The sequence below is a fragment of the Bradyrhizobium sp. USDA 3311 genome (assembly GCF_054062495.1).
In genome coordinates this window covers 7,218,441-7,273,116 of record NZ_JBSSFI010000001.1, presented here as the reverse complement: position 1 = coordinate 7,273,116, position 54,676 = coordinate 7,218,441, and the positions used below count along the sequence as shown (strand labels likewise).

58 protein-coding genes and 1 pseudogene (2 of these 59 only partly in view) are annotated in these 54,676 nt (G+C 62.2%); 42 read left to right on the top strand and 17 right to left on the bottom strand.

What is annotated here, in order from left to right; genetic code table 11:
* The 4 genes in view from ACVWW6_RS34920 to fabI are tightly spaced (at most 29 nt apart) and all read left to right on the top strand, a layout consistent with a single transcriptional unit that may run on beyond the window.
* On the top strand, positions 1–323 hold the 3' end of the coding sequence (locus ACVWW6_RS34920) for a TerB family tellurite resistance protein (protein WP_304552271.1). Its footprint begins 1,897 nt before the window's first position; only the last 323 of its 2,220 coding nucleotides appear in the window; its start codon lies off the left edge, out of view; its stop codon occupies positions 321–323.
* A 29-nt stretch (positions 324–352) separates the two neighbouring features.
* Positions 353–1,315, top strand: a complete 963-nt coding sequence (locus ACVWW6_RS34915) for a phosphate acetyltransferase (protein WP_456682281.1) — start codon at positions 353–355, stop codon at positions 1,313–1,315.
* Positions 1,316–1,320: 5 nt separating this feature from the next.
* A complete protein-coding gene (locus tag ACVWW6_RS34910) occupies positions 1,321–2,535 on the top strand; it encodes an acetate/propionate family kinase (protein ID WP_456682280.1) in 1,215 nt (404 codons plus the stop codon).
* Positions 2,532–3,320 (top strand): enoyl-ACP reductase FabI, encoded by a 789-nt coding sequence (gene fabI, locus ACVWW6_RS34905; protein ID WP_011086243.1) that lies wholly within the window; start codon positions 2,532–2,534, stop codon positions 3,318–3,320. The genes ACVWW6_RS34910 and fabI overlap by 4 nt, the downstream gene beginning before the upstream one ends.
* A 29-nt stretch (positions 3,321–3,349) precedes the next feature.
* Here fabI and ACVWW6_RS34900 read toward each other — a convergent pair whose 3' ends face one another.
* Genes ACVWW6_RS34900 through ACVWW6_RS34890 form a run of 3 tightly spaced genes read right to left on the bottom strand, consistent with a single transcriptional unit; the run spans position 3,350 to position 5,129 of the window.
* Positions 3,350–3,808, bottom strand: a complete 459-nt coding sequence (locus ACVWW6_RS34900; RefSeq protein WP_456682279.1) for a MaoC family dehydratase — start codon at positions 3,806–3,808, stop codon at positions 3,350–3,352.
* A gap of 13 nt (positions 3,809–3,821) precedes the next feature.
* Positions 3,822–4,472 (bottom strand): 3-oxoacid CoA-transferase subunit B, encoded by a 651-nt coding sequence (locus ACVWW6_RS34895; RefSeq protein ID WP_161535528.1) that lies wholly within the window; start codon positions 4,470–4,472, stop codon positions 3,822–3,824.
* A gap of 3 nt (positions 4,473–4,475) precedes the next feature.
* Positions 4,476–5,129, bottom strand: a complete 654-nt coding sequence (locus tag ACVWW6_RS34890; protein WP_456682278.1) for a CoA transferase subunit A — start codon at positions 5,127–5,129, stop codon at positions 4,476–4,478.
* A gap of 499 nt (positions 5,130–5,628) precedes the next feature.
* Between ACVWW6_RS34890 and ACVWW6_RS34885 the strand changes: the two are divergent.
* The 3 genes and pseudogenes from ACVWW6_RS34885 to ACVWW6_RS34875 all read left to right on the top strand — a co-directional run.
* A pseudogene (locus ACVWW6_RS34885) lies at positions 5,629–5,754 on the top strand (alpha/beta fold hydrolase); the annotation flags it as partial.
* A 17-nt stretch (positions 5,755–5,771) separates the two neighbouring features.
* On the top strand, positions 5,772–6,122 hold the full coding sequence (locus ACVWW6_RS34880; RefSeq protein ID WP_304552276.1) for a phasin: 351 nt from the start codon (positions 5,772–5,774) through the stop codon (positions 6,120–6,122).
* A 60-nt stretch (positions 6,123–6,182) separates the two neighbouring features.
* Positions 6,183–6,626, top strand: a complete 444-nt coding sequence (locus tag ACVWW6_RS34875; protein ID WP_404522939.1) for a potassium channel family protein — start codon at positions 6,183–6,185, stop codon at positions 6,624–6,626.
* A 95-nt stretch (positions 6,627–6,721) separates the two neighbouring features.
* Here ACVWW6_RS34875 and ACVWW6_RS34870 read toward each other — a convergent pair whose 3' ends face one another.
* Positions 6,722–7,405 carry a helix-turn-helix domain-containing protein gene (locus ACVWW6_RS34870; RefSeq protein ID WP_304552281.1) on the bottom strand — a complete coding sequence of 228 codons (684 nt, stop codon included), beginning with the start codon at positions 7,403–7,405 and terminating at the stop codon, positions 6,722–6,724.
* A 326-nt stretch (positions 7,406–7,731) separates the two neighbouring features.
* On the opposite strand from ACVWW6_RS34870, the gene ACVWW6_RS34865 reads away from it, so the two are divergent.
* Both ACVWW6_RS34865 and ACVWW6_RS34860 read left to right on the top strand, forming a co-directional pair.
* Entirely contained in the window at positions 7,732–8,364 is a 633-nt protein-coding gene (locus ACVWW6_RS34865) for a response regulator transcription factor (RefSeq protein ID WP_162185827.1), read from the top strand.
* 46 nt (positions 8,365–8,410) lie between these two features.
* Entirely contained in the window at positions 8,411–8,917 is a 507-nt protein-coding gene (locus ACVWW6_RS34860) for a response regulator transcription factor (RefSeq protein ID WP_011086252.1), read from the top strand.
* Between the two features lie 21 nt (positions 8,918–8,938).
* On the opposite strand, the gene ACVWW6_RS34855 is transcribed toward ACVWW6_RS34860, so the two are convergent.
* Genes ACVWW6_RS34855 through ACVWW6_RS34845 form a run of 3 tightly spaced genes read right to left on the bottom strand, consistent with a single transcriptional unit; the run spans position 8,939 to position 12,141 of the window.
* Positions 8,939–9,517 (bottom strand): invasion associated locus B family protein, encoded by a 579-nt coding sequence (locus ACVWW6_RS34855; RefSeq protein WP_456682277.1) that lies wholly within the window; start codon positions 9,515–9,517, stop codon positions 8,939–8,941.
* A 30-nt stretch (positions 9,518–9,547) separates the two neighbouring features.
* Positions 9,548–10,441 (bottom strand): alpha/beta hydrolase family protein, encoded by an 894-nt coding sequence (locus tag ACVWW6_RS34850; RefSeq protein ID WP_456682276.1) that lies wholly within the window; start codon positions 10,439–10,441, stop codon positions 9,548–9,550.
* Between the two features lie 11 nt (positions 10,442–10,452).
* Entirely contained in the window at positions 10,453–12,141 is a 1,689-nt protein-coding gene (locus ACVWW6_RS34845; protein ID WP_028171960.1) for an aspartate:alanine exchanger family transporter, read from the bottom strand.
* A 143-nt stretch (positions 12,142–12,284) separates the two neighbouring features.
* Between ACVWW6_RS34845 and ACVWW6_RS34840 the strand changes: the two genes are divergently transcribed.
* The 3 genes from ACVWW6_RS34840 (at position 12,285) to ACVWW6_RS34830 (ending at position 17,607) form a co-directional block, all read left to right on the top strand.
* The gene (locus ACVWW6_RS34840) at positions 12,285–12,968 is read left to right on the top strand and encodes a YoaK family protein (protein WP_456682275.1); all 684 of its coding nucleotides are present in this window, start codon (positions 12,285–12,287) and stop codon (positions 12,966–12,968) included.
* On the top strand, positions 12,965–14,656 hold the full coding sequence (locus tag ACVWW6_RS34835; RefSeq protein ID WP_456682274.1) for a SulP family inorganic anion transporter: 1,692 nt from the start codon (positions 12,965–12,967) through the stop codon (positions 14,654–14,656). The genes ACVWW6_RS34840 and ACVWW6_RS34835 overlap by 4 nt, the downstream gene beginning before the upstream one ends.
* A 197-nt stretch (positions 14,657–14,853) precedes the next feature.
* On the top strand, positions 14,854–17,607 hold the full coding sequence (locus tag ACVWW6_RS34830; protein WP_456682273.1) for a decarboxylase: 2,754 nt from the start codon (positions 14,854–14,856) through the stop codon (positions 17,605–17,607).
* Positions 17,608–17,622: 15 nt separating this feature from the next.
* On the opposite strand, the gene ACVWW6_RS34825 is transcribed toward ACVWW6_RS34830, so the two are convergent.
* From ACVWW6_RS34825 to aspT, 3 genes are read right to left on the bottom strand one after another with little or no spacing between them, the layout of a single operon-like run.
* Positions 17,623–17,748, bottom strand: a complete 126-nt coding sequence (locus tag ACVWW6_RS34825; protein ID WP_404522930.1) for a hypothetical protein — start codon at positions 17,746–17,748, stop codon at positions 17,623–17,625.
* Between the two features lie 15 nt (positions 17,749–17,763).
* Positions 17,764–19,317, bottom strand: coding sequence for an aspartate-alanine antiporter-like transporter (locus ACVWW6_RS34820; RefSeq protein ID WP_456682272.1), 1,554 nt, complete (start codon positions 19,315–19,317; stop codon positions 17,764–17,766).
* Positions 19,318–19,350: 33 nt separating this feature from the next.
* The gene (aspT, locus tag ACVWW6_RS34815) at positions 19,351–21,042 is read right to left on the bottom strand and encodes an aspartate-alanine antiporter (RefSeq protein WP_456682271.1); all 1,692 of its coding nucleotides are present in this window, start codon (positions 21,040–21,042) and stop codon (positions 19,351–19,353) included.
* Positions 21,043–21,388: 346 nt separating this feature from the next.
* Between aspT and aspD the strand changes: the two genes are divergently transcribed.
* From aspD to ACVWW6_RS34800, 3 genes are all read left to right on the top strand, one after another.
* Positions 21,389–23,008, top strand: a complete 1,620-nt coding sequence (aspD, locus tag ACVWW6_RS34810) for an aspartate 4-decarboxylase (protein WP_304552288.1) — start codon at positions 21,389–21,391, stop codon at positions 23,006–23,008.
* A gap of 68 nt (positions 23,009–23,076) precedes the next feature.
* The gene (locus tag ACVWW6_RS34805) at positions 23,077–23,511 is read left to right on the top strand and encodes a hypothetical protein (protein WP_011086262.1); all 435 of its coding nucleotides are present in this window, start codon (positions 23,077–23,079) and stop codon (positions 23,509–23,511) included.
* Between the two features lie 181 nt (positions 23,512–23,692).
* Positions 23,693–24,148: a hypothetical protein gene (locus ACVWW6_RS34800; RefSeq protein WP_456682270.1), complete on the top strand. Its 456-nt coding sequence runs from the start codon at positions 23,693–23,695 to the stop codon at positions 24,146–24,148.
* An 84-nt stretch (positions 24,149–24,232) separates the two neighbouring features.
* On the opposite strand, the gene ppk2 is transcribed toward ACVWW6_RS34800, so the two are convergent.
* Both ppk2 and ACVWW6_RS34790 read right to left on the bottom strand, forming a co-directional pair.
* Positions 24,233–25,033: a polyphosphate kinase 2 gene (ppk2, locus tag ACVWW6_RS34795; protein ID WP_011086264.1), complete on the bottom strand. Its 801-nt coding sequence runs from the start codon at positions 25,031–25,033 to the stop codon at positions 24,233–24,235.
* A gap of 42 nt (positions 25,034–25,075) precedes the next feature.
* Positions 25,076–25,528 carry a hypothetical protein gene (locus tag ACVWW6_RS34790; RefSeq protein WP_011086265.1) on the bottom strand — a complete coding sequence of 151 codons (453 nt, stop codon included), beginning with the start codon at positions 25,526–25,528 and terminating at the stop codon, positions 25,076–25,078.
* A 180-nt stretch (positions 25,529–25,708) separates the two neighbouring features.
* Here ACVWW6_RS34790 and ACVWW6_RS34785 point away from each other — a divergent pair, with 180 nt between their 5' ends.
* The 20 genes from ACVWW6_RS34785 (at position 25,709) to ACVWW6_RS34690 (ending at position 45,859) form a co-directional block, all read left to right on the top strand.
* Positions 25,709–26,143, top strand: coding sequence for a hypothetical protein (locus ACVWW6_RS34785; protein ID WP_039185057.1), 435 nt, complete (start codon positions 25,709–25,711; stop codon positions 26,141–26,143).
* A complete protein-coding gene (locus ACVWW6_RS34780) occupies positions 26,136–27,368 on the top strand; it encodes an HlyD family secretion protein (RefSeq protein WP_011086267.1) in 1,233 nt (410 codons plus the stop codon). Before ACVWW6_RS34785 ends, ACVWW6_RS34780 begins: the two co-directional genes overlap by 8 nt.
* Positions 27,369–27,835: 467 nt before the next feature.
* The gene (locus ACVWW6_RS34775) at positions 27,836–29,749 is read left to right on the top strand and encodes a sensor histidine kinase (protein WP_271613309.1); all 1,914 of its coding nucleotides are present in this window, start codon (positions 27,836–27,838) and stop codon (positions 29,747–29,749) included.
* Positions 29,750–29,843: 94 nt separating this feature from the next.
* Positions 29,844–31,499, top strand: a complete 1,656-nt coding sequence (locus ACVWW6_RS34770; RefSeq protein ID WP_456682269.1) for a DUF3300 domain-containing protein — start codon at positions 29,844–29,846, stop codon at positions 31,497–31,499.
* Positions 31,496–32,413 (top strand): DUF2950 domain-containing protein, encoded by a 918-nt coding sequence (locus ACVWW6_RS34765; RefSeq protein ID WP_028171950.1) that lies wholly within the window; start codon positions 31,496–31,498, stop codon positions 32,411–32,413. Before ACVWW6_RS34770 ends, ACVWW6_RS34765 begins: the two co-directional genes overlap by 4 nt.
* Entirely contained in the window at positions 32,397–32,867 is a 471-nt protein-coding gene (locus ACVWW6_RS34760; RefSeq protein ID WP_028171949.1) for a hypothetical protein, read from the top strand. The genes ACVWW6_RS34765 and ACVWW6_RS34760 overlap by 17 nt, the downstream gene beginning before the upstream one ends.
* Before the next feature lie 657 nt (positions 32,868–33,524).
* Complete coding sequence (locus ACVWW6_RS34755) at positions 33,525–33,866, top strand: Flp family type IVb pilin (RefSeq protein WP_080668053.1); 342 nt, start codon at positions 33,525–33,527, stop codon at positions 33,864–33,866.
* A 104-nt stretch (positions 33,867–33,970) separates the two neighbouring features.
* On the top strand, positions 33,971–34,477 hold the full coding sequence (locus tag ACVWW6_RS34750; RefSeq protein ID WP_456682268.1) for an A24 family peptidase: 507 nt from the start codon (positions 33,971–33,973) through the stop codon (positions 34,475–34,477).
* A gap of 1 nt (position 34,478) precedes the next feature.
* Positions 34,479–35,435, top strand: a complete 957-nt coding sequence (gene cpaB / locus ACVWW6_RS34745; protein WP_028171946.1) for a Flp pilus assembly protein CpaB — start codon at positions 34,479–34,481, stop codon at positions 35,433–35,435.
* Positions 35,435–36,637, top strand: coding sequence for an AAA family ATPase (locus ACVWW6_RS34740; RefSeq protein ID WP_060911418.1), 1,203 nt, complete (start codon positions 35,435–35,437; stop codon positions 36,635–36,637). The genes cpaB and ACVWW6_RS34740 overlap by 1 nt, the downstream gene beginning before the upstream one ends.
* Positions 36,634–38,010 carry a CpaF family protein gene (locus ACVWW6_RS34735; protein WP_060911419.1) on the top strand — a complete coding sequence of 459 codons (1,377 nt, stop codon included), beginning with the start codon at positions 36,634–36,636 and terminating at the stop codon, positions 38,008–38,010. Before ACVWW6_RS34740 ends, ACVWW6_RS34735 begins: the two co-directional genes overlap by 4 nt.
* A gap of 86 nt (positions 38,011–38,096) precedes the next feature.
* Entirely contained in the window at positions 38,097–38,939 is an 843-nt protein-coding gene (locus ACVWW6_RS34730) for a type II secretion system F family protein (protein WP_456682267.1), read from the top strand.
* Positions 38,936–39,844, top strand: a complete 909-nt coding sequence (locus tag ACVWW6_RS34725) for a type II secretion system F family protein (protein ID WP_456682266.1) — start codon at positions 38,936–38,938, stop codon at positions 39,842–39,844. The genes ACVWW6_RS34730 and ACVWW6_RS34725 overlap by 4 nt, the downstream gene beginning before the upstream one ends.
* A gap of 2 nt (positions 39,845–39,846) precedes the next feature.
* Positions 39,847–40,494: a methyltransferase family protein gene (locus ACVWW6_RS34720; protein ID WP_456682265.1), complete on the top strand. Its 648-nt coding sequence runs from the start codon at positions 39,847–39,849 to the stop codon at positions 40,492–40,494.
* Between the two features lie 24 nt (positions 40,495–40,518).
* Positions 40,519–41,019, top strand: coding sequence for a hypothetical protein (locus tag ACVWW6_RS34715; RefSeq protein ID WP_231166680.1), 501 nt, complete (start codon positions 40,519–40,521; stop codon positions 41,017–41,019).
* Positions 41,020–41,027: 8 nt separating this feature from the next.
* Positions 41,028–42,356 carry a pilus assembly protein TadG-related protein gene (locus ACVWW6_RS34710; RefSeq protein WP_028171939.1) on the top strand — a complete coding sequence of 443 codons (1,329 nt, stop codon included), beginning with the start codon at positions 41,028–41,030 and terminating at the stop codon, positions 42,354–42,356.
* A complete protein-coding gene (locus tag ACVWW6_RS34705) occupies positions 42,353–42,769 on the top strand; it encodes a TadE/TadG family type IV pilus assembly protein (protein WP_028171938.1) in 417 nt (138 codons plus the stop codon). The genes ACVWW6_RS34710 and ACVWW6_RS34705 overlap by 4 nt, the downstream gene beginning before the upstream one ends.
* A gap of 400 nt (positions 42,770–43,169) precedes the next feature.
* Entirely contained in the window at positions 43,170–44,834 is a 1,665-nt protein-coding gene (locus tag ACVWW6_RS34700; RefSeq protein ID WP_028171937.1) for a type II and III secretion system protein family protein, read from the top strand.
* A 9-nt stretch (positions 44,835–44,843) separates the two neighbouring features.
* Positions 44,844–45,242, top strand: coding sequence for a hypothetical protein (locus ACVWW6_RS34695; protein ID WP_028171936.1), 399 nt, complete (start codon positions 44,844–44,846; stop codon positions 45,240–45,242).
* An 80-nt stretch (positions 45,243–45,322) separates the two neighbouring features.
* Positions 45,323–45,859 carry a tetratricopeptide repeat protein gene (locus ACVWW6_RS34690; protein WP_028171935.1) on the top strand — a complete coding sequence of 179 codons (537 nt, stop codon included), beginning with the start codon at positions 45,323–45,325 and terminating at the stop codon, positions 45,857–45,859.
* 90 nt (positions 45,860–45,949) lie between these two features.
* On the opposite strand, the gene ACVWW6_RS34685 is transcribed toward ACVWW6_RS34690, so the two are convergent.
* The 4 genes from ACVWW6_RS34685 to ACVWW6_RS34670 form a co-directional block, all read right to left on the bottom strand.
* Positions 45,950–46,447 (bottom strand): hypothetical protein, encoded by a 498-nt coding sequence (locus ACVWW6_RS34685; RefSeq protein ID WP_231166682.1) that lies wholly within the window; start codon positions 46,445–46,447, stop codon positions 45,950–45,952.
* 1,483 nt (positions 46,448–47,930) lie between these two features.
* Positions 47,931–49,010 (bottom strand): YeeE/YedE family protein, encoded by a 1,080-nt coding sequence (locus tag ACVWW6_RS34680; protein WP_456682264.1) that lies wholly within the window; start codon positions 49,008–49,010, stop codon positions 47,931–47,933.
* Between the two features lie 72 nt (positions 49,011–49,082).
* Positions 49,083–49,433, bottom strand: a complete 351-nt coding sequence (locus ACVWW6_RS34675; RefSeq protein ID WP_011086290.1) for an ArsR/SmtB family transcription factor — start codon at positions 49,431–49,433, stop codon at positions 49,083–49,085.
* A gap of 37 nt (positions 49,434–49,470) precedes the next feature.
* Positions 49,471–49,842, bottom strand: a complete 372-nt coding sequence (locus ACVWW6_RS34670) for a thioredoxin domain-containing protein (RefSeq protein WP_271555421.1) — start codon at positions 49,840–49,842, stop codon at positions 49,471–49,473.
* 75 nt (positions 49,843–49,917) lie between these two features.
* On the opposite strand from ACVWW6_RS34670, the gene ACVWW6_RS34665 reads away from it, so the two are divergent.
* A complete protein-coding gene (locus ACVWW6_RS34665) occupies positions 49,918–50,649 on the top strand; it encodes a cytochrome c biogenesis CcdA family protein (protein ID WP_011086292.1) in 732 nt (243 codons plus the stop codon).
* A gap of 1 nt (position 50,650) precedes the next feature.
* Here the strand turns inward: ACVWW6_RS34665 and ACVWW6_RS34660 are convergent, their stop codons facing one another.
* Positions 50,651–51,370 (bottom strand): hypothetical protein, encoded by a 720-nt coding sequence (locus ACVWW6_RS34660; protein WP_162494079.1) that lies wholly within the window; start codon positions 51,368–51,370, stop codon positions 50,651–50,653.
* 54 nt (positions 51,371–51,424) lie between these two features.
* Between ACVWW6_RS34660 and ACVWW6_RS34655 the strand changes: the two genes are divergently transcribed.
* The 6 genes from ACVWW6_RS34655 to soxB form a co-directional block, all read left to right on the top strand.
* A complete protein-coding gene (locus tag ACVWW6_RS34655) occupies positions 51,425–52,039 on the top strand; it encodes a SoxW family protein (RefSeq protein ID WP_246740299.1) in 615 nt (204 codons plus the stop codon).
* A 129-nt stretch (positions 52,040–52,168) separates the two neighbouring features.
* Positions 52,169–52,612 carry a sulfur oxidation c-type cytochrome SoxX gene (gene soxX / locus ACVWW6_RS34650; protein ID WP_202633030.1) on the top strand — a complete coding sequence of 148 codons (444 nt, stop codon included), beginning with the start codon at positions 52,169–52,171 and terminating at the stop codon, positions 52,610–52,612.
* 18 nt (positions 52,613–52,630) lie between these two features.
* Positions 52,631–53,083 carry a thiosulfate oxidation carrier protein SoxY gene (gene soxY, locus ACVWW6_RS34645; RefSeq protein WP_011086296.1) on the top strand — a complete coding sequence of 151 codons (453 nt, stop codon included), beginning with the start codon at positions 52,631–52,633 and terminating at the stop codon, positions 53,081–53,083.
* Between the two features lie 17 nt (positions 53,084–53,100).
* Complete coding sequence (gene soxZ, locus ACVWW6_RS34640) at positions 53,101–53,427, top strand: thiosulfate oxidation carrier complex protein SoxZ (RefSeq protein ID WP_011086297.1); 327 nt, start codon at positions 53,101–53,103, stop codon at positions 53,425–53,427.
* Positions 53,428–53,455: 28 nt separating this feature from the next.
* Entirely contained in the window at positions 53,456–54,277 is an 822-nt protein-coding gene (gene soxA, locus ACVWW6_RS34635; RefSeq protein WP_011086298.1) for a sulfur oxidation c-type cytochrome SoxA, read from the top strand.
* 27 nt (positions 54,278–54,304) lie between these two features.
* A protein-coding gene (gene soxB, locus ACVWW6_RS34630; RefSeq protein WP_456682263.1) for a thiosulfohydrolase SoxB crosses the window boundary here: on the top strand, positions 54,305–54,676 show its 5' end (the start). 1,320 nt of this gene lie beyond the right edge of the window; 372 of the gene's 1,692 nt are visible here — the first part of the coding sequence; the start codon lies at positions 54,305–54,307; its stop codon lies off the right edge, out of view.

Genomic DNA, 54,676 nt, shown 5'->3' with positions numbered 1-54,676 from the left:
TTGAGGCGCTGCGCCGGATCCGTCGCGACTACAGTGGACAGCGAATGACGCTTCCGGAGTTCAAGATGCTGGTCCGCGAGCAGTTCTTCATGCTGCTGATCGATCGGGAAGGTGCCTTGGCAGCCATTCAGAAGCTGTTGCCCGAGGATGTCAACCAGCGGCGTGCGGCCTTCGCGGCGATACGCGAGGTGCTCTCCGCAAGCGGCGAGATCGCGGGGGAACGCGCAAGTCGCCTGCGGCGCGTCGCCACGTTGTTCGGCGTCGATACAGGTGAAGGGGAATCGAACGTCGCCCCTTTCGATCCAAAGGCGAAGGCATCGTAAGTCTGTCTGGAGGGATTGGGAGCGACATCATGTCAACCGAAGGAAGGCAAACGCAGTCTCCCAGCAAGTATGACCGGTTGATTGCGGCAGCAAAGGCGGTGCCGCCGGTTCCGACCATCGTGGTGCATCCCTGCGATGAAACCTCGCTGCGCGGCGCCGTTGAGAGTGCTGAGGCCGGCATCATCCGGCCGATTCTGGTCGGGCCCGCGAGCAAGATCGGCGATCTCGCGCGCAGGTGTGGCCTCGACATCTCCGGCTTCGAGATCGTCAACGCCGTACATAGCGAAGAGGCAGCCGCCAAAGGTGTCGAGCTGATCCACGCAGCCAAGGGCGAAATGCTCATGAAGGGCAGTCTTCACACCGACGAGTTGATGCGCGCGGTGACTGCAAAAGTCGGCGGCCTGCGCACCGAACGCCGTATCAGCCATGTGTTCGTGATGGACGTGCCCGCCTATGCCGAAACCCTGCTTGTGACGGATGCCGCGATCAACATCTTTCCCGATCTCGACGCCAAGCGCGACATCATCCAGAACGCCATCGATCTCTACAACGAGGCCGGATTCGGCAAGACGCCGCGGGTGGCAATCCTTTCGGCGGTGGAGACCGTGACGTCCAAGATTCCCTCGACGATCGAGGCGGCCGCGCTCTGCAAGATGGCTGATCGCGGGCAGATCACCGGCGGCGTGCTCGACGGCCCGCTCGCGTTCGACAATGCCATTGATCCCGAAGCCGCGCGCATCAAGGGCATCAAGTCCGAGGTCGCCGGCCGGGCTCAGATCCTCGTCGTTCCCGACCTCGAATCGGGCAATATGCTGGCAAAAAATCTGGCCTACTTTGCCAAGGCCGACGGCGCCGGCATCGTGCTCGGCGCCCGGGTGCCCGTCGTGCTGACGTCACGGGCGGACTCGCCGCGGGCGCGCATGGCATCCTGCGCGGTGGCGTCGCTCTATGCCAATGCCCGGCGTCAACACGCCCCGACAGTTGCTGCGTGACCATCATGGATACGATCCTCGTCGTCAACGCGGGCTCCTCGAGCGTCAAGTTCCAGGTCTTTTCGGTCGAGGGAGAGGGCAGGCTGCGGCGGCAGCTCAAGGGCCAGATGGACGGCATCGGCAGCCGCCCACGGTTGAGGGCGAGCGGCGCGAATGGCGATCCGCTCGCCGACCGCGCCTACCCGATCGAGACGGTCCCCGATGTTCCGGCCGCGATGGGCGTCGCCGGGGAATGGTTGCGGGACGAGCTTCGTATTCACCCCATCGCCGTCGGACATCGTGTCGTGCATGGCGGTCCCGAGTATGACCGGCCGGTGCTGATCGACCACGGCGTCGTCGCCCGCCTGGAACGGTTCGTCAGCCTCGCACCGCTGCACCAACCGCACAACCTGTCGCCGATCCGCTCGATCCTCGCGGGCTTCCCGACCTTGCCGCAGGTCGCCTGCTTCGACACCGCATTTCACCGCACGCATAGTGCAGTTGCAGATCACTATGCGATCCCGCATCAGCTTCACGCCGAGGGCGTGCGGCGCTACGGTTTTCACGGGCTGTCCTACGAATACATCGCGAAGACCCTGCCGCAGACCGCGCCCGGCGTTGCGAAGGGCAGGGTGATCGTCGCCCATCTCGGTAGCGGCGCCTCGATGTGCGCGCTGAAGGGAGGACAGAGCGTCGAAAGTACCATGGGCTTCACGGCGCTGGACGGGCTTCCGATGGGAACGCGCCCCGGCCAGATCGATCCCGGGGTCGTGCTCTATCTGATCTCGGAAAGGGGGATGTCGTCATCGAACGTGCAGAACTTCCTCTATCGCGACTGTGGACTGAAGGGACTGTCCGGCGTCAGCAACGATATGCGGGAGCTCGAGGCCAGCCAGGATGCCAAGGCGAAACTGGCGATCGACTATTTCGTGTATCGGATCGGCCTCAACGCCGGGATGCTTGCGGCTGCGTTGCAGGGCCTGGATGCCTTCGTCTTCACCGCCGGCATCGGCGAGAATTCCGCGAGCATACGCGCCCGCGTGGCCGAGCAGCTCGGTTGGTTCGGTGTCAAGCTGGATCCGACCGAAAATTCCCGCAACGCGCGGCTGATATCGCGTCCCGACAGTCTCATTCCCGTCTATGTCGTGCCGACCGACGAGGAACTGATGATCGCACAGCATACGCTGGCGCTGCTGGTCAACACGCCATCGACCAACCCCAGACAAGAGAGGGTGTCATGATTCCCGTGTTCCCGGATACCAAGGTTGCCCTGAAGGGGAAAAAAGGCCTCATCGTCGGTGTCGCCAACGACCAGTCCATCGCCTGGGGATGCGCCAGGGCGTTTCGCGGGCTCGGGGCTGAACTCGCCGTCACCTATCTGAACGACCGCGCCAAAAAGCACGTCGAACCGCTCGCGCAGGCGCTGGAGGCACCGATCTTCATGCCGCTCGACGTCATGGTGGAGGGGCAGACCGAGGCCGTGTTCGAGCGGATCGGGAAGGAATGGGGCCAGCTCGATTTCCTGCTGCACTCGATCGCTTTCTCGCCGAAGGAGGCGCTGCACGGCCGCGTGGTGGATGTCGGCCGCGACGGATTCCTGAAGACGATGGACGTCTCCTGCTGGTCGTTCCTGCGCATGGCGCATCTCGCCGAGCCGCTGATGAAGAACGGCGGCACGATGTTCACCATGACGTACTATGGCAGCCAGATGGTCGTGGAGAACTACAACATCATGGGCGTGGCCAAGGCGGCGCTTGAAGCAGCCGTTCGCTATGCCGCCGCCGAATTGGGGCCGAAGGGCATCCGCGTGCACGCGATCTCGCCGGGACCGCTCGCCACCCGCGCGGCGTCGGGCATCCCGGAGTTCGACGAGCTGATGGACAAGGCTCAATCGAAGGCGCCGGCGCGCAGCCTCGTCAGCATCGACGATGTCGGCAATGCCACGGCGTTTCTGGCACTCGACGGAGCCAAGCTGATCACCGGTGGCGTGCTCTATATCGACGGTGGATATCACATCATTGACTGAACGAAAACGACGGGCGCCTCGTGCGCCGCTCAGCGATAGTGCAGTGCGATCAGCTCGGCGACGCAGGCCGGCTTCTTGCCGCCTTCGATCTCGATCACGAGATGGTAGTTCACGCGCAGGCCGTCGGGTGGAACGTCCTCGGCCTCGGCGACGGTGACACGGCCGCGCAGCTTCGAGCCCGCTGGCACCGGTGCCAGATATCTTATCCGGTCTGCGCCGTAATTCAGGGTGTTGCGTAGGCCCTTGAGGCCCATCACCGATCGAATGAAGAGCGGTGCGAGTGCAAGCGACAACAGGCCGTGGGCGATGGTGGTGCCGCCGGGCGATTCCTTCCTGGCGCGCTCCTGATCGACATGGATCCACTGCTGGTCGCAGGTCGCCTCGGCAAACTGGTTGATGCGATCCTGCGTCACCTCGACCCAGTCGCTGACGCCGATCTCGGCGCCGACGGCAGATTTGATTTCGCTGAAGTCGCTGAATATCCGCATGCCGGTCACCTGCTCAGATCTTCATTTCCGGGATCTTGTCGTGTACGACAAGTTCGGCGTCGGTCACCGCCATGACCTCGCCGACACTGATGCCGGGCGCGGTCTCCAGCAGGGTGGCCCTGCCGTCTGGGAACGCGATCACGGCCATGTCGGTCACGACCAGGTGCACCGGTCGCGCCGATGTCAGGGGCAGAGAGCATTTGGCGACGATCTTGGACTTGCCCTTCGCCGCGTGCTGCATGGCGACGATGACCCGCCTGGCGCCGCTGACGAGATCCATGGCCCCGCCCATGCCCGGCACCATCTTGCCGGGGATCATCCAGTTGGCGAGATGGCCCAGCGCATCGACTTGCAGGCCGCCGAGGACGCTGACGTCGACATGGCCGCCGCGGATAAACCCGAACGACATCGCGCTGTCGAATGTGCTGGCACCTGGCAGCGCACTGATCGGGCGCCCGCCCGCGTCCGTCAGCAGGGGGTGGCTCAACCCCTGCTCGGGGATTGGTCCGGTGCCGATCAAACCGTTTTCCGACTGAAAGAACACCTTGAGATCAGGCGAAACGTAGTTGGCGACCAGCGTTGGGATGCCGATCCCCAGATTCACGAGGTCGCCGGAATGAAGCTCCTGCGCGACGCGCCTCGCGATGATCTCCTGTGCGTCCATGTTTCACCCGTTCGGGTTCGTAATGAGGTAGTCGACGAGCGGCGCCGGTGTCAGCACGTGGTCGGGTGCGATGACGCCGACGGGCACGATGTGCTCCGCTGTCACGATCACGGTGTCGGCCGCCATCGCCATGACCGGATTGAAGTTGCGTGCCGTGAGCGCGTAGGAGAGGTTGCCGAGATAGTCGGCGAGAAAGGCGTGGACCAGGGCGAACTGCGCCCGCAGCGCGGTCTCGAGCAGGAATGGCCTGCCGTCGATCTCGATCTGGCGCTTGCCTTCGGCGACGAGGGTGCCCACGCCTGTCGGTGTGAGCACACCGCCGAGGCCGCACCCGCCTGCGCGAATGCGCTCGGCGAAGGTGCCCTGCGGAATGAGATCGACGGCGATCTGATTGGCCAGCATCTGCTGCTGCGCCTTCGGATTGAGGCCGATATGGGTCGCAATGAGGCGCGAGACGAGAGCCGCGTCGAACAGCTTGCCGACACCTTTTCCGGGCGTCGCCGCGTCGTTGCTGATGACCGAGAGACCGGTCTTGTGTTGTCGCACAACCTCGTCGAGCAGGCGCTCCGGCGTTCCGACGCCCATGAAGCCGCCGACCATGATGCTCGCACCGGACGGGATCATCGCAATGGCTTCTTCGACGGAAACGGCCCTCATGATGGGAACTCCAGTCAGCAAAGGCGATCAAAGGAAGGCGACGGTGAGACGATGTTGGCGAGCGGTCGGCACGCTCCTTTGATCTGCGTCAAGGCTTCTCATCGTTCCCACGCCGGGTGGTGATGCCTATGCTCTCAAGGGCTTCTGCCCATAGTCTTCGGACTTCCGCGTGGCGCCGCTCAAGCGCCGCGTTGACGGCGTCGCGAAACGGCACAAGGCTCTCGCCCTTCAGGAAGAGAAAATTTGCGCCTGCAGCAGCCGGCCGCTCCCGAATTCGATGCGGCGCAATGCCGACACGAAGGCATCGTTCGCATTGGCGCCTGGCGGCAGCAGGAGGCCGGGCGGATTCCGGCGTGAACGGCGTGGGCCAGCGTCGCAAGATCGATCGGCAGGGCCAAAGGTAGATTGGTTATCCCCGGAAACCGCAAAGGTGTTTTGAAGCTCCGCCAACGAATTCCATTGAGTTAGATCAAGCCTCCCCCGGTCGAGCTCCCTAGCCATGGCCGAGGCGATGCCGGATTGTCGGCTCGTGGTCGTCCCAAACATCGGACATTCGATGAACCTGGAAGTGCCGGCCCTCTACGCCGGCTATTTCGGCGCCTGGTTCGGGGGGCTTGCGGCATAACCACAGGGAGTAACGTCATGGCAGAGATCAACCCATCCGCCGAGAACATCCGCGGGATGCTCACCGAAGCGCTCGTGCGGTTGCGAAAGGCCAATGCGGAGTATTTTGAGCTGCTGGAGAAGGGGCTCAGTTCCTCGCCGCTACCGATCGCGGACCAGGCCAAGCAGTTTTGCAGTTTCATGCAGCGCAATGCCAGCGCGACGTTCGACTTTGGCGACAAGCTCGTTCAAGCCAAGGACGTTCAGGACGCGCTCAAGCTTCAGTCCGAATTCTTTCAGGGGCAGATGCAGGCCCTGACCGATCAGGCCAGGAGCATGGGCGAGTCCGCGATGAAGGCGGCGACGGGCGCGTTCACGCCGAAAAGCTGAATGGACTGAAACCCAGGCGTGAGGCGATGAAAAGCCGTCCGCCCTGCCCATGCGAGCACAATGGCGGTTCAATTCCTTGTCGGCGCGATCGTCAGCGTCATCAACATCATGATCCACGCCCTGGTGACCGTGGGAGCCATCGGCATCGCCCGCACGGCCGGGCTGCGATATGCTGCGCGGCCGCGGCTGCATCTGATGGCCGTCATGGTCGCAACAGCATCGACGCTGATGGTGGCGCACACGATGGAGGTCCTGGTCTGGGCGCTGGCCTATGCCATGCTCGGTGCCGCGCCTGCCGGCAGCGACCTGATCTATTTCGCCTTCGTCAACTACACCACGCTGGGCTACGGCGACATCACGCCGATACAGGCATGGCGGCTGACGGGTCCGATGACCGCGATGAACGGCATCTTGATGTTCGGCTGGTCGACCGCGGTCCTGTTCGAGGTCTTGCGCAAGACGCTCGACGATCTCGGAGTGACGAGGCTATCGGACGCCAGGTGATCTGATGCTGACGAATGGCAGTCGGTAAAAGCGAACTCATCCCGGAAGATGAACAATGGCTATGAGCGCGACTGGCAGCGCTCGCTTTCAGACGCTCAGTGTTGCAGGTCGAGACTGGCGAGCTGCTGCCGGTTGAGCAGCACGATCTGGCGCTGGGTATTGCCGATGAAGCCGAGGACGCCGAGATCATGAAGGTGCGATATCGCCCGCGAGACGGTCTCCAGCGTCAAGCCGAGGTAATCGGCAATATCACGCCGGGACATCGGAAGTGCCATGACATGGACCCCGGAGAGCCGCTTGTCCATTTCGAGCAGGAAAGCGGCGACGCGCTCCAGCGACGTCTTCCGGCCGAGCAGGAGCATGTGATCCTCTGCGTGCTGCAAATTGCTCGTCGTCATGCTGAGCAAGTTGCGCGCGACCATCGCGTCGCTCTCCGCCACCAGTTCCAGGCTTTGCCGCTTGATCAGCCGGACGGTGGTGTCCACGATCGCCTCGGCGGTGAACCGATGCTCGTTGCCGTTCTCAAGTCCGAAAATGTCTCCGGCGAGGTGGAAAGCGCCGATCTGGCGGCGACCGTCCGACAGGAGCTTATAGCTTCGCACTGCACCAGACTTGACCTGGTAGACGTAATCTGCGGGTTCCTTTTCGCCGTAGATCTCCGTGCCCTTTTTATATGTAAATTCGTTTAAACTGACGATTGGATTTGACTCGCTCGTCATGCCGAGGTCTTTGAGCGAATTGGGGCGGGGAGACGCGTCTGTCGTGATGCGAACGAACATAGGCCCAACTCCTCAACTGATCGCTGAATTGGTCTGCCAGGCTGATATTTCGCCACGGAAATGTGCCGCCGATGTCGCACCCCGCTCGGGCCGATTTACGACTAACGCCGTATTCTGCACCATTGTCTCATGGTTCATTGTACCAAGGGACAGGTCGGTGGGATGGGTGCGCGGAATGAGAAGAGCGGGCTCCTGCGTCGGATCAAGCTTCGCGCCACAGACTCCGGCCTGCGAAACCTTCGGCATTAACGGAATGGCTAGAGCTCTAGCCCATCCAGGTGTTAGGTAAGCGGTTAAAGCAGATTGCAGGAAGCAGAGAGGGTCCATTGCCCGGCCTTGTTCACGTGGTCGACGACGATGCCTCGTTTCGAACAGCGATCGAGCGTCGGCTTAAACTTGCGGGCTACGACGTCGCGACCTATGCATCCTCGCAGGACCTGCTCGATCATCTGCCCCGCGATGAGCTGCCGAGCTGCATCCTCCTCGATGTGCAGATGCCGGGCCTGAGCGGACCGGATCTACAGAAACGTCTTAGTGAGCTTGGATCGACCGTCCCGATCGTGTTTCTCACCGGACACGCCGATACCGCGACGACTGTGCGGGCGATCAAGGCCGGCGCCGAGGATTTCTTGACCAAGCCGGTATCGTCGGGGCAACTGATTGAAGCGATCGAGCGGGCCTTGTCACAACAGGAGACCGCGCGCGGGCTGCGCAGCCGGCTCGATTCGCGTCGCGCTCATGTCGCGTCGCTGACGCCACGCGAGCGGCAGGTGTTTGACCTCATTGTGCGTGGGAAGATCAACAAGCAGATCGCGTATGAATTGGGAACGACCGAACGCACGGTCAAAGCACATCGACACCAGGTGATGGAGAAGATGCAGGTGAGCTCGCTCGCGGAACTGGTTTCAACGGCGCAGCTGCTTGGTATGCTGGATCCCGAGAGCGGCTCACACGGCTAGGCGATAACTAATTCGCAGGTTCCCCTGTGACTTGCACCAAAGGTCAATGGAAATCTCCCTGAGAGGGGTATTTCAACAAGCCGACGTGTTGGCTCCCCGGGAGACGAAGAACCGCGAGGCGCTTGACGCGTTCACGCAAGTCCATCGTGTTCTGCCAAGCTTTCCCTGTATGGAGTTGAGCCACTTGCAGCGCCGCAAGTCCATTTTCGTTGTCGATGATGACCCTTCCATGCGCAGGAGCATGAAGCGGCTGCTGCAGGAGCACGGCTTCGAGGCAAAGCTGTTCGAATCCGCCGAGGCGCTGGTAAATCATGACAACTTTCAGCAGGCATTCTGTATCATTCTGGATATCAATCTGGATGGAGAATCTGGAATTGATTTGCGACGCTGGCTTGCGGAACAGCAGGTCCAGGTTCCGATTGTCTTTGTCACCGGCAACGACACTCACGAAAGCCGCGCGGCGGCAATTGCATCGGGATGCATCGCCTATTTGACCAAGCCCTTTGCCGCGGCCTCGCTCATCGAGAGTGTGGAGAGAGCCTGGGGCAGCTAGGCTGGACAAGTCAGCTGCGCGCTATTCGTCGATCTGCTGGTCGAACGTTTGGGCCGGCGGCCCCTTGTGAGCAGATGCGAACTGAGCAAGTGGCAGGGAGGCGGTAACCGACAGCATGTTGGGGTCGACAACCTCCAGCGCGAGCGTCTTGCCCGTTTCCATCTCCCTTATCAGGCCGGGTTTTGCCACATCGGCGGCTATGCAGGCGTTGTTCAGGCACCATGTGTACGGTACGGCATAGGTGTTGCCTTTGTCGACCGTGAGCTTGACGGGCACCTGGACAAACATGCCGACCGGCACGAACATCTGGAGCCGTGCCGTGCGGTCGCCCTCACGTTCGATCAAGTCCAACCGAACCGCCGTCTGCCCCGTGTCGAACGTGCCGGTGATCGAGGTCCGGCACACGGTCTTGGCGCCGCCCGGCTTGAAGCATAGTTTTCGCCAGTCGCCGTATTTGATATCATTCGCCATGCGCTGCCCCCGCGGTGAAATCTCGGCGGAGGCCGGCGTGGTGGTGGTGGCGACGAGCAGCAGAAGCGCGAACTGCGCGGTCGCGTGATTGCGTGTCATCCGGATGGATTGACGATGTGAGCGTGCCATTGTGTCGCCTCCGGAGATCGAGCGCGTCGTCTATTTGATCTCGTCGAGAAATCTGCTCACGAGTGGCGACCAGATCGGAATGGCATCCGGCGAGCCGACGAAGAAATGCCCCTCATCGCCGAACGGCGGAACCAGATGGTATTGCGCCTTGCCCCCGGCCGAGGTGAAGGCCTCATGCATCCGCTTCGACAACGCGGGGCCGAAGAACGTGTCATTTTCGATATAGATCCACAGCATCGGCACCCGGGAGGTGCGACCGAAATCCATCGTCGCCTCGACCAGTTTATCCGGGGCGCAATTATTGTTCGGCTTGCCGCCGACACGCCCACCGCGGCCAGCGGCAAAGGTGATGATCGCTCCGATCTGCGGCGGGTTCATGCTGGAAAGCGCGATGGATGCCCAGCCGCCCGCAGACTGACCGACAACGACGACATCCTTCGGTGTGATGCGTTTTTCGGCAGCCAGGAAATCGATGATCCAGAGGTCGACCTGTGCCACCGCGAGGCCGGCGTCATGGAAATTGGGATTGGAGCACTTGCCGACCTTGGAAAAGAACGGTCCATAGAGTCCGCGTTCGGGAATATCGATGGCTGAGGCGCCGTAACCGGTGCCGAGGGGAGCGACCACGAAGTAGCCGCGCCTTGCGAACCATTTCGCCGCGTCGCGGAACTCGACGAGTGGAAAGAAGCTGCGCTGTCTAGGGTCGAGCGATACGCCGTGGTTCATGATTGCGAGCGGGAACGGGCCATCGCCGACGGGTCGAACGACGTAGGCGAACATCGGCAACGGTAACGGCAATGCCCACACTTCCTCCTGGATGCGGCGCGACGCGGCCTCATTGTCGGCCCATGACGGTGCAATCAAGGAGGACGCAAGCAGCTGCACGACCACCAGTAGCGGCTGGATCCATGTCCGTGGCTGCATTTCGTCCTCCCTCAGCCAACAAAGGTGCAGGCTACGATAATCGGCCCGAGCACGGTCAGAACCACATTGCCGACGGCGTAAGGCACGGCAACGCCGAGCACCGGCGTCTGGCTCTCGGCGATCTCGCAAGCCCCGGTCACGGCTGCATCGACCGTCATGGCGCCGGCGAGGGCTCCACAGGTGATGACCGGGTTCATGCGCAGGACGTGATAGGCAAACAGCGTCGCGACGACCAGCGGCACCAGTGTGACCACGAGGCCCATGCCGACCAGCAACAGGCCGTGCGCCTGGATCGCGACCCAGGCGGCGTGACCGTTGGCCAGGCCGATCGCCGCGATGAATCCACCGAGGCCGAGATCGCTCAGCGTCTGCTGCGCGGCCGGCGGCATTGCGCCCATCGTCGGCCGGCGCGAGCGCAGCCAGCCACAGAGGAGACCCGCGATCAGTGCGCCGCCACCGCCGCCGAGCGTCAGCGCGATGCCGCCGACCTTGAAGCTGACGAGCCCGGCCAGCAGCCCGGCGGCAATACCCGCCGCAAGGAAGGCAATGTCAGTACGGTCGCCGGAGCGCACGATCTGCCCGACCTGCTTCGCCGCGCGCTCGATGTTGCGGGTGCTGCCGACCAGCGTCATGACGTCACCGACATAGACACGCGTGTCCGCGCTCAGCGGGGCTTCGCGCCCATGCCGCGTCAGGGCGCGCAAAAACACACCGCGTGCATCGCCGCCGATGCGATCGGCCACATCCCGGATGGATCGGCCGTGGAGGTTGCGGTTGTCCACCAGCACGTCAAGCACATTGCCGGGGATCGCCTTCAGGATCTCGTCGGCATCGATCTCGGTGCCGATGATCGGCTTGGCGGCGACAATGGCGGCAGTTCGACCGGCGATGACGATGTCGTCGCCAGCCTCGAGCACGGTGTCCAGACGCGGTTCGATATCGGCGCCCTGGCGCACGATCCGTTCGATCACCGTGCGGCTGCCGATGTCCTCCTCGATCGCCTTGACGGTTCGGCCGGCCGCAGCCGTGACGCGATAGGCGCGAGCCTGGAACTTGCGATAGGATAGGTTCTCGGTCTTCGGCGGCGCGCCACCTGAAAGCTCGACCTCCAGCTTTTTCGCCTCGTCCTTGAGATTGACCCCCATCAGTTTCGGCGCCGCGAAGGGGACGTAGAGCAGTGTCAGAATGTAGCCGAGCACATAGGTGACGGCATATCCCGCTGCGATATTCGCTTCCTGTTGCTCCAGCACGGTCTTCGGCAATCCGAGCTGCGCCAGCGCGCCCGAGGCCGTGCCGATCACGGAAGACTGCGTCAGCGCGCCAGCCGCAAGCCCGGATGCCGTGCCGGGATCGAGCTTGAAGGCGAACGCAAAGGCCAGCACGATCACGAGACCAGTCCCGCCGAGCACGAGCGCCATGGCAACTTGGGCCAGGGTGCGGACACTCAACGAGGCGAAAAACTCCGGTCCGGATTTGTAACCGATCGTGAATACGAAGAGACTGAACAGCACGATCCTCAGCAGCGCGGGGAACGTAAAGGTGCCGAGTTGTCCGATCAGGACGGACACGATCAGGATGCAGGCCGTGGTGCCGATCGCGAAGCCGTGGATCTTGACGCGTCCAAGCATGGTGCCGATGGCAACCGCAAGCAGCAGGAAGATCTCCGGAGCGGTGGAAATGATCCACCTGACAGTATCCATGATCGCAAATTCCCGGGCGCAATGATTGACGTCGAATTCGCGCCCGGGAACCGGGCGACTGCTTGATTTAGATCAATCCCAAGCTATCCTCGCTGCGGCGTCTTTTGGCCGATGCAGGTTCTGCGACATCCGAAGTCCGCGCCATGAGCACTCTGGATCTAGCTACGGGCGCATCGTTGCGGCGCGATGAGACGCTTGAGGTCGCGCTGCTGCTCGCCTTCGCCGGCGGCTATCTCGACGCCTACACATGGATGATCCACGGCGTCATGGCGAATGCCCAGACCGCCAATCTTGTCCTGCTCTGGGTCTATGGTTCGGTGGGCAATTGGGCCGCGGCGCTCCATTTCGTGCCGCCGATCCTGTCATTTGCGATCGGTGTCTTGGTTGCGGCATGGCTGCGCCACGCGACGGGAGATCGGGCCAGCGTCATCAGCACGCTGATCGAGATACTGCTTCTGATCGCAATCGCAATCCTGCACAACCGGCTGCCCGATCTTGCTGGCACGGCGGGCATTTCCTTTGTCGCGGCGATGCCGACCGCAATTTTCACCAAGGTCGAAGGCGTGGTCTACAGTTCGGTGATGATCACCGGTAACATGCGCCAGGCGATTGAGGGTGCGTTTGCGGCGGTCGTCGGCGGAGGTCCGCCGGGACCGCTTCGCCGCTCGGGCATGTTTGCAGCGCTGTGCGTCATGTTCGGCGTGGGAGCGGCGGTCGGGGCCTTCGCGACAAAGTCCTTCCCGAACCTGGCGCTCGGCATGCCCGTGATCGCCTTGCTGATCGTGTTGCTGCGCTGCGAGGTGGATCGCAGCGAGGCCCGCGCATGAGCGCCCCGTCTGGGCTGCAGGGGAGCTGGTTGCGGTACTTTCCGCCGTCGAGCTGGCTTGCGACCTATCGCAGGTCGTGGTTGCCATCGGATGCTGTCGCCGGCGTCACGCTTGCCGCTTACGCAATTCCGGTATCGCTGGCCTACGCCGCGCTGGCCGGGCTGCCGCCGCAGGTTGGGATCTACGGCTACATGCTCGGCGGCTTCGGTTACGCCTTGTTGGGCTCGTCGCACCAGCTTGCGGTCGGCCCGACTTCGGCAATCTCGCTGATGATCGTGGGCACGGTAGGGCCGCTCGCCGCGGGCGATCCGGTGCGTTATGGGCAAATTGCAAGTCTTGCTGCCTTCGCGGTCGCGGTGTTGTGCCTCATCGCCTGGCTGTGCAAGCTCAGCGTCCTCGTCCGTCTGGTCAGCGACAGCATTCTCGTCGGCTTCAAGGCTGGCGCCGGGCTCACCATCATCATGAGCCAGCTGCCGAGCCTGTTCGGTGTTGCCGGTGGAGGCCATGACTTCTTCGAACGCGGCATTGAGCTCGCCGGGCAGCTCGGTGACGTGAATCCGCTGGTGCTCGCCGTCGGTCTGGTGGCATTCCTGCTTCTGCTGACCGGCGAGCGGCTGCTCCCCGGTAGGCCGGTCGGGATCGCGGTTGTGGCGCTGGCGATCGCGGTGGCAACCGCGCTCGGTCTGCCGGCTCTCGGCGTGCCCGTGACGGGAAGAATCCCCCAGGGCCTGCCGGTGCCTGGCTTGCCCACGTTCGGCCTGCTGGAGTTCGACGATCTCTTTCCGCTTGCCGCCGGATGTGTGCTGCTCGCCTACATAGAGGGTGTTTCGGCGGCTCGGAGCTTCGCCGCCAAGCATGGTGACAGCCTTGACGTCAGGCAGGAGTTCTTGGGCCTCGGTGCGGCCAATCTCGCTACGGCCTTCGGTCATGGCTATCCTGTGGCTGGCGGGTTGTCGCAATCCGCCGTCAACGACAGCGCGGGTGCCCGCACACCGGTGGCGCTGGTCATTTGCTCTGGGACGCTGGCGCTGTGTCTCTTGTTCTTCACAGGGCTACTGACCAATCTGCCCAAGGCGGTGCTGGCCGCCATCGTCTTTGCCGCCGTGTACCGGCTCGTCGACATCCGTACGTTGGCGCGGATGTGGCGCGTCAGCCGCATCGATTTCTACGCGGCGGTGATCGCATTGGTATCCGTCCTGCTGCTCGGCATCCTGCAAGGTGTCCTGCTGGCGTCGATCGCCTCCATCTTCCTGCTGCTGGCGCGCGCGTCACAGCCGAATGTGGCATTTCTCGGCAGGCTCCCGGGCAGTGGCCGGTATTCCGACAGCGCCAGGCACGAGGACGTGGAGCCGCTGGTTGGAATCATCGCGTTCCGCCCCGAAGCCTCGCTGCTCTATATTAATGCCGAGATGATCCTGGAGGTCGTTCTGAATGCGCTCCAGAGGTCGTCGGATGTCAGGCTCGTTGCCTGCGACCTCTCGGCGTCGCCCTACATCGATCTGGCCGGCGCGCATATGCTCCGGAATCTCCACGACGAACTTGCGTCACGCCATGTCGCGTTCTGCATCGCCGGCGCGCATGCGCAATTGCGCGATTTGCTGCGCGCCGAGGGGCTCGCCGAGAGGACCGACAGCGGGCAATGGTTGCGTTCGCTCGACAACGTGCTCGGCGACAACCAGGCCAGATAGCGCCCGGGACATTTGCCGATCTCCGGCGCGACTTTCGTTCAGTCGCGCGTCCGTGTTGCATCGCGAAGCGTGCACGCTGCTCGCAGGCCGACTGATTTCATGCGCGACCGTTGACTTGGATCAATGGAGCTCTCCCGCGCGATACCCACGATCCGTCATCACCTTCGCCTCAAGAGCCGCCAAAAATGGGGAGAGACATGCCCAAGGACGCCAAGCCTGCGCAGCAGCGCATCGATCAGTTCTTCTCCGGGCCCGGCGGACGGGCGGACAATTGGCGCGATCTGGTCGACGCGGCCAAAGCATGGTCCCGCGGCGGAGACCGTGCGAAGTATGACGCTGCGCTGGCCGATCTCTTCGTGACGGAGGAATTTCACGGCTATCCTGGCCTGCAGCTCATGGCAGCCTTGCGGGAGGCAGCCACGACTGGCGATGCGGCAACTTCGCTGGCGCTCGCCACGCGGTTGACGCAGGCCCTGACGACGAGATCCTTCCGTCAGCATGCGGGCGACTGGAATACGAATGACGAAGGCAACGGCGAGACGCCCGATCTGGTGCCGCAGATGTTCGGTCCGCACGCGGCGCGCCGTCCCTATTTCGAGACGCTGATCGTCACCGGCCTCACGTCCGGCAGTTGGCCCGCACTCGCCAACGAATGGCGCAAGCTTCGGCGTCCGGTTGATCAGTTTGTCTACGAGCCGGTTATCGTCGGCAGCCTCGAGGACGCCTTCTGCGCCACGATCCTGAACCCGAACCTCGCAGCCGTCGTCATCAACGAAGGCTTCGCGCTACGCTCACGTCACGACGCGCCCGTGCTCCGCCCCCTGACTTCGTCGGCGGGATTGAAGGACGAGTCCGACGCTTCGGCGCTGCGGCTCGCCCATATCATCAAGCACGTCCGCCCCGAGCTTGACCTCTATCTGATGTCCAATCGCAACGTAGAGGAGATGGCCGGAAATCCCGAGGCCGATGTCGTCCGCCGGATCTTCTATTCGGTCGAGGAACTGCTTGAGCTGCATCTCTCGATCCTTGAAGGCGTGCAGGATCGCTACGACACGCCGTTCTTCGACAATCTGAAGAAATATGCGCAGCGTCCGATCGGAACGTTCCATGCGCTGCCGATCGCGCGCGGCAAATCGGTCTTCAAGTCGGACTGGATCCGCGACATGGGCGAGTTCTACGGCCTGAACCTGTTCCTGGCCGAAAGTAGCGCAACCACCGGCGGCCTGGACAGCCTGTTGGAGCCGACCGGCAACATCAAGAAGGCGCAGGACAAGGCCGCGCGCGCGCTTGGCGCCGATCGCGTATTCTTCGTGACCAATGGCACCTCGACGTCGAACAAGATGGCGGTGCAGGCGCTGATCGGGCCGGGCGATATCGCCATCGTCGATCGCAATTGCCACAAATCGCATCACTACGGGATGGTGCTGGCCGGCGCGCAGCCGCTCTATGTCGAAGCCTTCCCTATGACGGAATATTCGATGTACGGCGCCGTGCCGCTGAAGACCATCAAGCAGGCTTTGTTGAGCGCTAGGGCCGACGGCCGGCTCGACCGCGTCAAGCTGCTGGATCTGACCAACTGCACTTTCGACGGCCACATCTACAATACCCGCCGGGTGATGGAGGAGTGCCTTGCCATCAAGCCCGACCTGATCTTCCTGTGGGACGAGGCCTGGTTCGGCTTCGCGCGCTTCTCGCCGTTCCTGCGACGGCGCACCGCGATGGGCGCCGCTAGCGAGATCGAAGCCTGGATGCGCGATCCGAGATCGGTCGCGGCCTACGAGACGCAGCAGGCCGAGCTCGGCAAGAGTCCTTCGGACCAGGTGCTGCTCAAGACCCGGCTGATCCCCGATCCACGTCAGATTCGCCTTCGCGTGTACCAGACCAATTCGACCCACAAGTCGATGTCGGCGATCCGGCAGGGCTCGATGCTGGCGGTCAAGGACGTCGAATTCCACACGGTCGAGCAGCAGTTCAAGGAAGCCGTGTTCACGCACGCCTCCACCAGTCCGAACCAGCAGCTGATCGCGAGCCTGGATGTCTCGCGGCGCCAGATGGAGCTGGAGGGTTACGGTCTCGTGGCCAATGCGATCGAGATCGCGCTGGCCATCCGACAGGCAGTCAACACCAATCCGCTGATCTCGAAATATTTCCGTATCCTCGGTGCCGACGCCATGGTGCCGGCGCAATATCGCCAAAGCGGGTTCACCGATTATCTGGCGGCCGGCACGAACTGGGCGAGTGCCCTTAAGAGCCTGGACGACGACGAGTTTTGCCTCGATCCAACCCGCATGACGCTGGTGTGCGGCACAGCCGGCTTCGACGGCACGCAGTTCAAGGGCATCCTCGCGAACGACTACAACATCCAGGTCAACAAGACCTCGCGCAATTCGGTGCTGCTCCAGTCCAACATCAACAACACGCGCAGCGACGTGGCACATCTCGTCAGGGTGCTGGCGGAGATCGCCGGCGAGGTCGACCGTAGCCTGACCCAGGGCGGAGCCAATGCGAAGAGGGCCTTCGAGGCGCGGGTCAAGAGCTTGATGACCGACGTGCCCGACTTGCCGAACTTCTCGCACTTCCACCAGAGCTTCCGCGGCGACGCCGGCGCCAAGACCAACGAAGGCGATATCCGCAGCGGCTTCTACGCGGCCTATGACGCGGCTGGTTGCGAATTCATTCGCCTCGCCGACCCCGAGATCGACCGGCGCCTGAAGGCCGGTCCCGACCTCGTCTCGGCCAGTTTCGTGATCCCGTATCCGCCGGGCTTCCCGATCATGGTGCCGGGACAGGTCATCACCCAGGAAACCATCGACTTCATGCGGAAGCTCGATGTGAAGGAGATCCATGGCTACGACGCCAAGGAAGGCCTGAAGCTCGTGCGGGCCGAGGCCTTGGCGAAGATCGGCAGGCCCAAACCCGGCGCGCAGCCGAAGCTGAAGGCCGCCTCATAACAGGGGACAGAACATTTAGGTGGCGAAAACGGCCACCATGATCGATCCCCAGGTCGTGAGCAGGATGTTCGCGATGGGATAGGCGGGGGTGTAGCCCAGCACCGGCACAGGGCTTCCCGAGCGCTCCTGGAGGGCCGCCATTGCCGCCGTTACCGTCTACGCCCCGGTCAAACCGCCGAGCAGAAGGATTGGATTCATGCGCAAGACAAAATGACCGAAGCAGAATCCGACGATCTGTGGCAGCAGGGTCACCACCATGCCGCCGAGCAGCAGGCTGATGCCGGAGTCTCGCAGGGCGGAGAGGAAGATCGGCCCGGCATGGATCCCGGTGAGCCCGACGAACGCGGCCAGTCCGAGCGACGTCATCAGGCTGATGGCGCCGTCCGGGATTCGTCCGAAGCGCGGATCGAGCGTGCGGAGGTGACCGACCAGAAGCCCGGCAAGCAGCGTCCCGACGCTCGTGCTCAGTGCGATCTTGATGCTGCCGACGGGAAAGCTCACGAGAACGCCAACAACGCCGCCGAAGAAGATCGCAAGCCCCAGCACCACGAAATCGATGCTGTTGCTGGGCGCAACGATGACGCCGATATTCTTCGCCGCGTTCTCGACAACCGGTTCGGGGCCGACGATGCGCAGCAGGTCGCCACGCTGGAGGACGACGCCGGGAGCAATCGGAAGTTCCTGGCCGCCCCGGCTCAACGAGCGCAGATAGAGGCCGTGTGTCCAGTCCTGCTGCGAGGCCTCTTGCAGGTTCATGCCCGCGAGCTTGGCGTTGATCAGGAACACGTCAGCGGAGATCAAGGGAATGTCGAGCAGTTCCCTGTCTTCGACCTCCTCGGCGCGGGAGCCGATCAGCTCCACGATGATCTGGCGCGGCGCCGATATCGTGATGACGTCGCCGGGCGCGAGGATGGTGCCGGGCTCCGCTTGGAGTACGCGTTCTCCACGGCGGATCCGATGGATGAACAGGCGATGCTCCGGTAGGCGAGCCTCGGCGGCCGCAACTGTCGATCCGATGAGGGGAGAGTGCTCGTCGAGGCGATAGGCGCGCAGCTCGAACTTTCGCCACGCGGATGCCAGACCGGGCTTGGCGCGGCTCATCCCCAGCGACCGCTCGAGCTTGAGCGCCTCGTCCCGCAGGTCGATCTTCAGGAGTGCCGGTGCGACCACCGTGCACCACATGATCACGCCTGCATAGCCAAAGATGTAGCAGACCGCATCGGCTACCGCGATGTGCGAGATATAGAGGGCGCGCTGCGCCTCGGGCACGGCGAGGCCGTTGACCGCGTCGGTCGCCGTCCCCATCGCCGCGCTTTGGCTGAGCGACCCCGACATCAGCCCTGCCGCAAAGCCGGGATCGAGCCCGAGTATCCTGCCCACGGCGATTGCGGCCGCAAGGCCGGTGAGGCACACGACGACGGCGAGCAGCACCGGCTTCAGCCCGTCGCGCTTCATCGCCTGCACGAATTGCGGACCGACGGAATAGCCGACGCCGAACAGAAACAGCAGAAACAGGAAGGATTTGGTCATGCTGGAAACAGGCACATGCGCGAAGTCGCCGACCACGAGGCCAGCGAACAACGCGCCTGTGACCGGGCCCAGACTGAAGGCGCCGATCTTGAAGCTTCCGATCCAGTAGCCCGCGGCGATCACCAGGAACAGCGCGAGCTCCGGATAGCGGATGAGAAACTGTTCCAGCCAAGTCAGCATCTCGGGCCGCCGATTTCTACGTCATCAGGATTTCTACGTCATCAGCATGACGAGCACCATGCCCCAGATCGTCAGCAGCGTGTTTCCGACCGCGTAGGTGACGGTATAGCCAAGACCCGGAATCTGGCTCTTGGCGCGATCGTTGACCATACCGAGCGAGGCAGTCGTGGTCCGCGCACCGGAACAGCATCCAAGCACGATGGCGTCATGGAAGCGGAACACGTATTTGCCGACATACATTGCGAGGATCAGCGGCGCGGTCGTCGCCACGACGCCCCACAGGAACAGGCCGAAGCCGAGCGCCTTCAGGCCGGCAACGAAGCCCGGTCCCGATGAGATACCAACTATGGCAATGAAAACGTTCAGGCCGACGGAGTTCATGAACCAGACAGTCGGCGAGGGAATCCGGCCGAAGGTCGGCCGCACCGACCGCAGCCAGCCGAAGAACAGGCCCGAGATCAGCGCTCCGCCGGAGGTGGATAGCGTCAGCGGCACGCTACCGATCTTGTAAACGATCGCGCCGACCAACGCGCCGATGGCAATAGCAGCGCCGATGAAGGCAACGTCGGCCATATCGGTTGCCCGATCCGGCCGGCCAAGCATCTTTGTCGCGGCTGCGACATCGGGCGTGCGTCCAACAATGGTGACGATGTCGCCCCGATTCAGCTTGGTGTTGGGAAGGATGGGGATCTCGACCGCGATCGCGCCCCTCGTGATCTTGCGCAGGAACACGCCGCGCGCCGCCGGGGCCTTCGCCAGCTGCTCGAGCGTCTTGCTGTCGACGTCCTTGCTGGTCACGTAGACATCGACGCCTTCGATCGGCATCGCGAGCAGCTCGCGATCGTCGACTTCCTCCGCCTGTTCGCCGATGAGCTGGACCAGCACGTCGCGCCGGCCTGCCACCGCCACGACGTCGCCGGCGTGAATCACGGCATCAGAGGTGGCATCGACGATCTTCCCCTCCTGTCGCAGCCGCAGGATGAACACCCGTTGATCCGGGATCAGCGCTTCGGCCTCCTGCACCGTCTTCCCCACCGCCGGCCCGCGCTCGCGAACGCGAAATGCACGGACGTCGAACTGGTGCCACGCGGTGCCTGGGCCGCCCAACTGCTTCTTGCCGCCGTACTCCTCCTCATATCTTTTGCACGCCGCCTCGAGATCGATGCCGAGCAGGGCCGGGCCAAGCAGAGCGAGAACGATCGCGGATCCGACGGTGCCGAAGATATAGGTGACGGCGTAGGCGACGGGCATCCCGTCGAGGATTTTCTTCGTCTCTTCCGGCGACAGCCCGAGCCGGTTGATGGCGTCGGTGGCGAGACCCATGGACGCCGAAATCGTCTGGGAGCCGGCATAAAGTCCCGCGGCCGAACCGACATCGTAACCGGCAATCTTCGCCGCGACATACGGGGCGAGAAGGCAGAACACGCACACGACGGCGGCGAAGATCGCCTGAGGAACGCCGTCCTGCGCGATGCCGCGCACGAATTGCGGCCCGACTGCGTAGCCGATGGCAAACAGGAACATCAGGAAGAAGAACGGCTTGAGCGGGCCTGTAATCGTGATCCCGATCTGGCCGATGATAACAGCGGCAATCAGCGTCGCGGTGACGGCCCCCAGTCCCAGGCCCTTGTAGGTGAAGGAGCCGAAATAGTAGCCCAAGGCCAAGGACAGGAAGATCGCGATTTCCGGATAGCTTTTGAGCGTATGAAAGAACCAGTCAATCATGATGTCACCCATTCATGCCGTCGGCTCGCGCGGCCGCTTCGCTTCGGCGCGGATCGAAGAGCCGACGACGAGAGCTGAAGCCGTATCGATCTGGATGAAGCGACCCGCCCGAACGGGTCATGTTGATCTATGTCAAGCGCGCTGGGCCTCGTGGCACCTGCGATACCGCCGGCGAAATCATCCTGCTGCGTTGCGACGTGGCGGCGATCCGGAGCGCTCTCGTTGCCCGGACGTTGAGGTAGATCAATGGAGGTCACCCGACGCCGATCATCCTGAGCGCGAACTCGCAGGTAAGGGGAGCCTGGTCCACCTCGTTTCAACAGCTCGCACAGCTCGGGAGCGTCACATGGCCGACATCATGACCCTGAAGAAATTCGAGGCGCTGAGCCCGTTCGAGATCAAGGACGAGCTGATCAATCTCGCCAAGGCGACATCGAAACGGACTCAGGCCGCGTTCCTGAACGCCGGCCGCGGCAATCCGAACTGGGTGGCCACCACACCGCGCGAAGGTTTTTTCCTGCTGGGCCAGTTCGCGATCACCGAAAGCAAGCGGGTCATGGAGCACCCGGCCGGGATTGGCGGCATGCCGCAGGCGAAGGGCATTGCGGCACGCTACGAGGCCTGGCTCGCCAAGCATTCCGACATGCCAGGCGCGAGCTTCCTGTCGGACATGCTGCCCTTTGCCGTCAAGAAATTCGGCTTCGAGCCGGACGCCTTCGTCCACGAACTCGTCGATTCCATCATCGGCGACAACTATCCGGTGCCGGACCGCATGCTGGTGCACAACGAAAAGATCGTGCACGAATATCTGATGTGGGCGGTTTGCGGTGAGCCGCGGCCGGCCGGCAAGTTCGACATCTATGCGGTCGAGGGCGGCACGGCGGCGATGTGCTACCTCTTCAAGTCGCTGAAGGCCAACCGCCTGCTGCTTCCCGGCGACACCATCGCGCTGGGAACGCCGATCTTCACCCCCTACATCGAGATGACGCATCTGGAGGATTACGACCTCAAGGTCGTCCAGATCAGGGCGCCGCAGGAAAACAAATTCCAGTTCACCGACGATGAGATCAAGAAGCTGGAGGACCCGAAGATCAAGGCCTTCTTCATTGTCAATCCCGCCAATCCCTCCGGGATGGGGGTCAGCCCGGAGACCATCGCCAAGCTCGGCAACCTGGTCAGGACCAAGCGACCCGACCTGATGCTGCTCACTGATGACGTCTACGGGACCTTCGTCCATGGCTTCCGCTCCCTGCTGGGCGAGCTCCCGCTCAACACCATCGGTGTCTATTCCTATTCGAAATATTTCGGCTGCACCGGGTGGCGTCTCGGCGCCATCGCCATTCATGAGGACAACATCTTCGACAAGATGATCGCGAAGCTGCCCGACGACGCCGTGAAGGCGCTCGACAAACGCTACGGGCCGCTGACGCTGGAGCCGCGCAAGCTGAAATTCATCGATCGCATCGTTGCCGACAGTCGCGACGTCGCGCTCAATCACACGGCCGGCCTGTCGCTGCCGCAGCAGGTGATGATGAGCCTGTTCTCTCTCGCGGAGATGATGGACGCGAAGAAGGCCTATCAGGCCGCCTGCATGGAGATCGTCAACAAGCGCCTGTGGGCGCTGCTCGACGGCCTCGGGCTTGCCGACAAGCTGTCGCCCAATCCGAACTACGACGCCTATTACGGCCTGATCGATTTCGAGTTCTGGGCGCGGAAGAACATCGGAGACGAAGCCGTCGACTATCTGAAGAAGCACATCCACCCGCTCGATCTCGCGTTCCGCTTGGCGGAAGCCCACGGGATCGTGCTCTTGAACGGCGGCGGCTTCGATGCCCCCGAATGGTCGCTGCGTGTGTCGCTGGCAAACCTTCCGGACGATGTCTACGACGATATCGGACGGGGTGTTCGTAGCATTGCGCGTGGCTATCGGGACGCCTACGAGGCGGCCAAGGCCGGCTCGAAGTAACGGCGAACCAATGGGGGTGCCGGTCGATCCGGATCACTCCGATATCAAGCCAAAGGGGAACGAAAGTCATGAGATACACTGCCATCGCCGCCGTCTTGATTGCTGCGTCCGCCGCCGTTGCCGGCTTCAGCACGCCGTCGCGTGCCGAGACCGGACAGGTGGCAGTCGTGTTCACCAAGGGCGGCTTCATCGTCGGCGTCGGCGGTGGCGAAGGTGTTCTGCTCCTTCGGGGTAAGAAATATCCCTTTACCGTATCCGGCATGAGCGTCGGCTTCACGATCGGTGCCTCGACCACCAAGCTGGTTGGCCGCGCCCTCAATTTGAGGGGACCGGCATCCATCGAGGGCTCCTACGCGGTGGGCGGAGCGGGCGGCGCCATTGCGGCGGGTGCGGGAGCCGTTCAACTGCAGAATGCCAACGGCGTGATCCTGCAGCTCAGCGGTCCGAAGGTCGGCGCCGAAGTGTCGGCTGCCGTGGGTGGTGTGACCATACGTTTGAAATAGACGCGAAGCGATCGGGCCGCCTCAGCGCGGCGCGATGCGCGCGGTCGAGGGGCGGCGTCCCTCCTGATCGAGGTCGAGCCAGGGAGTCGCCGGACATATTGCCATTGGGTGCCGTCCGCGATTTCGCGAGGCATCGTCGAAGGGCGGATCACGGCACCCTAATATCGAGGGAGGACTAGCCATGCTTCGTTATCTTCTCGCAGCTGTTGCGGCGTTCGTTCTTCTCACCGCTACTCTCATCCCCGATGATGCCTACGCCCGTCGTGGCGGCGGTGGTGGCGGTTATCGCGGCGGTGGAGGAGGCATGCGGGCCGGGGGCTTTCACGGTGGCGGCTATCGTGGCGGCGCGGTTCACGCCGGACGGATCCACGGCGGTGGCGGGCGCGGCTATCGCGTCGGAGGCCCACGACCGAGCCATCCGATCGCCGGTCGTCCGGGCCGTCCAGGTTACCCCGTTGCCGGTCGGCCAGGCCGCCCGGTCGCCGGTTATCCCCGCTACGGCTACCGCGGCGCAGCCTACGGTGCCGCCGCAATCGGAGCCTATGGATACTACAACAACAACTACAACAATGGCTGTTATCAGGACACCTACGGCAATTGGGTCTGTCCGCAGTATCCTAACCAGTATCGATACTGAGAACGCGCTGCTGACGGTCGGGACGGTGGTCCGTCAGCGGTGAGGGTTCCGGCGTCGAGCGATCATCGCGCGGCCCGATCCTCGTCAATATCGTTCAGCGACGAAATTCATCCCGCGCAAGCTTGCCTGGTCATTGTAGCGGCCCTTGTCCGAGCGCCTCGGCAATTTGACCTTGTCCTTCTTGATGCGCTTGCAGGGAATTGACTTCAGCACATGTGCGATACAATTCAGCCTTGCGCGGCGTTTGTCGTCGGAGCGGATGATGTACCATGGCGCGTGCTTGGTGCTCGTCTTCCTGAGCATCAAGTCGCGGGCCCGCGAATAGTCGTACCAGCGCCGATAGGATTCCAGATCCATCGGGCTCAACTTCCATTGCCGCACCGGATCGTCGATGCGGGCCCTGAAACGGCGCTCCTGCTCGTCCATCCCCACTTCCAGCCAGATCTTGATCAGGATGATGCCGCCGTCGATGACGTATTTCTCCATCTGCGGACAGAGCGAGAGAAAGCGCTCGTGCTCGGCGGGCGTACAGAACCCCATCACATACTCGACGCCGGCGCGGTTGTACCAGCTCCGGTCGAAGATCACGATCTCGCCGCCGGCGGGAAACTGCTGCATGTAGCGCTGGAAGAAGAGCTGCGTCTTCTCTCGGTCGGATGGCGCCGGCAATGCAACCACGCGGAACACGCGCGGGCTGACTTTTTCGGTGATGGCCTTGATCGTACCGCCCTTGCCGGCGGCGTCGCGGCCTTCGAACAGGATGATGACCCGTAGCTTGTTCGCTCGGACATAGTCCTGGAGATGACACAGCTCGACCTGGAGCTTCTCCAATTCCTTCTCGTAGTCCTTGCGCTTCATCCGCTCGGCAGGCTTGTCCTTGGCCATGCTCGCCCTTTCGCCGTCAGGTCTCAGCTGGCGGTCCCGCGCTCAATCACCCCAGGAAATCGTGATGCCGATGTCCCCCGGCACGCCGCCGGGAAAATCGATGATCTGGTAGGCGATGCGATAGCCGCGTGGCTTCAGATGGTCGGTCCAGAGTTGGAAGATTTCCTTCGGGATGCCGGTCAACGTGCTTTCCCAGCCCTTCTCCATCTGATTGATGGCGCGGCCCTTGTCGGTGCATAGCGTGTTGGGGAAGCGATAGACCTGAACCTCGGTCAAGCCATTTCGCACCGCACGCTGGATGATGGTCGAGGCGAGCTTGACCTTCTCCTCTTCGGTCTTGCCAGAAGGCTTGCTGAGGCGTTCAATCAGGGCCCGTTTCTCGGCTTCGGCGGCGGCGGCAAGCCGCGCATATTCGTCCGCCTTCTCGGCCTCCTTGAGGGCTGCTTCCTTGCGGATCTGCGTGGCACTGGGGATGAGGTCATCGATGCCGGGCATGGCGGGCGGCTCCTGTTGGGCTGTTGCGCGTCGGCTTTCAGGCGAGGCTAGGTAGGGCCGCTCCAGGTCCGTTGATTCAGATCAAGCAATTGCGAGACCCGGTACCGACACTGCATTCGCCGCATTGACGTGAACACGCGGGCCGAAAGGGAGAGACCGTTGAGCGAGCAGCTTCATCCGATGGCCCCGCATCATCTGCCGTTCTATCTCGCGCCGGGAAGCGGGGTGGACACGCTGATGGTCGTGATGGGCATCTTCCTGATCGGTACCGTGCTCTGGGTTGGCACGCTTTATTGGAAACTGCACAGCCTGCCCGAGCGGATGGCGCACAAGTCACAGAAGCTGCAATTCGAATTCGTAGCCGTGCTCGGCCTGATCTCGCTCTTTACCCATATGCATATCTTCTGGGTGGCGGGCCTGTTGCTTGCGCTGATTGATCTCCCCGATTTCGGCACGCCGCTGCGCAGCATTGCCGGCTCCGTTGAGAGGATTGCTGACGCAACGCCGAGCGAAGCAGGCGACGTGGTGGCCGAGTCCCGATCGGACGCCGGGGCCGGTATACCGCCGACGGGGAAATCCGGTCCCGCGAAGGAGAAGGAGCACAGCCATGTTTGAGCTCATGTTCTGCTCTCTCCTAACGATCCTGCCCGACTATCTCTACCGCCGCTATGCCCAGGGCAAGCGCTTCGGCAAGGAGATCACCTTCTTCTCAATCTGGTACGAGCTGAGATGGGGCATCACGGGCTGCCTGATGCTGACGGTGTCGCTCATCACCATGATCTTCTACTTCCATCCTTCCACCACGTCGGCCGCGCTCTATTTCCGCACCGTGCCGATCCTGCCCGAAGGGGCGGGGCGGGTGGCCGAGGTCAAGGTTGGTTTCAGCGAACCGGTGAAGCAGGGTGACGTGCTGTTTACGCTCGACAGCTCCAGGCAGCGGGCCGCGTTCGAGACCGCCGCGCGCAAGGTCGCCGAGGTCGAAGCGTCCATGTTGGCGGCGCAATCCGACGTGGTCAGGGCCGAAGCTCAGATCCAGGAGGCCAAAGCCAATTATCAGCAAGCCAGGGATGAGCTCGACACCAAGTCCGACCTTCAGCGCCGCAATCCCGGCATCGTGCCGCAGCGCGACATCGAGAAGCTTCAGGTGCTGGTCGATCAGCGCCAGGCCGGCGTTGACGCGGCGACAGCCGTAAAGCAATCGGCGGCCTTGCAGGTCTCGACGCTCATTCCGGCGCAGAAGGCGAGCGCCGAAGCGGCGTTGGCTCAGGCCCAGGTCGATCTCGACAAAACCGTCGTTCGCGCCGGCGTAGACGGCCGTGTCGAGCAGTTCCTGGTCCGCACCGGCGACGTCGTCAACCAGTTGATGCGGCCGGCCGGCGTGCTGATCCCGGAAGGCGCCGGCCGCGGGGCCCTACAGGCGGGCTTCGGCCAGATCGAGGCGCAGGTGATGAAGGAAGGCATGCTCGCCGAAGCCACCTGCATTTCGAAGCCCTGGGTGATCATCCCGATGGTTGTGACGACGGTGCAGGACTACATCGCGGCCGGACAGTTCCGCTCCGGCGAACAGTTGATCGATCCGCAGAACATCGCGCGGCCCGGCACCATCCTGGTTTATCTCGAGCCGCTCTACAACGGCGGCCTTGACGGCGTGACGGCGGGCAGCAGCTGCATTGTCAACGCCTATACCAGCAATCACGAGGAGATCAGCGCAAAGGACACAGGCACCTTCCGCAAGATCGCGCTGCATGTGGTTGATGGCGTCGGCCTTGTGCACGCGCTGCTGCTACGTATCCAGGCGCTGCTGCTGCCGATCAAGACGCTCGTTCTGAGCGGACATTGATGCGGCGAGCCCCCCGCGGGCGCCAGCAAGGTCGACCTTGACTCCGCTGCCATGGCCGATTTCGACGAAATTACACCGGGCACACCGTCAGGAGCGAAGAAATGACCCAGTCGCGCAAATTCATCGTTTGCGCGTCCGCGGCACTCGCCCTTGCCGCGGGATTGTCCATGAATGGGACAAACCGTCTCGCTGACGGCGCCCTCTTCTCAGAGGCGCAGGCAAGAGTAGGGCGGCCGCTGACCCCCATGAGCTATGCCGGGGTGGCCCGTCGAACGACCCGACTAGCGGTGGCTGTTGGCGCAGCGGCGGGTGCGGCGGGAGCCTATTATGGCTCGTCCTGCGTGCAGGTCGTGGACGCCTACGCCCGGGTCACAACGCGCTGCTGATGCGATGGCGCGAGGAAGATTGGCGCCTGCACGATTTGCGCTAGAGTGTGGCCGGGAGGCGGTTACTCTCGTGGAGAAAGCATGAGCGGGCGCATCGCTATGGCCCCGATCAAGTCAAGCTGGCCGATCATCGTTGCACGTCTCAGTCTGTGTTTGCTGGTCTGGGGCGCAATGGTGCCGGCGGCCCTTGCCGCCGATCGCAACGAGCCAAAACGGCTCCTGCTGCTCCATTCCTTCGGCCGGGATTTTCGTCCTTGGAGCGAATATGCCCGGAGCATCAAGGCCGAGTTCGAACAGCAATCCTCGTTTGCGCTGGACATCCAAGAGCACACGCTTCTCTCAGCGCGGTTCAACAGTCCCGGACCGGAGGCGCCGTTCGTCGATTATCTGCGCTCGCTTTACCGGGCCAGTCCGCCCGACCTCGTGATGAGCCTCGGAGCGCCGGCGGCGCGGTTCGTTCAGAAATATCGCGAGCAGCTCTTCCCGGATACACCGCTGGTGATGACGGCGGTCGAGCAGCGGCTGGTGAACCGGGGGGCACTGACCCAAAACGATGTCGTCATTCCGGTTCGCAACGACTTCACAGCATTCTTCGGCAGCATTCTTCAGGTGTTGCCGGAAACCCGGACCGTTGCCGTCGTCATTGGCGCCTCGCCGCTGGAGAAGTTCTGGCTCGACGAAGTCAAACGGGAGGCTAAGCCCTTCGAGGACCGGTTCGAATTAATCTGGTACGCAGACCTGTCGTTTGAGGAGATATTGAAGCGCGCCTCCACGCTGCCTCCACATACGGTGCTGTTCTGGCAACTGATGTCGGTCGATGGTGTCGGCGTCGCCCACGAAGGTGATCTAGCATTGCGCCGGCTGCACGCGGTCGCCAACGGGCCGATCTTCTCCTATCAGGAAGCATTTTTTGGCCGCGAGACCGTCGGCGGCCCGATGCACTCGATATCCGAGTCCAGCAAGGCGACTGTCAGCGCGGCGCTTCGCATCTTCGCGGGCGAAAAGCCGGGCGACATCAAGATCGAACCGATCGGATTTGCCGCGCCGAGATACGACTGGCGCGAGATGCAGCGTTGGGGCATCAGCGAGAGCGATTTGCCGACGGGAAGCGAGGTTCTATTTCGCGAGCGGGGGCTCTGGGAAAGATATCGTTGGCAAATGGCAATGATCGCAGCAGCGTTCCTAGTCCAGGCCGGGCTGATCAGCGGGCTACTCCACGAACGTCGCCGGCGCCGTCTGGCGGACGTCGAGTCGCGGCAGCGCCTGGCGGAGCTCGCGCATCTCAGCCGCTATGCGGCCGCCGGGGAGATGACGACCTCCATCGCGCACGAGCTGAACCAGCCGCTCGGCTCGATCCTGACCAACGCCGAGACGGCGGAGCTCATGCTGAAGAGCGCCTCGCCGAACCTCGATGAACTCAGAGCCATCCTGGCCGACATCAGGCGCGACGATCAGCGGGCAAGCGAAGTGATTCGACGGCTGCGCAGCATGCTGAAAAAAACGCCCTTTGAAATTCGAGACATTGAACTAAACAATACCGTGCGGGATGTCATCGGGTTCGTCGCAGATGTGGCCAAGGGACGCGGCGTCGTGTTGAACTACCTTCCGGCGACGGCCGAACTTCGTGTCCGGGGCGATCCGATTCACCTGCAACAGGTTGTTCTCAATCTCGTTGTCAACGCCTTGGACGCGATGTCCGAAATTCAGACAGGCAAACGCGAAATCAACGTAACGACGAACGTTTCCGGTGCTTGGGCGGAGATCCGGGTTGGCGACACCGGCGCCGGCATTGCGACGGATGATCTCAAGAGCATTTTCAATCCATTTTTCACCACCAAGCCGCAGGGCATGGGCATGGGCCTGGCCATAGCCCGCACCATCGTCGAGGCGCACCACGGCACGATTTCCGCCGCGAACGCGCCCTCCGGCGGGACGCTGTTCAAGATCAAGCTCCCGATCACGCGCCAGGCTTTCGCGTTGCAGCAGCACGATTAGCGCAGCCGGGACGCAGCCATTTCCCTTGATCTTTGTCAAAGAACGGTCGGGCCGCGGACCGATCCTCCAAATTGTGACTCCGATGGAGGATGTGATGCTTCGCTGTGCCAGGACCGTGATCGCGCTTGCGCTGTTGATGGCCATCCCGTCCGTCGCCTCGGCGCAGACGGCCGACAAACCTGCTGCTCCAACCGCTCAGCCGCAAGCGGCAAGCCAGGCTCCGCCAAGCGCCGAGCTCCTGAAGCCCGAGCAGCTCGAAGCACTGGTGGCGCCGATCGCGCTCTATCCTGACGAGCTGCTGGCCAATGTGCTGGCCGCGTCGACCTATCCGCTGGAAGTGGTGCAGGCCGATCGCTGGCTCAAAGAACACAAGTCGCTGAAGGGCGATGCGCTCAAGACCGAGGTCGAGAAGCAGGCCTGGGACGACAGCGTCAAGGCGCTCGCCAGCACGGCGGACGTTCTGACGATGATGAGTGACAAGCTCGATTGGACCAAGAGCCTGGGTGATGCCGTGCTCGCGCAGCAGCCGGACGTGATGGATGCGATCCAGCGATTGCGCACCAAGGCCTATGACAACAAGAAGCTCGTTACGACCAAACAGCAGAAGGTCAGTGTTCAGACGCAGGAAAACAAGCAGGTGGTCGTCATCGAGCCGGCCGAGCCGGGAACGATGTACGTGCCGTACTACGAGCCGGCCACCGTTTACGGGGCTTGGCCCTACGCGGACTACCCACCTTATTACTTCGGGTATCCGTCCTATATCGGCGCAGGCGTGATCGCGGGGGGGCTCGCTTTTGGGACCGCCTGGGCGATCGGACGCTGGGGCAATTACTGGGGCGGCGGCTGCAACTGGGGCAACCGCAACGTCTATGTCAATCACCGGACCACCAACGTCGGAAATGGCTGGCAGCACAATCCGGCGCACCGCCAGGGCGTGCGTTACAACAACACCAATGTTCAGCAGCGTTTTGGCAACAACAATCTGAAGGCGGGCGCCGCGGACCGGATGGATTTTCGCGGCCGCGACGGCCAGCAGGTACTCAAGGATCGTCCGGGCGCCGGTGCCGCTGATCGTGCAGGAGATCGAGCGGGTGACCGCACCGGCGACCGCGCGGGTACGCGGGACCGGCCCGGTGGCGGCGATCGCGCCGGCGCTGCGGACCGCGCCAAGGGGAGTGCGAAGGGCGGAGGCGATCGAGCCAAGGGCGGTGGTGACCGCGCCAAGGCCGCCAACCGCGGCGGCGCTGGTGCCGGCAACCGCGCAGCGTCTGCCAATCGCGGTGGTGGAGGTAGCCGCGGCGGTGCCATGAACGTTTCCTCTGGCCGGGCGGCTGCAGCGGCCTCCGCCCGCGGGCGGTCGAGTATGGCGAGCATGCCCCGCGGTGGCGGTGGGGCGAGCTTCGCCGGGCGTGGCGGTGGCGGCATGTCTGCCGGAGGCGGCTTCCGAGGAGGCGGCGGCGGACGGGGAGGCGGCGGCGGCCGGCGCTCCGACATTGCGCTGAAGCACGATGTCGTCTTGCTCGGCTATCTCGCCAACGGCCTCGGCTATTACCGCTTCAGCTATCTCGGCAGCCACAAGGCCTATGTCGGTGTCATGGCGCAGGAGGTCGAACGCGTGAAGCCGGAGGCGGTGACCCGCGGCAACGACGGTTATCTGCTTGTCCACTACGACAAGCTCGGATTGAAATTCCGAACCTACAGCGATTGGCTCGCCCGTGGTGCGAGGATCCCTGCGGAGGTCGCGCCATGAATGTTCTGAAGTCACTTCATCGCGCGGCGTTGCCAGGCATCATGGCGCTGGTACTGCTGAGTTCGACGGCGCCCGCGCAGCAATCCTTTTCTACGCCCGAGGATGCAGCGGCAGCGCTTGCCTCTGCGGTCAAGGGAGGTCCGGCCGATATTCTCAAGGTGCTCGGCAGGGCTGCTGACGACATCGTCTCGTCCGGCGACGAGGTCGCCGATGCAGACATACGCCAGCGCTTCACGTCGATGTATGATGCCAAGCATTCGATCAAGGCGGAAGGCAACAAGAAGGCCACGCTGATGCTGGGGCCGGACGACTTCCCGTTCCCAATTCCACTCGTCAATGCAAAGAGCGGCTGGGAATTCGACACGGCCGAGGGACGGATCGAGGTTCTCTATCGTCGCATCGGCCGCAACGAGCTCGACGCGATCCAGACTGCGCTCGCCTATGTCGATGCCCAGAATGAATATGCCGACAAGGATCGCGGCGAGGGCGTGGGCGTCTACGCGCAACGCATCGTCAGCAGCCCGGGCAAGAAGGACGGCCTGTTCTGGCGCGACGATAGCGACCCGAGCCCACTCGGTGCACTGGCGGCGGAAGCCTCGGCCGAAGGCTATAAGGCCGGAAGTGTAGAGCCGAGCCCATATCATGGATACTATTTCCGTATCCTGAAGGGGCAAGGGGCGGATGCGCCCGGCGGTGCTCTCAACTACGTCGTCAAGGGCAAGATGATCGGTGGCTTCGCCCTGATCGCCTGGCCAGCCGAATACGGCAATTCCGGCGTCATGACCTTCCTGGTCAATCACGCTGGTACCGTCTACCAGAAGGACTTGGGAGAGCGCACCGAATCTATCGCCCAGCGCACGACGCTGTTCGATCCGGACCAGACCTGGAAGAAGGTCGATGCCGCAAAACCCTGAGAGCAGCAGGCGAGCGTGGCTGCGTTGGATTGCCCGGTACCTGGCAGCAATCGCGTTGCTCGCGTTCATCATTCCCGCCACGCCGTCACATGCGCAAGCTAGTGGTCACGTCGAGGTCAAAATCGTGAAGGCGGGATTGCTGATTGGCGGTGGCGCCGGCAGCGGGGTACTGACCTATCGAGGGCGCGTCTATCCCTTCAGGGTGTCGGGCCTGAGCTTCGGCATCACCGCCGGCGCAACCGTCGGGCGACTGGCGGGGCGGGCGTCAGGCATCAGAGAGGTGCGCGATTTCGCCGGCACCTACACCTCCGTCGGCGGCGGAGCCGCCCTCGTCGGCGGCATCAACGGCGCTCACCTGCGCAACGAAAAGGGCGTCACGATCGTGCTGCAAGGTCCCAAGGCGGGCATGGAATTCGCCGCCAATCTCAGCGCAATCACGATTACGATGAGATGAGGCGGTTTTGAAATGGTGCTGTCGCCGGTCCTGCGCAAGACCGGATCACATCTCGCGTCATGTCGCGATCGGACTTGCGAGCGTCTTTGGGAGCAGTCAGGATAAGCGAGCTACGGTAATCAATTCCAAACCGGAAGACGCTGATGCGAACACTCTTTCCATTCTGTGTCGCCCTGGCCTGTCTCTGGGCAGCGATGACCCTGAGCTCGTCCAGCGCGAATGCAGTATTCTGGCGTGGCCTGACCGCACCAACCAACATCGACTACCACGGCTACACAATCATCAAGGAGCCTCGGCCAAGCCCCTGCCAGTGGATACGGGTCAACGGCTATTACGTCCGCCAATGCGTACGCTAGCTGCTGTCCGTGCTTCGTGTGAAGTGCCGGCGATTGGTCATCTCGGTGCTGTCCGCTATTCAAGGTCGGGAATGGCTGGATTCGGCCGATCGGTAGAACAGAGCGCACCGACATTGGCGGCTGAATAGCGCCCTCAGTCCGCGATTGCGTTCAACTCCTCAACGCTCTTTCTGCGATCGACAACGCCGTGCATCGTCATGCCCACGATGGCTGAGCGATCGGCAAGCGCCAGCGCGTTGTCGCGCGTCGACCGAACGCCGGCCGCTCGGCGAAATGGTTAATCGAGCGAGGAGTACCCCTTATGCTCCGCATCACCCCTCTATGGAGCACGCGAAACCCTCCGAGCGAACATTATAAAAGAATCCAGTTGGCGCAGGGGTTTTTCGCCAACGAACATTCCGAAGTCTGTCATCTCCAAGGAAGGGATCCTCCTATGTTGACGTACTATATTGAGACGAGAGAAGCGTTGAAGCGTCTGCGCACGGACCAGGACGGCGTGGTGTCGTTCGAGTACATTATCGTCGCAGTTTGCATCATCGGCGCAGTCTCGGCTGTGTTCGGTGGTGGAGCTGCCGGCCAGATCGGGCTGGCGCTGGGGGGCGGGATCACCGCTATCACCAACGCTTTCACTGCGGCTGTTTGATACGGCCATCCGAAGCCAGAGGGGGGCATCGGAACGTGTCCCCCTCTTGAATGCGCTCCTTCCATTTTTGGTGTGCCTTCCTCCTCTTTGAGGCATGCATTTTCATGAGCTGGATTTCTTACGTAGCCTCGACACTGGAAATTCTGTTGTTGCTGTATGTCGCAACGCTCGATGTCGCGACCCGCTTGATCCGCAATGACATCTGCCTGGTGCTGGCGCTCCTTGGGATCGCCGGTCAACTTGCCAGCCCGATGCAGCTCGTCGAATCCCTGATTGCCACGACGATCCTGTTCTTGCTGCTGTTCGCGATTTACCAGCGCGGATGGATTGGCGGCGGCGACGTCAAGTTGCTGGTTGCTTTGTCGATTGGTCTGCCGCTGGCAGGTGTGATGCAGTTGTTGACGACAACCACGTTGGCCGGCGGCGTTCTTGCCCTTGTGCATCTGATGATGCGCGTCCTGCCATATCCGAAGCTGGCGCCGGTCGGATCGTCGTTCGCACGCCGCGTCTATGCGATCGAGCGGTGGCGCCACGTGCGACACGCTCCCCTGCCTTACGGCGTAGCCATAGCGTGCGGTGGCATCTGGACCATCTTGAGCAAAGGATTTTGACATGTCGTCCGCGTTGCGTCTCTCAATCATCCTGGTGCTGTTGCTCGCAACCACTGCGTTCGGGCTGATTGCCTACAACATGAACCTGCCGAAGCAGGTTCCGGTAGCGGTCATGGAGCAGGGGCCGGCGCCTCCTTCAACTGTCGGGTATTTTGTTGCGGCACGTCCGCTGTCGAAAGGTACATTGGCCCGCGAAGAAGATTTCGTAGTACGCTCGGTGCCGCCTGAACGGCTTCCGGCAGGGGCGATTCTTGAAACTTCCGAATCGAAGGCCGGACTTCCCGGCTCTCTGGTTCGCAAGTTCGTCGACGTTGGCAGTCCGATCACTTTGCAGGACGTATTGCGACCGCGAGATCGGGGTTTCTTGGCCAGCGTCCTGGCACCGGATAGCCGTGCGATCAGCATCAAAGTGGACGAGGAGTCCGGCGTCTCGGGGCTGATCAGGCCGGGTGATTATGTCGATGTCCTACTGACCCAGGTGTTCGAGAAGGCAGATCCCGCGCGTCGGGCCATGAGCGAAACCGTTCTGGCAAATGTTCGAGTCATTGCGATTGACCAGGAGATTGTGCAAGGCGGGCGAACCATAACCTCGGTGGCCGGCAAGCAAGCGCAAACTGTGTCGTTGGAGCTTGCGCCAGACCAGGTCAAGAAGGTCACGGTCGCAAAGCAGATCGGTACGCTCTCCCTGGCTGTACGGGCAGCAGTCGAACAGTGGGATACGGTGGACACTGGCGCCATGTCCAGCTGCGATGTGTCGCCGGAAATCGCCCGCCAGAACGCAATTGCCGGCCGGACTGCAGCGATAGTCGTTCATTCTGGCGGACAGACAAAGCAATACTCAGTCAGGAGACAGGACACCGGCGACGGCGACACCATCGTCAACTGCGATGGGTCGGAAGTTTCCCGCCGGGGTGCGACGATGGTGGTTCAGGCAGGCAAGTTGCTGGAGAAACGTTGATGAGCGTTAACATTGCAGTCGTCAGTTCGCCTGAAGAAGCTCCATCGGTAGTAGCACGCAACCGGATCGTCTGTTTTGTAAACGACGAGCTTAGTGCTGCGGCGCTGCGCAAGGGCCTCGAGGGCAGCAACATATCGATCAAGCGTGGCACGATCCGCAATGCGATACGGATGCTCGAAACCGACACCGAATTATTCGCATTGGTGGCGGACATCAGTGGAATCGATGATCCATTTGACGAACTAGCAAGGCTGGCCGGCGTCTGCCCACCCGATGTCCGGGTGGCTCTGATCGGTGAGAGCAGGGAGATCACCTTCTACCGCGAGCTTATGGAACTCGGCTTGACCGAGTACCTGCCGAGGCCGCTCACGCGGGACATGGTGCTGGACCAGCTCCGCCCGAAGCTGCTTGGCGACGTGACGCACGGTTCGGTTGATCGTGGCGGACATGTGATCTCGATCTGTGGTGCGCAGGGTGGTGCCGGCGCAACGAGTATCGCCATCAATCTCGCGCTGCAGCTTGCCGAGACCACCAAGGCCAAGGTCGCGCTGCTCGACCTTCATCTGCAAGGCGGCGAAACGGCGGTGATGCTGGGTGTTCAGCCCGGACCAGGGCTGCGCATCGCATTGGAGAACCCGATGCGGGCGGACACGTTGTTCCTCGAGCGCGCCGCAATCGAGGTCAACGAGCGGGTTTGCCTGATTTCCGCCGATGAGGAGTTGGATGCGCAGCTCGACATCACTGAAGCGGGCGTGAGGCACGTGTTGGGCCTGCTCCGCCAGCGGTTCAATTACATCGTTGTCGATGTACCGGTCCCGTTTCCGCCGTCCATCCATCCGGTGATCACTCTTTCTCGTCACGTGCTGGTGCTGCTGGAAGCCGAGGTAACCGGACTTCGCAATGCCCATGCACTGCGCGCCGCCGTCACCAACATTGCCGGGAAGGATCGGGTCTTCACCTTGCTCAACCGCGCCGGTCGGCCCGGGGGCCTTCCCAGGGCTACGATTGTCAAGGCTCTGGGCGCAGAGCCGGACATGGTGGTTCCCGATCTCGGAAAGGGAATGACCCAGGCTGTCAATCTCGGAATTCCAGCGCTGAAGCACGTATCAGGACTGCGACGTCACCTCGCCCCGATCGTACGGGAGATCACGGGGCTCGGCGTCGAGCGAAAGGGATGGGTGAGGAGGTTGCTCGGACTATGAAGATCTTTGGTAGGCGCGACGACGATACGCCAGCTCGTTTGCCTGCATTGACGCCGTTGCCTGCGTCGATGCCGAGCTTGCCTGCATCCGGGCCCAGGCACGAACCTTCGCTTCCGCAGCCCCTGATGTCAGCGTCGCTCCGCGAGCGGGTCATCGAGCAGATTGAGCCAGCGGTGGCCGCGACTGTTTCGCGCGATGTTCTTCGGCGGCAGATCGAGGAAATCATCCATGGAATCGCCAACGAGGAACGGCTCGAGCTTTCGGGGCGTGAACAGCTTCAACTGGCGGATGAGATTGCGGACGACATGACCGGCTACGGGCCGCTGCGTCCGCTTCTGCTCGATCAATCGATCAACGACATCATGATCAACGGACCGAGCAACGTTTATGTCGAACGAGCCGGCAAGCTGGAGCGGGTCGCGGTGCGATTCCGCGACAATGATCACATTGCATCGGTGGCGCAGAAAATCGCCGCGCAAGTTGGTCGGCGCATCGATGAATCCAGTCCGATGGTGGATTGCCGCTTGCCGGACGGCAGCCGGGTGAACATCATCTTTCCGCCGCTGGCGATCCATAGCCCCTGCATTTCGATCCGAAAATTTCCGAGCCGCCGTCTGGACCTCGCCGGGATGGTCGAAAACGGCTCAATGACCGCGGCCGTCGCACAATTGCTGGAGATTGCCGCCCGATCTCGGCTCAATGTTCTGGTCTCGGGCGGCACCGGGTCCGGCAAAACGACGCTGCTCAACGCCATGAGCCAGTTCATCGATCACAGCGAGCGCGTCGTCACCATCGAGGATGCGGCCGAGTTGCAGCTTCAGCAGCCGCACGTGATCAGCCTCGAGACCCGGCCTCCCAGCCTCGAAGGCACGGGGCTGGTGACACAACGCGATCTCTTGTGGAATGCCCTGCGCATGCGTCCTGACCGGATCGTCGTGGGTGAGGTGCGCGGTGCTGAAGCGTTTGACATGCTGCAAGCAATGAACACCGGCCATGATGGTTCGATCTCCACGGTCCATGCCAACAGCGCCCGCGATGCCCTGACCCGCATCGAGAACATGGTGCAGATGGGACAGGTCAATCTGCCGTCGCGGGCCATCCGAACCCAGATCGTCGCTGCGCTGGATATCATCGTGCAAGTCGAACGCATGCGCGATGGACAGCGTCGCATTATTCAGATCAGCGAGGTGATAGGCCTGGAAGGGGACGTGATCACCACCAATGACATCGCAGCCTTCGAGTACCACGAAGAGGATGAGCACGGGCGGATATCGGGCACCTACAGGTCCACCCTGGCAGTCCCGAAATTCAAAAGCCGTCTTGTCTATTTCGGGCTTGATCGCGCTTGGGCCGAGGCCGTGAGGGAAATATGATATCGGAGTCGGTGATCTTCGCTGTTCTGGCACTCGCGATGTGCGCGGCAGTCAGTTCGTTGTGGCTCGACGGTCGAGAACGACGCATGCAGCGCCAGCTGGCGATAGCTCTACCGGCCTCCCATCCGGCCAACCTGCCATCCATTCGCCGGTCGGAGACCGGAGCCCGGTCCCTGTTTCTCCGCCGCCTGGCCAATTACAAGCCCGAGATGGTTCACACCTGGCATCCGGCGTATGTGCTACTTGCCGCCGCCATCACGGTAGCCGCAATCTTTTATGCTAACGGCCAGCTGGGATTTTCCATTCCCTACGCGTCTGTCGTAGCTGCAATTGCTGCCTTGGTGGTCGTGCGAGGTCTGTTCGGATGGCAGCAACGTCGCTTCGCCGTTCAACTTTTTCGACAGCTGCCTGACGCGATCCAGCTGGTGACAGGTACGGTTCGATCGGGTCTGCCTGTGCATGAAGCATTTCGCACCATCGCGCGCGAGATGCCGCAACCAACGGCTGGGCAGTTTGCCATCGTATGCAGCGAAATGACTCTGGGGAGAGCTCCGGAGGAGGCCGTCGAAGCAGTCTATCAGCGATCGCAAGTGGCAGAGTATGCGATGTTTGCGGTGACACTCGCAGTCCAGTTGAAGTCAGGCGGCAGCTTGGCCGAAACCTTGCAGACGCTGGGAGACACCGTGAGTCAGCGTGTTGCGCTGGCGGCTCGCGCCAAGGCACTGGCAGGAGAGGTGATCTTTTCCTCACGAGCACTCGCAATCTCGCCCGTGATTGCGGGTGGGGTGCTCTACACGGCCAATCCGCAGAATGTCGATCTATTGTTCTCTGATCCGACTGGAAACAAGCTCCTTGCTTACGCAGTGGCCTCAGTGCTTGTCGGGCACCTGGTGATAAGTTGGATGGTCAGACGGGAAACAGAACTATGACCTTTGGTCTCAGTTTGGTGGCTCTCGCGTTGGCAGCTGGGACGGCGACCTGTGTGTTGATCATCCGCGAGATGCACGTCCGTGCATTGGATACACGGGTGTCAAACGCCGTGCTGGGCATGCCTTACCGGTCAGCACCCTTCCAGGACGTGACCGGTTGGTTTTCATGGCTCGGCATGCGGTATCGGCGCTTCTACGCCGAGGAGAATCTGGATCAGCTGCGAACGATCCTTCACTCATCCGGTTTCAATCATCATCGAACCTTGCCGACCTGGATCGGCGTCAAGGTCGTCAGCATGTTCCTGTTCCCGGTCATTGCGCTGCTTCTTGCGAAGCTTTCGGGAAGGGCACTTGCCGATGTGGTGATCTTCACGCTCATGGGCGTGGTGGTCGGAATTATGGGGCCGCGTTTGATTCTGTCGGTGATGAAACGGCGTTTTGATGCCGCCATTCGGCAAGGCACGCCGGATATGATTGATTTGCTGGTTGTGTGCAGCGAAGCGGGAATGGGCATGGAGGGCGCGCTGGGACGTGTCGCGGAAGAGATGAAACCGTCCAATCCCGCCATGGCCTGGGTGTTGCACCGTCTCCTTGAGGATCTGCGGATGCTGCCGAATCGCATCGACGCATTCGATAATTTGGCAGCTACCTCAGAGGGGCTTCGCCGGTTCGGCACAATGATCAGCCAAAGCCTGCAATACGGAACGCCGTTGAGCCAGGCGCTACGCAGTATCGCCGTCGACCTGCGGCGGGAACGTATGACCAAGCTCGAAGAAAGGGCGCACAAGTTGGGCGCCAAGCTGACCATCCCGATGGTGCTGTTCCTGCTTCCGGCCATGTTCGTCATCATGGGAGGAAGTCCCATTCTGCACCTCGTGCGTTCGTTCGCCAGCTTCGGGAAGTAGCCATGAGCACAGTCGCCCTGTCGAAAAACTGTTCTTACGATCGGATCATGCAACTGTTCGGCAGCCTGTGGTTCATGCTGCTGGCACTTTGCGTCGCCATCAAGGTTGGGTCGTCGCTTGCCGATCCATGGCCATCGCTTCTGTCGGGCTTTTGCCTTGGCATTTTCTACGTGCTCCTGGCGCTGTTGATCATGACCCGCTCGCCGGCAAAGGCGCACGCAGATGGCCTGCTTCCAAGAATAGCGGCGTTCGTCGGCAGCTATTTGCCATGGACCATCAGCTTCCTGGGCAAGACCGGCGAAACGCTGCCAAATCTGGCATCGACAGCCTGCGTGCTGGTCGGCACGATCATGATGCTTGTCACTATCCGGCATCTAGGTCGATCGTTCAGTCTGGTGCCACAGGCGCGTTCGGTGGTGCAGACCGGTCCGTATCGATGGATCAAGCACCCGCTCTATGCCGCAGAAGAAATCGTGGTGCTGGGCGTCGTGCTGCAATACCTGACACCGGTCACGGTGATCGTGCTGGTCCTGCATATCAGCATCCAGGCATGCCGAATTCTTTACGAGGAGGACCTGCTTCGACGCACTTGCCCGGAGTATTCCAGCTACGAAGCGTCGCGTTGGCGAATGGTCCCTTATATTTGGTGAGTGGCTATGCGTGGCCGAATTGTCATGGAGATCGTCCAAATCGCTGCCCGGACTCGGCGATCGGAAGTGGCGAGTAACGATCGAGGCAGGCGCGCGTGTCGTAAAAAGCCTTTTATCACGGATCAACGCGGCGCCGTCGCGTTCGAGACAATCATCGTCTACATTTTCTTGGTGTCGTTCCTGCTCATGCCGCTCGCCGACGTGGCCGCTGCCAGCTTCCGGTTTATCTCTGCCTGGTCGGCGTTGCGCAGCTTCGGGCAATATGTCCAATACTACAATCCGCTCGGCCCCGACGGCACGGTGACCTGGAGGTCAGGGCTACAGACGACAGTCGCCGGTTATACGATCGGCAACATCCAGGTTAAATGCGGTGATGCAGGCGCTACCTGCTCGCCAGGCAATATTGCTTCTCCCAAGTACATCACATTTTCGACGACGGTCACTTTGGCGCCGATTGTCTTGAGATCGGTGCTGTGCCCCAGCAGTTGTACGTACACGTTGCCTTCCTCTGAACGCTTCCAGTAGGTGCTTCCATGCGCAATCTGCTCCGTTCCAGACGAGGCTCGGTCGCATTCGTAACAGTCATCGCCCTTGTGCCGCTCATCGGCGTGGTCGCACTCGGGGCCGAGGCGGGATCGTGGTACGTCACCAAGCAGCACACGCAGAACGCCGCCGACGCGGCCGCCTACTCGGGCGCCTTGCGGCTTTCATGCAATATTGCCAATGCGGCCTGCGATGCACAATCAGTGGATTATCGCGGCAAGCAATTCGCGGCACAGAACGCGTTCTGCAACGCTGGCGACACCGCCTATCCGGGCACCAATTGTGCGACGAGCCTTCCGAGCAGAATCTCGCGGGCAGTGCAGATCGATATCGGCGATTACAATGCCGGTACGTTCACAACGCCGGCCGCGGGCGTCGGCAACGCCGTTCGCGCCAGGGTCAGCCAGCAACAGCCCGCCTACCTGGCGGCAGTGCTGGGTTTGACGACCGTCAACATCCCCTCCCAAGCCATTGCGCTGGTCCAGCAGCCGACCAAGGTGTGCGCCTTGGCGCTTGGACCCGACTCGGGCGCGCTCAAGCTTGCTGGTAACCTCAGCAACAACGGAACTGGCTGCGCGATAATGTCGGACACCAGTGTTCAACTTGCCAGCACTCCGTCCTTCACCGGTTCGGGATGGGCCATTTATGGTGCAAGTGGCTGCACCCCCTCAGGCTCCTGTAGCAATGTCAGCGTGCCGCACAATTATTTCATGCCGTACGCAAACAATCCGCTCAGCAAACTGGACACCAAATCGTTCAACAGCAGGACTGGCAATACAAACCCGGTATGTCCTGTTCAGGCGGATGGGTGGAAGCATTGCGCGCCGAATAGCGCGGGGAGTGGAGCTTACGGTAACTTCACGGTGTCGAACGGGGATAAGTACGTTTTGGACCCGGGAACATATTTCTTCTACAACGCAACTATAAAGATGACCGGCGGACAACTGAAAGGGACAGGCGTAACCCTCGTACTGCTCGGAGACACGAAGCTTTCCATCACCGGGGGCACAGTTGACCTCTCCGCACCTGCGACCAACAGTTTCTCGTCGGATCTGAATGGCGTCCTGATTGATGATCAGGCTCCGAACAAGACCAGCAATAAGGTCACCATAAACGGTAATGGTCTGGTTAGCCTGGGCGGGACCGTGTACTTCCCCCACGTCGACGTTAGCTGGGCCGGAACGACTGCCAGTACCAATACGACCTGTTCACAAGTGATCGCGAAAACGCTCGACATGAGCGGTGGCGGCTACCTGAGCACGCAGGGGTGTGATCCGGCCACCATCGTTCACACTCAAGTTGTCGCGTTGGTGCAATGATGAGGAAGCTCGACAATCGCGGCTTCGCGGCCTTCGAATTTATCCTCGTCTTCGTGTCGTTCTTCACATTGATCTTCGCCATCTTCGATCTTGGACGCTATGCAATCACGATGCAGTCTTTGCGGATGCTCGCGAGCGCCGGCGCCCGGGCGGTCATGATCAACTGCTACACGCCTGCCGTGCTTCAAAGCCCGCCTCAGTCGCCGTCCTGCACCGGCGATCCCCTGTCCCCAACCGGCAAGCAGAACGCGGCGCCGTTCCTGTATCGCGGCGGTCTCTCGCCGACGCTGAACACGACGACTGGAGCCTCCGCACTGACGGTTACGGCATCGCAGCCGAGTTTCAACATGCTGATGCCGATCTGGGGCACGGCGTTGAACGCGCCGAGCGCGTCCACCACAATTCCCTTTTAGTGGAACCAGGCAACCATTCCAGAAAGCGTCTGGATTTCGGCAAGAGGAAGCGTGAGTCGCGGTTGTCCGAACGGATCTTCCGAAAATTGCCAAGGAACTCGCCAAAGCGGGGCGCCGGCGGGACGCCTGCGCGCTTGTGCAGCAGGAGGGTTCCAAGCAAACGGGGAAAAGTGGTGCAGGCTGGCAACATCGGAGAGTTTTCTCAGCTGTTGCCGCAGTGCGGTAAGCCTCTCTTCTTGCAAGGAGGCTGAATGAGGGGTGTGATCTTGGAAATACGTAATAACGATTTGTAATCGGATGGAATGTAAACTCTGCGACGTGGTGCGCGGAGGGAACTGTTAGGGGCATCGAGCACGTAGATTCGCGGGGGATTGCCGCGGATCGCGGCGGGGGGACTCGAATGGGTGGCGGTCGCGTTTCAGGTAAGACGGTAGGGGGGCTTCCCGCCTTCGGCGTGATGGCTCTCGGCGCCACGCTTGCCCTGTTCAATTCCGTTGACAGCGCCACGGCCGCAGATCGGCGCGGCTCCTCTGGCGGCGGCGTCTTCGTCAGCGAAATGAACGACGTCCAGCGGGTCAAGGTGGTCGTCAACAAGTCACGCACCTTCAAGGTCGATACGGCTTTTGCGACGATTGTCGCGGGCTCGCCTGACATCGTCGACGTGAAGTCGCTGAGCGATCACCTGATCTATGTCCAGGGCAAGCAGACTGGCACTACCAACGTCATTTTGTTCGACAGCTCGATGAAGCAGATCGGGATCCTCGACGTCGAGGTCGTGATCGACACCGGCAATCTGCAGCAGAACATCCGGACCGGCACCGGCATGCAGGGTGTTCGCGTCTCGGCCTCCGAGGGCCAGGTGGTGCTGAGCGGAACCGCCGTCGATGCGGTTGCGGCCGAGCGGGCCATGGCAATTGCTACCAGCACCGTTGCGAAAGGTGGAACTGTCGTCAACGCGATGAGCGTCGCGGCGCCGCAGCAGGTGATGCTCGAGGTGCGCTTTCTCGAGGTCAACCGGGACGCCGGCCGAGATCTCGGCGTCAACCTCTATGCGGCGAATGCCAATGGCACCAACGTCGGTATTACCGGGCAGGGCGGTGTCACCGCCGCCGGTCGAAGACCGATTGGGGGTCTCAATACCGCCACTGGTCCCCTCGGCGCGGGCGGGACTCCTGTCGGCACGCCGCCGACGGGGAGCCTGCCGGTGCTTGGAACATTGGGTACGCTCATTGGCACTGCGGGCGGTGTCGCCCCGGCCCCGTTTGGAAGCTTGTTGACCAGCATCATCCGAACCAGCAATGGCGGCTCGGTGGACTTGTTGATCTCGGCGCTGGAAACCAAGGGATTGGCCCGCCGGTTGGCGGAGCCGAACTTGACCACGCTGTCCGGTGATGCCGCCCGCTTCCTGGCCGGCGGTGAATTCCCAGTGCCTGTGGCGTCGACGGCCGGTACCGCTGGCCTCGTGCCCACCGTGACTATCGAATTCAAGAAGTTCGGCGTTGAGCTGGCTTTCGTGCCCACCGTTCTCTCGCGCGGCGTGATCAACCTTCGGGTCGAGCCGTCGGTCAGCGAGCTTGATTTCGCCAATGCGGTGCAGATTGCGGGGACGATCATTCCGGCGCTGACCCGCCGCGACGCGCGGACCACGGTCGAGCTGCGCGACGGCCAGAGCTTTGCGATCGCCGGCCTGCTCCAGACCCGCAACCGCCAGGACGTTTCGCAATTGCCCTGGATCGGCTCGGTGCCGGTGATCGGAAGCTTGTTCAGCAGCAAGTCGTACCAACAGCAGGAAACGGATCTCGTCATCATCGTCACGCCGCGCCTGGTTGCGCCGGCGGCGCCCGGTCAGCAACTGGCATCTCCGCTCGACTCCCGTCTTCCGGCCAATGACGTCGACTTCTTCCTCAATGGCCAGATGGAAGTCCGCAAGCGCTACAACGATTACGTCAATTCCGGCGGCGACGTGAAGGGCCCGTACGGCCACATCATCGCTCCTGAGCTCCGGACGCCCGTTCCACCCCCGGCCGCCGTTGTCGACCAGCCGGTCGTAAAGACCCTCAACTAGGAGCGAGAGATGACCATAAGGTGTCTGGTTCTGTTCGCGCCCTTGCTGCTCGGGGGATGTTACGGCCTCGCCGGTCATGACGAGATGGACCGCTATTTCCAGCGCTCCGATACCCTCACGATGACCGCCGGCGATGCCAAGCAGGTCAACGCCGTCACCCATACGATCCATCCATGGCCGCGAAACGTCGGTGACCGCAGGATCGCGTACGACGCTCGGCGCGTTGGCGCCGCCGTGACTCGTTATGGCAAGACACAACAGCCGGTGGATCAGCTTCCCGACATCAGCGATGCGACGAGGCAACTGGGCGTGCGGACGACGCCGACGCAGAACGTCAACATCGAAGGATTGCCGCCTGGAACGGCCAGTGGCGTATCGGTGCCGGTCGGCGGCGCACCGAGCAGGTAAAGGGGCCAAGGGGCCTGAGCTTTGGGTAATTCAACGATGATATTTCAGTGATTCCGATGGGCCGGGCGGGGACAAGATTTATGCGGCGCATCATCTTTATGCTGACCTGTTGCTGGTTGGCGACCGGCCTTGCGGGGTGTGAGACCACGCTGAGAGACGCGGCGATCGTCGCTCCCGTGGAGCCGCCGGGCGGAGACCCCGTGCAGGAGCCGACCGACGTCAAATATTATCCTTCGGACGAGCCCGTGCGGCTGGGGCTGGAGCATTTCAACCGCGGCAGTTACGGGATCTCCCAGCGCTATTTCAAGGACGCCGTCGAGAAATCGCCGAAGGACGTGACGGCCTGGGTTGGGCTCGCGGCAAGCTATGACCGCCTGCGTCGTTTTGACCTGGCTGATCAGGCCTATGCCCAGGCGATTCGGCTCGGGGGCGAGACCGTTCAGATCCTGAATGATCAGGGTTATTCGTACATGCTGCGCGGCAATCTGAGTGCGGCGCGACGGAAGTTTGAAAAGGCCTATTCGCTAGATCCGGGTAACCCGGTTATCGCCAATAACCTTGAGCTTCTCAATGGTAGCCGTCGGTTCATTGAAAGGCCGCCGAATAATCAGCCATAGGTGGAATAACTACCAGCAAAGGGCGGATGCTGGTCGGATATGCACGCTAACGTGCTTTGGGAGGCTGCACGTGGCGTGAGCGGCCTCTCATCAATTGGGCCCGATCACAACATCAGCGTGACGGCTGCCGATTCGGGTGATGACGATCACGCCGTTGCGGATGGTAAATCTCGCGCCGAGTAGTTTGCGGACCTTCTCCGTGATCGGAGAGGGGAACGGGATTGTTTCTCCCGTGACGGGATCGCCGACTTTGATCTGTTCGGTCGCGGAGCCCGCAACCGGGGCGGGCTTGATGTAGTCGCGGATCAGCTGAATCTCTTCGCGCGACAGGACGAGAGCAGTCTGGTCGGGGCGATTCTCGGCCGGCGGCTTGGGTGCTTCGGTGCTTGGCTTGTCGCGGGCCTCATTGGCGCTTGCGATCTGATCGAGCCTGGCTACGCGTAGCTTGAGCGCGATGATTTCGCGTTGCAGCGTGGCGATCTCCGCTTTGAGCGCCGTGGCCTGCATCAAGACAATGGTCGCGCAGACGCAACTCACGATGACGAGAACGCTCAGCAACGCGAGCAACCAGCGCTCGATGTTTCCCATCGAGCCTCCGGTCGCCTCGGGAAGTTGATCGCGTTGAAGGTGCCCGCGCCAGATGCGGCGTCCTCGCTGCATCCAATTCGCGATCGCTGTCACACGTCCGGACTCCTCCTGCCCGGAACCGAAGTGCGCGGACGACAAGGCGGGGGCCTCGTGAGGCGGGTGAATTATGGGCGCACTGTTGCCGTGATCGGTGCGTGGCTGCGGCCCTCGGTCCTCGGCGACGTGATCGTCAGCCGGGGGATGAGCGGCGGCGTGCGGATGAGGGCGGGACGGATCATCCTCCATCTGGTGATTAAGCCGGCCCGTATCCGTTCTCGATGGAGCCATCTACCAACTTCAGCGGTTGTTCCGCCCGGAGCATCAAATGAGGCGGTCGTGTTGCACGCTGCGCGTTTGCGGGCCGACGCCGCCGGATCTGCAAATCATTCCAGCATGGATATGGACGTAAACCGTGCCGATAAGCGAGCCCTGTGTCAATTGAGGAAAAGGGCAGCAGCATCGAACCGGGACATCCGCAGATGGTCTCAGTCGCGCCAGCCCTGGGCGCGGGGCCGCGCACGACGGTTCACCCTAAAGACGCGTACGCCAGATCGAGGCCTCGGAACAACTGTGTCTGTCAAAAATCAACCCGGACGAGGCGTCATCCTGAGGTTTGATCCGAGATTGGGAGAATCGGTCTCTGGTTCCGGGTCGCGTTCGCGAACCCGTGAGGAGACTTCATTCGCCCGCGCGAAGACGAAACAAATGACATCGGATTGAAACCACTTTCCAGCAACCTCGAAGTCAGGGAAACACATTGCCGAGCTACTATCTCCAAGCCTTCTAACTGGGAGAGCCAGCAATGCGATCTCACCAAGATTTAGTCGCGCCAGTCATCATTCTGTGCTGCTCGGCTTTGAGCATCGCCACTCTTGTGATGGTCGGAGCATGGTGAATCCTTGGCCACACATCCATGCGTGAGGAATTCACATCTCTTGCTTTCTTGGCGGTTACGCTCGCGGGCGTCGCCTTGCTTGGCTCCGGCCTGCTCGCGCTGGTAATCGTGGGGTAGAGCGCGGCCCGACGCACGCTGCTGGCGCCACCAAGGAGTGATATCCGAGAGGGAAGCTGGCGCGCTGCCGATCTGCCGCGGCGACGGCCCCTCGCTCCGAAGCCGAATTTCGTCTCCACATGATGACGCCGATCGCCATGAACGTCGGACAAGCCAGCATGTCGGCCTGGTCAATGTACTTCTGGACTCAGTACCAATCAGTGGGAGCGTGTCGGTAGTTTGGGAAGTCTGTGCGGGTTGAACGTCGTCGGCATCAATCCGGGAATTGTTTCCGGCTCCCATCGATGAGCTTGATCGACACGGCTCCCATTGACGGCGACGGTTTTTATTCGGGTTGAATGGTACGCGTCTGCCGCTTTTCATCTCGCCGCGCACGTTCGCGAGAGTTGAGTGGGGCGGAAAATGCTTCGGTGCAGAAGCGGTGGTTTTCCACTACGTCGAGACGCCGAACAGCTTGCGCACTGCTGGCAGCCACTCGCCCGTCATCGTGAACTCAAGCCCGAGCCGCGCTCCGACGGCAATCGCCAGCGTTGTGATCGGCGCCGAGAGAGCGAGTGTTGAGAATGCGGTCAATCCCTGGCCAATGGTGCATCCCATTGACATGATCCCGCCTATCCCCATCAGAAGCGCGCCGCTCATGTGACGCTTCAATTCACGGGCGTCGTCGCAAGCCTCCCAGCGAAAGCCGCGCCCGAGCATGGCGGCCGCAAACGAGCCGGCGACGACGCCGGCGACCGAGCCGATGCCAAAGTTCAACCGCGCGCCGGAAAAGGTGGCAATGTAAAGGATAGTGTCGCCAAGCGGGGCAACGAAGGTGAGCGAGGAGACGCGCGCGGGATCGAATTCGTCATCCGCGAGCCACCCCGTCGCGAACCATCCGAACGCAATCGCGGCGCCGACGGCAAGACCGGAAACCAATAGTCGCGGCGACCGGATCAGCCGGCCATCCGCGAGTGCCCAGAAGGCGAGCGCGGCGGCAATCGACACGACGATGATTGCATGCGTCGTGCTGCCGGCCCCGAGCAGTGAAGTCAGAGTCTGGTTGTTGCCTTCGGCGAGGCGCACCGACAATGGCTCGATCAGCTTCACGCGGAGCATGCCGGTGATGCCGCGCATAGTCGCGAGCGCGGACAGGCCGAGCACGAGAAAGACCACGATGGCACGCAGATCGCCACCGCCGATGCGCACCAGCGTGCCGAAACCGCAGGTGCCGACCAGCGCCATGCCGACGCCGAACATCAACCCGCCGATGATCGCGCCGCCCAGGCCGATCGATGCTGTGAGATAGATCGATCGCGACAGGTTTATGATGCCGAACTCGGCCAGCGCTTGGGTCGTAAGCAGGGCGACCGCCGCGGCCAGAGCAAAGGATCTGAGCCGGCGAAAATCCGATCCGAAGAACGCATCCTCGAGCATTGCGAGCGTGCAGAAGCGGCCCGCACGGCCGGAAACGCCGAGCACGGCACCGGCGGCAAGCCCGCATGCAAACGCTATGGTCGAAGGGCCCAGCATTCCTCCCGGGGATGTTCGTTCTGCTTGTTAGACAGTCTGCGCCGGGAAGGCGCGAAAATCCAGAACGGAAAATTACCGGCGGCGCCGCCGCACCGGCTCGCAGAACACGTCGTAGACGGCGGTGAGAATCTTGCGGACGTCCTCGTTGGCGAGGCTGTAGTAGATCGCCTTGCCGTCGCGGCGGGTGGTGACCAGCCGATCGAGTCTGAGCCGCGCGAGCTGCTGGGAGACGGTTGACTGCCGTTCGCCGAGGAACTGCTCGAGCTCGGTCACCGATTTCTCGCCCTCGGCGAGGATGCAGAGCAGCAGCAAGCGGGACTCGTGCGATAGCGCCTTGAGCATGTCGCTCGCCTCGCGTGCCTTCTCCATCATCTGCTCGAGCTCGGCGGAGCCCTCGATCTCCTTCAGCTTTGGCAGCGGCATCGTCTCAAATTCCCCTGAGTAAAATCCTTGAGAGCGGTCACGACCTGCCCGGTTCGGATCCTGTGCTGGACAGGATCCGGTCCAAGAGGCCGAAGAAGAAGGCATCCCCCGGATAACCGCGAATGCGCCCGATCTCACGGCCCTCTTTTACCACGACGAAGGTCGGCGTGAAGGCGCCGGGATCGATTCCGGCGAGGTCGGCGGGCAGGGGCCTATTCAGGTCGACCCGGCGCAGCGGCGCGGTCTGGCTTTCCTCGGTCTTGCCATAGATCGGCGCGATCTCGGCATTGAAGCGTGCGCACCATACGCAGCCGGCCCGTTCGAACATGACGAGCTCGGCCGCGCGCGATCCCGTTGCGGACAGCGCGAGCGCGACAATGACTGCGAGCCAGGCGATGATTCTGTTCATCCTGCGTAACGGACCTCTGGACTTCCTTGGCGCTTTATATCATTAAATTCGCATATGTTCTAGGGATGAGACGCAATGACCTTGGACGTCACGCTGGGGGCGGCCTTCGTCGCGGGGCTGTTGTCGTTTCTGTCGCCCTGTATCCTGCCCCTGGTCCCGCCCTTTCTCTGCTACATGGCCGGCGTCTCGGTCAACGATCTCTCCGGTGGCAAGCCCGACCTGCGGCCGCGCATCCTGGTCTCCGCACTCGCTTTCGTGGCGGGCTTCTCGCTGGTTTTCGTCGCGCTCGGCTCGACCGCCTCGCTCGCGGGACGCCTCATCTCCGCGCATCTCTCAACGCTCGGCATCGTCGCCGGCGGCCTGATCATCGTCATGGGCCTGCATTTTCTAGGTGTGCTGAGGATTCCGCTGCTCTATCGCAGTGCGACGGTGCAGGTCGACAACCGGCCGGCCGGGGTGGCGGGGGCCTTCGTCATGGGCCTGGCATTCGCGTTCGGCTGGACGCCCTGCGCAGGCCCCATTCTCGCCGCTGTCCTGCTGATGGCAGGCTCGGAGGACACGACCGGACGAGGAGCCCTGCTGCTTTTCGCCTATTCAATCGGGACCGGCATTCCGTTCCTGATCGCGGCCGCGTTCACCGGTAGGTTCATTGTCGCGCTTGGCCGCGCGCGCCGGCATCTTGGCCTGGTCGAGAAGACAATGGGCGTCTTTCTAGTCGCGACCGGCCTGATGTTCTTGACCGGTCTAATGCCGGCGGTTTCAGAGTGGCTGCTGGAGCGTTTTCCGGGGCTGACCACCATCGGCTGAGCTAGCCGTAGCGGAAATCGAGCAGTTGGGCATAGGACTGCAGTTCGATCAGGTAACGATGCACGAGCGGCCCTTCGCCGGCCATCGCTGCATGGGCGATCTCTCCACTGCTCGCGATCGCGCCGTCTATGAGGCGGCGGAACTCGCCTTGTCCGGCGATCTCGGTGCTTGCCCATTCGTTGCAGCGCTGCAGACGATCGCGGAATGCGCTTGCGGCGGCAACGGTTTCCTCGGCGTATGCCTGCGCCGGCTGCTGGCCATACCGCGTGGCCGCCACCCGTAGCTTTTCCATGGCCGGCGCGATCTCGAATACGCAGTCGCCGAGATCGTAGAGGCCCGAACGACGCCTGAGTTCATGAAAGGACCTGCGCAGCGCAAGCAGTTCGCGACCGGCGGCGACATTGTCGCCGCCGTCCAGCGCGCGCGTCGCGGCCGCGAGCCGTTCACCGCCGTCACCAAGAAATTCCGCCAGTGCGGCCGGAGCATAAGCGGGCAGGGGACCGGACGCGTTTGGCTCAAGCCGTTTCCACGTGGTCGCCGCCGCGTCGGTCTCCATCTGTGCCAGCGCGATGCTTCCGGTGCGCGCATAGCTCGCCGCGCTGCGCAGATTATCCATGATCGGCCCCATCACCGATACGAAATCCGTGGGTTTGCCGGCCTCCGCGCCGAGAACGAGCGCGCTCGACGTCAGCCATGCCAACAGGGCGATGATGCAGCGCAAGATCGGAAATCCTTGTCACATTCGTAGATATGAATATCATAATGAAAGTGACCGATGCGCAAGATCCTTCCAAAGCACAAATCCCTGACGTCGCCCGGCTGGCTGACGCGACGCGGCTTTCTCGCATTAGCATCGGGCGCGGCTCTTGTCGCCCGCCGCGGCGAGGCGGCCGCTGAGCCGGCCCTTGGAGAAGATGGGCTCTATCACGAGCCCTGGTTTCTGCAGAGCTTCCTCGATCTGCGCGAGGACCTCGAAGGCGCTGCCGCTGGCGGCAAGCGCCTTGCGATCATGTGGGAGCTGCGCGGCTGCCCCTATTGCCGTGAGACGCATCTGGTAAACTTTGCCGATGCGGCGATCACGACCTACATTCGCGACAATTTCGAGGTGTTGCAGCTCAATCTGATTGGCTCCCGCAAGGTTACGGATTTCGATCGCCAGGAATTGTCCGAGAAGGATCTGGCCCAGAAATACGGGATCAGGTTCACCCCGACATTCCAGTTCTTTCCTCCATCGTCCAACGGCATTGAGGCAAAGGAGCCGATGGCGCGGGAGGTGGCGCGGGCACCCGGCTATCTCAAGCCGCAGCATTTCCTGGCGATGTTTCGCTTCGTGGGGGAGCGGGCTTACGAGCGCGGCTCGTTCCGGGATTTTCTTACCACAAACGGCTAGCTGACACCGGCCCTGCGAATTTGTCTTGACGTCGCTTCTTATATGAACATATCATAATAGCTGAATTTGATGGATTGTGAGTCCATCGCAAACGAGGCGGGCGTCACCTCGCCATCAAGGGTAGGGAACATGCGGCGCTCGCTCGCGGCTGCGTTTGCGCTATGTCTTTCGGCCGGAAGCGCCTGCGCGCAGGAGTCGATCAAGCTCGACGTCGTCAATGACGCTCTGCCCAAATCGCTGACCGGCGCACCCGGCAATCCCGATGCCGGCAAGAAGGTGTTCCTGACGCGCACGCTGGGCAATTGCCTCGCCTGCCACCAGGTCACCAGCCTGAAGTCCGAGGAATTCCACGGCGAGTTCGGCCCGTCGCTCGACGGCGTCGCCGGCCGCTACAGCGAGGCGCAGTTGCGCCTCATCGTCGCCGATCCCAAGCGCATCTTCACCGACACGGTCATGCCGGCGTTCTTCAAAAGCGACGGCTTGAGCCGTGTGCGCCCGGAGTTCGTCGGCAAGTCGATTCTGTCGGCCGCGCAGGTCGAGGACGTGGTCGCTTATCTCAAGACGCTCAACTGACGGCGAGGAGGATCTGGAATGAAAGCCATCAATCGACGGCAGGCATTCGCGCTCGGGGGTGGCTTCGTCATGCTGACCCTGATGCCGATGGCGGCCGATGCCGAAGTGAGCAATGACGCCGCGAAGTGGATCGAGAAGTTCACCGGCGGCAAGCAGCCGGTCAAGGGCAAGATCGCGCTCGACCTGCCGGAGATCGCGGAGAATGGCAATACCGTGCCGCTGTCGCTCACGGTCGAGAGCCCGATGACCACGGAATCCTACGTCAAGGAAGTCATGATTCTCGCCGACGGCAATCCGAACGCCGGCGTCGCGACGCTGATGTTCACACCGGTCTCGGGCAAGGCGGAGGCCTCGATCCGGATCCGGCTCGCGGCCACGCAGAACGTGGTTGCGATCGCGAAGATGAGCGACGGCGCGCTGTTCACGGAGCAGAAGACCGTGAAGGTAACGATCGGCGGCTGCGGCGGCTAGGGCGCAAGGAGAGAACAATGGCAGACAAACCACGCATCAAGCTTCCCAAGGAGGCGGCCAAGGGCGAGGTCATCCAGATCAAGACCTTGGTCTCGCACGTCATGGAATCGGGCCAGCGCAAGGACGCGCAAGGCAAGCCCATCCCGCGCAGGATCATCAACAGGTTTGCCTGCGAATTCAACGGCAAGCCGGTCTTCGCCTGCGCGCTCGAGCCAGCGATCTCGGCCAACCCCTACATCCAGTTCGATGCGAAGGTGGAGGAAGCCGGGACCTTCAAGTTCTCCTGGACCGATGACGACGGCTCGGTGATCACGGCCGAAGAGAAGATCGCGCTCAAGGCGTAATGCCGGAGAGCTTCGAGGGAGACAGCGGATGCTTTCGCGATACGTTGGACTCGCCGTTGCGATCGTCGCGGTCGCATCGCTTGCGACGCGTGCTTTCGCGCAGGAGACCGAACGCAAAGGCATCTCCGCGCCGCCTGGACACGTCTTCAAGACGATTGTCTCCGGCTACCAGTTCCGCAGCAAGGAAACGCGGGCGCTGCAGGACGACGACCTGGAGAACCCCGGCTTTCTGGCGGTGGAGCGTGCCGCCGACGTCTGGAAGAGGGCGGAGGGCAGCGAAGGGAAGTCATGCATGAGCTGTCACGGCGAGGCCGAAACGAGCATGAAGGGCGTCGGAGCCGCCATACCGAAATGGGACGACAAGCGGAAGAGGCCGGTCAATCTCGAGCAGCGCATCAACATCTGCCGCACCGAGCACATGAAGGCGGAGCCCTGGAAATTCAAGTCCCAGGAACTGACCGACATGACCACCTTCGTGCGATACCAATCGCACGGTATGCCGGTGGCGGTGAAGACCGACGGTCCGATGTCGCCCTGGTTCGAGCGCGGCAAGCAGATCTATTACACGCGCTACGGCCAGCTCGATTTGGCCTGCGAGTCGTGCCACGAGCGCAACAACGGAAAATTCATGCGCGCCGATTTTCTCAGCCAGGGCCAGACCAACGGCTTTCCGACCTATCGGTTGCGCGACCAGCGCCTGGTGCCGCTGCATGAGCGCTTCGAAGGCTGCATGTTCGATGTACGCGCCGAGCCGTTCAAGCCGCTCTCCGACGAGTTTCTCGCGCTTGAGCTCTATGTCGCCTGGCGCGGCATCGGGCTGCCGGTCGAGACGCCCTCGGTGCGCAATTGAAACGATGAGCCTGCAGGAGCATTGCGCATGATCTCTCGTCGCGAGTTCATCCAGGTTGCTGCAGCAACGGCGACACTGGCGACCAGTACCGGTTCGAGCCTGACCCGGGCGTTCGCCCAGCAGCGCCTGACCCAGAAGGAATTGCTGGCCTTCGAGCCGCTCGGTAACGTCACGCTGGTGCATGTGACCGACATTCACGGCCAGCTCATGCCGCTTTACTTCCGCGAGCCTTCGACCAATCTCGGCGTCGGCGAGGCGAAGGGGCTGCCGCCGCACGTGACGGCCAAGGAGTTTCTCGCCCGCTTCGGCATCGCACCCGGTTCTTCGGCCGCGTACGCACTGACGTCGGAGGATTTCGAGGCGCTGGCCAAGACCCACGGCAAGATCGGCGGGCTCGAT

What these genes read in the sequence shown, in the direction of transcription:
- ACVWW6_RS34835 (WP_456682274.1), top strand. Translation starts at nt 12,965, where the DNA reads ATGAGCGCCCCGTCTGGGCTGCAGGGGAGCTGGTTGCGGTACTTTCCG.
- ACVWW6_RS34860 (WP_011086252.1), top strand. Translation starts at nt 8,411, where the DNA reads ATGGAAATCTCCCTGAGAGGGGTATTTCAACAAGCCGACGTGTTGGCT.
- ACVWW6_RS34800 (WP_456682270.1), top strand. Translation starts at nt 23,693, where the DNA reads ATGCTTCGTTATCTTCTCGCAGCTGTTGCGGCGTTCGTTCTTCTCACC.
- ACVWW6_RS34760 (WP_028171949.1), top strand. Translation starts at nt 32,397, where the DNA reads ATGCCGCAAAACCCTGAGAGCAGCAGGCGAGCGTGGCTGCGTTGGATT.
- ACVWW6_RS34735 (WP_060911419.1), top strand. Translation starts at nt 36,634, where the DNA reads ATGAAGATCTTTGGTAGGCGCGACGACGATACGCCAGCTCGTTTGCCT.
- soxX (WP_202633030.1), top strand. Translation starts at nt 52,169, where the DNA reads ATGCGGCGCTCGCTCGCGGCTGCGTTTGCGCTATGTCTTTCGGCCGGA.
- ACVWW6_RS34895 (WP_161535528.1), bottom strand. Translation starts at nt 4,472, where the DNA reads ATGGACGCACAGGAGATCATCGCGAGGCGCGTCGCGCAGGAGCTTCAT.
- ACVWW6_RS34855 (WP_456682277.1), bottom strand. Translation starts at nt 9,517, where the DNA reads ATGGCACGCTCACATCGTCAATCCATCCGGATGACACGCAATCACGCG.
- ACVWW6_RS34875 (WP_404522939.1), top strand. Translation starts at nt 6,183, where the DNA reads ATGGCGGTTCAATTCCTTGTCGGCGCGATCGTCAGCGTCATCAACATC.
- aspT (WP_456682271.1), bottom strand. Translation starts at nt 21,042, where the DNA reads ATGATTGACTGGTTCTTTCATACGCTCAAAAGCTATCCGGAAATCGCG.
- ACVWW6_RS34695 (WP_028171936.1), top strand. Translation starts at nt 44,844, where the DNA reads ATGACCATAAGGTGTCTGGTTCTGTTCGCGCCCTTGCTGCTCGGGGGA.
- ACVWW6_RS34670 (WP_271555421.1), bottom strand. Translation starts at nt 49,842, where the DNA reads ATGAACAGAATCATCGCCTGGCTCGCAGTCATTGTCGCGCTCGCGCTG.
- ppk2 (WP_011086264.1), bottom strand. Translation starts at nt 25,033, where the DNA reads ATGGCCAAGGACAAGCCTGCCGAGCGGATGAAGCGCAAGGACTACGAG.
- ACVWW6_RS34725 (WP_456682266.1), top strand. Translation starts at nt 38,936, where the DNA reads ATGACCTTTGGTCTCAGTTTGGTGGCTCTCGCGTTGGCAGCTGGGACG.
- ACVWW6_RS34850 (WP_456682276.1), bottom strand. Translation starts at nt 10,441, where the DNA reads ATGCAGCCACGGACATGGATCCAGCCGCTACTGGTGGTCGTGCAGCTG.
- ACVWW6_RS34880 (WP_304552276.1), top strand. Translation starts at nt 5,772, where the DNA reads ATGGCAGAGATCAACCCATCCGCCGAGAACATCCGCGGGATGCTCACC.
- ACVWW6_RS34770 (WP_456682269.1), top strand. Translation starts at nt 29,844, where the DNA reads ATGCTTCGCTGTGCCAGGACCGTGATCGCGCTTGCGCTGTTGATGGCC.
- fabI (WP_011086243.1), top strand. Translation starts at nt 2,532, where the DNA reads ATGATTCCCGTGTTCCCGGATACCAAGGTTGCCCTGAAGGGGAAAAAA.
- ACVWW6_RS34665 (WP_011086292.1), top strand. Translation starts at nt 49,918, where the DNA reads ATGACCTTGGACGTCACGCTGGGGGCGGCCTTCGTCGCGGGGCTGTTG.
- ACVWW6_RS34755 (WP_080668053.1), top strand. Translation starts at nt 33,525, where the DNA reads ATGCTCCGCATCACCCCTCTATGGAGCACGCGAAACCCTCCGAGCGAA.
- ACVWW6_RS34820 (WP_456682272.1), bottom strand. Translation starts at nt 19,317, where the DNA reads ATGCTGACTTGGCTGGAACAGTTTCTCATCCGCTATCCGGAGCTCGCG.
- ACVWW6_RS34830 (WP_456682273.1), top strand. Translation starts at nt 14,854, where the DNA reads ATGCCCAAGGACGCCAAGCCTGCGCAGCAGCGCATCGATCAGTTCTTC.
- ACVWW6_RS34785 (WP_039185057.1), top strand. Translation starts at nt 25,709, where the DNA reads ATGGCCCCGCATCATCTGCCGTTCTATCTCGCGCCGGGAAGCGGGGTG.
- ACVWW6_RS34740 (WP_060911418.1), top strand. Translation starts at nt 35,435, where the DNA reads ATGAGCGTTAACATTGCAGTCGTCAGTTCGCCTGAAGAAGCTCCATCG.
- cpaB (WP_028171946.1), top strand. Translation starts at nt 34,479, where the DNA reads ATGTCGTCCGCGTTGCGTCTCTCAATCATCCTGGTGCTGTTGCTCGCA.
- ACVWW6_RS34700 (WP_028171937.1), top strand. Translation starts at nt 43,170, where the DNA reads ATGGGTGGCGGTCGCGTTTCAGGTAAGACGGTAGGGGGGCTTCCCGCC.
- ACVWW6_RS34690 (WP_028171935.1), top strand. Translation starts at nt 45,323, where the DNA reads ATGCGGCGCATCATCTTTATGCTGACCTGTTGCTGGTTGGCGACCGGC.
- ACVWW6_RS34705 (WP_028171938.1), top strand. Translation starts at nt 42,353, where the DNA reads ATGATGAGGAAGCTCGACAATCGCGGCTTCGCGGCCTTCGAATTTATC.
- ACVWW6_RS34870 (WP_304552281.1), bottom strand. Translation starts at nt 7,405, where the DNA reads ATGTTCGTTCGCATCACGACAGACGCGTCTCCCCGCCCCAATTCGCTC.
- ACVWW6_RS34780 (WP_011086267.1), top strand. Translation starts at nt 26,136, where the DNA reads ATGTTTGAGCTCATGTTCTGCTCTCTCCTAACGATCCTGCCCGACTAT.
- ACVWW6_RS34680 (WP_456682264.1), bottom strand. Translation starts at nt 49,010, where the DNA reads ATGCTGGGCCCTTCGACCATAGCGTTTGCATGCGGGCTTGCCGCCGGT.
- ACVWW6_RS34840 (WP_456682275.1), top strand. Translation starts at nt 12,285, where the DNA reads ATGAGCACTCTGGATCTAGCTACGGGCGCATCGTTGCGGCGCGATGAG.
- soxY (WP_011086296.1), top strand. Translation starts at nt 52,631, where the DNA reads ATGAAAGCCATCAATCGACGGCAGGCATTCGCGCTCGGGGGTGGCTTC.
- ACVWW6_RS34805 (WP_011086262.1), top strand. Translation starts at nt 23,077, where the DNA reads ATGAGATACACTGCCATCGCCGCCGTCTTGATTGCTGCGTCCGCCGCC.
- ACVWW6_RS34790 (WP_011086265.1), bottom strand. Translation starts at nt 25,528, where the DNA reads ATGCCCGGCATCGATGACCTCATCCCCAGTGCCACGCAGATCCGCAAG.
- ACVWW6_RS34910 (WP_456682280.1), top strand. Translation starts at nt 1,321, where the DNA reads ATGGATACGATCCTCGTCGTCAACGCGGGCTCCTCGAGCGTCAAGTTC.
- ACVWW6_RS34825 (WP_404522930.1), bottom strand. Translation starts at nt 17,748, where the DNA reads ATGGCGGCCCTCCAGGAGCGCTCGGGAAGCCCTGTGCCGGTGCTGGGC.
- ACVWW6_RS34775 (WP_271613309.1), top strand. Translation starts at nt 27,836, where the DNA reads ATGAGCGGGCGCATCGCTATGGCCCCGATCAAGTCAAGCTGGCCGATC.
- ACVWW6_RS34675 (WP_011086290.1), bottom strand. Translation starts at nt 49,433, where the DNA reads ATGCCGCTGCCAAAGCTGAAGGAGATCGAGGGCTCCGCCGAGCTCGAG.
- ACVWW6_RS34685 (WP_231166682.1), bottom strand. Translation starts at nt 46,447, where the DNA reads ATGGGAAACATCGAGCGCTGGTTGCTCGCGTTGCTGAGCGTTCTCGTC.
- aspD (WP_304552288.1), top strand. Translation starts at nt 21,389, where the DNA reads ATGGCCGACATCATGACCCTGAAGAAATTCGAGGCGCTGAGCCCGTTC.
- soxZ (WP_011086297.1), top strand. Translation starts at nt 53,101, where the DNA reads ATGGCAGACAAACCACGCATCAAGCTTCCCAAGGAGGCGGCCAAGGGC.
- ACVWW6_RS34900 (WP_456682279.1), bottom strand. Translation starts at nt 3,808, where the DNA reads ATGCGGATATTCAGCGACTTCAGCGAAATCAAATCTGCCGTCGGCGCC.
- soxA (WP_011086298.1), top strand. Translation starts at nt 53,456, where the DNA reads ATGCTTTCGCGATACGTTGGACTCGCCGTTGCGATCGTCGCGGTCGCA.
- ACVWW6_RS34845 (WP_028171960.1), bottom strand. Translation starts at nt 12,141, where the DNA reads ATGGATACTGTCAGGTGGATCATTTCCACCGCTCCGGAGATCTTCCTG.
- ACVWW6_RS34765 (WP_028171950.1), top strand. Translation starts at nt 31,496, where the DNA reads ATGAATGTTCTGAAGTCACTTCATCGCGCGGCGTTGCCAGGCATCATG.
- ACVWW6_RS34730 (WP_456682267.1), top strand. Translation starts at nt 38,097, where the DNA reads ATGCAGCGCCAGCTGGCGATAGCTCTACCGGCCTCCCATCCGGCCAAC.
- ACVWW6_RS34915 (WP_456682281.1), top strand. Translation starts at nt 353, where the DNA reads ATGTCAACCGAAGGAAGGCAAACGCAGTCTCCCAGCAAGTATGACCGG.
- ACVWW6_RS34710 (WP_028171939.1), top strand. Translation starts at nt 41,028, where the DNA reads ATGCGCAATCTGCTCCGTTCCAGACGAGGCTCGGTCGCATTCGTAACA.
- ACVWW6_RS34715 (WP_231166680.1), top strand. Translation starts at nt 40,519, where the DNA reads ATGGAGATCGTCCAAATCGCTGCCCGGACTCGGCGATCGGAAGTGGCG.
- ACVWW6_RS34750 (WP_456682268.1), top strand. Translation starts at nt 33,971, where the DNA reads ATGAGCTGGATTTCTTACGTAGCCTCGACACTGGAAATTCTGTTGTTG.
- ACVWW6_RS34720 (WP_456682265.1), top strand. Translation starts at nt 39,847, where the DNA reads ATGAGCACAGTCGCCCTGTCGAAAAACTGTTCTTACGATCGGATCATG.
- ACVWW6_RS34890 (WP_456682278.1), bottom strand. Translation starts at nt 5,129, where the DNA reads ATGAGGGCCGTTTCCGTCGAAGAAGCCATTGCGATGATCCCGTCCGGT.
- ACVWW6_RS34655 (WP_246740299.1), top strand. Translation starts at nt 51,425, where the DNA reads ATGCGCAAGATCCTTCCAAAGCACAAATCCCTGACGTCGCCCGGCTGG.